The organism is Streptomyces sp. NPDC001204 (assembly GCF_053598035.1).
In genome coordinates this window covers 1-57671 of the sequence record NZ_JBSFJL010000001.1, presented here as the reverse complement: position 1 = coordinate 57671, position 57671 = coordinate 1, and the positions used below count along the sequence as shown (strand labels likewise).

Annotated in this window: 50 protein-coding genes (1 of these 50 running past the window's edge); 25 read left to right on the top strand and 25 right to left on the bottom strand. The window is 71.8% G+C overall.

Annotated features, from left to right (window positions below; genetic code table 11):
• Positions 1-487, bottom strand: the 5' portion of a protein-coding gene (locus ACWC91_RS00250) for a cob(I)yrinic acid a,c-diamide adenosyltransferase (RefSeq protein ID WP_225075595.1). It extends 86 nt beyond the left edge of the window; the window shows 487 of its 573 coding nt (coding positions 1-487); the start codon lies at positions 485-487; the stop codon falls past the left edge of the window.
• 279 nt (positions 488-766) lie between these two features.
• Between ACWC91_RS00250 and ACWC91_RS00245 the strand changes: the two genes are divergently transcribed.
• From ACWC91_RS00245 to ACWC91_RS00235, 3 genes are all read left to right on the top strand, one after another.
• Complete coding sequence (locus ACWC91_RS00245) at positions 767-1615, top strand: 3-hydroxyacyl-CoA dehydrogenase family protein (RefSeq protein WP_225075596.1); 849 nt, start codon at positions 767-769, stop codon at positions 1613-1615.
• 145 nt (positions 1616-1760) lie between these two features.
• Positions 1761-2084, top strand: coding sequence for an STAS domain-containing protein (locus ACWC91_RS00240; RefSeq protein WP_225075597.1), 324 nt, complete (start codon positions 1761-1763; stop codon positions 2082-2084).
• Positions 2085-2372: 288 nt separating this feature from the next.
• A complete protein-coding gene (locus tag ACWC91_RS00235) occupies positions 2373-5030 on the top strand; it encodes an ATP-binding protein (RefSeq protein WP_450643061.1) in 2658 nt (885 codons plus the stop codon).
• Between the two features lie 77 nt (positions 5031-5107).
• Here the strand turns inward: ACWC91_RS00235 and nucS are convergent, their stop codons facing one another.
• A complete protein-coding gene (gene nucS / locus ACWC91_RS00230; RefSeq protein ID WP_225075599.1) occupies positions 5108-5779 on the bottom strand; it encodes an endonuclease NucS in 672 nt (223 codons plus the stop codon).
• Positions 5780-6079: 300 nt separating this feature from the next.
• Here nucS and ACWC91_RS00225 point away from each other — a divergent pair, with 300 nt between their 5' ends.
• Positions 6080-6472 (top strand): SCO5389 family protein, encoded by a 393-nt coding sequence (locus tag ACWC91_RS00225; protein WP_225075600.1) that lies wholly within the window; start codon positions 6080-6082, stop codon positions 6470-6472.
• Between the two features lie 84 nt (positions 6473-6556).
• Here ACWC91_RS00225 and ACWC91_RS00220 read toward each other — a convergent pair whose 3' ends face one another.
• Positions 6557-7585, bottom strand: a complete 1029-nt coding sequence (locus tag ACWC91_RS00220) for an LLM class flavin-dependent oxidoreductase (protein WP_225075601.1) — start codon at positions 7583-7585, stop codon at positions 6557-6559.
• Positions 7586-7808: 223 nt separating this feature from the next.
• On the opposite strand from ACWC91_RS00220, the gene ACWC91_RS00215 reads away from it, so the two are divergent.
• Positions 7809-8150: an ATP/GTP-binding protein gene (locus tag ACWC91_RS00215; protein ID WP_225075602.1), complete on the top strand. Its 342-nt coding sequence runs from the start codon at positions 7809-7811 to the stop codon at positions 8148-8150.
• A 181-nt stretch (positions 8151-8331) separates the two neighbouring features.
• Here the strand turns inward: ACWC91_RS00215 and ACWC91_RS00210 are convergent, their stop codons facing one another.
• The 7 genes from ACWC91_RS00210 to mce form a co-directional block, all read right to left on the bottom strand.
• Positions 8332-9207: an ABC transporter permease subunit gene (locus ACWC91_RS00210; RefSeq protein WP_281155212.1), complete on the bottom strand. Its 876-nt coding sequence runs from the start codon at positions 9205-9207 to the stop codon at positions 8332-8334.
• Complete coding sequence (locus ACWC91_RS00205) at positions 9204-10526, bottom strand: ATP-binding cassette domain-containing protein (RefSeq protein WP_450725741.1); 1323 nt, start codon at positions 10524-10526, stop codon at positions 9204-9206. Before ACWC91_RS00205 ends, ACWC91_RS00210 begins: the two co-directional genes overlap by 4 nt.
• Before the next feature lie 112 nt (positions 10527-10638).
• Positions 10639-11409 (bottom strand): ABC transporter permease, encoded by a 771-nt coding sequence (locus tag ACWC91_RS00200; protein WP_225075605.1) that lies wholly within the window; start codon positions 11407-11409, stop codon positions 10639-10641.
• A 3-nt stretch (positions 11410-11412) separates the two neighbouring features.
• Positions 11413-12381, bottom strand: a complete 969-nt coding sequence (locus ACWC91_RS00195) for an ABC transporter ATP-binding protein (RefSeq protein WP_450644351.1) — start codon at positions 12379-12381, stop codon at positions 11413-11415.
• 103 nt (positions 12382-12484) lie between these two features.
• Positions 12485-13420 carry a coiled-coil domain-containing protein gene (locus ACWC91_RS00190; RefSeq protein WP_141358294.1) on the bottom strand — a complete coding sequence of 312 codons (936 nt, stop codon included), beginning with the start codon at positions 13418-13420 and terminating at the stop codon, positions 12485-12487.
• A 181-nt stretch (positions 13421-13601) separates the two neighbouring features.
• Complete coding sequence (scy, locus tag ACWC91_RS00185; protein WP_450644353.1) at positions 13602-17447, bottom strand: polarized growth protein Scy; 3846 nt, start codon at positions 17445-17447, stop codon at positions 13602-13604.
• A gap of 234 nt (positions 17448-17681) precedes the next feature.
• Complete coding sequence (gene mce / locus ACWC91_RS00180; protein ID WP_225075608.1) at positions 17682-18122, bottom strand: methylmalonyl-CoA epimerase; 441 nt, start codon at positions 18120-18122, stop codon at positions 17682-17684.
• A gap of 149 nt (positions 18123-18271) precedes the next feature.
• Between mce and ACWC91_RS00175 the strand changes: the two genes are divergently transcribed.
• From ACWC91_RS00175 to ACWC91_RS00165, 3 genes are all read left to right on the top strand, one after another.
• Entirely contained in the window at positions 18272-19480 is a 1209-nt protein-coding gene (locus ACWC91_RS00175; protein ID WP_450644355.1) for an acetyl-CoA C-acetyltransferase, read from the top strand.
• Between the two features lie 81 nt (positions 19481-19561).
• Positions 19562-20518, top strand: coding sequence for a methylmalonyl Co-A mutase-associated GTPase MeaB (meaB, locus tag ACWC91_RS00170; RefSeq protein WP_225075610.1), 957 nt, complete (start codon positions 19562-19564; stop codon positions 20516-20518).
• A 177-nt stretch (positions 20519-20695) separates the two neighbouring features.
• Complete coding sequence (locus tag ACWC91_RS00165) at positions 20696-21910, top strand: MFS transporter (protein ID WP_281156307.1); 1215 nt, start codon at positions 20696-20698, stop codon at positions 21908-21910.
• Positions 21911-21977: 67 nt separating this feature from the next.
• On the opposite strand, the gene ACWC91_RS00160 is transcribed toward ACWC91_RS00165, so the two are convergent.
• The 4 genes from ACWC91_RS00160 to ACWC91_RS00145 form a co-directional block, all read right to left on the bottom strand.
• Positions 21978-22454, bottom strand: a complete 477-nt coding sequence (locus ACWC91_RS00160; RefSeq protein WP_281156306.1) for a MarR family winged helix-turn-helix transcriptional regulator — start codon at positions 22452-22454, stop codon at positions 21978-21980.
• A gap of 92 nt (positions 22455-22546) precedes the next feature.
• Complete coding sequence (locus ACWC91_RS00155; RefSeq protein WP_225075613.1) at positions 22547-23350, bottom strand: AIM24 family protein; 804 nt, start codon at positions 23348-23350, stop codon at positions 22547-22549.
• Positions 23347-23997 carry an AIM24 family protein gene (locus ACWC91_RS00150; RefSeq protein ID WP_225075614.1) on the bottom strand — a complete coding sequence of 217 codons (651 nt, stop codon included), beginning with the start codon at positions 23995-23997 and terminating at the stop codon, positions 23347-23349. Before ACWC91_RS00150 ends, ACWC91_RS00155 begins: the two co-directional genes overlap by 4 nt.
• Before the next feature lies 1 nt (position 23998).
• Complete coding sequence (locus tag ACWC91_RS00145; protein ID WP_225075615.1) at positions 23999-24631, bottom strand: AIM24 family protein; 633 nt, start codon at positions 24629-24631, stop codon at positions 23999-24001.
• Between the two features lie 217 nt (positions 24632-24848).
• Here ACWC91_RS00145 and ACWC91_RS00140 point away from each other — a divergent pair, with 217 nt between their 5' ends.
• Both ACWC91_RS00140 and ACWC91_RS00135 read left to right on the top strand, forming a co-directional pair.
• Entirely contained in the window at positions 24849-25193 is a 345-nt protein-coding gene (locus ACWC91_RS00140) for a DUF3817 domain-containing protein (RefSeq protein WP_225075616.1), read from the top strand.
• The gene (locus tag ACWC91_RS00135; RefSeq protein ID WP_141358271.1) at positions 25190-25492 is read left to right on the top strand and encodes an MTH1187 family thiamine-binding protein; all 303 of its coding nucleotides are present in this window, start codon (positions 25190-25192) and stop codon (positions 25490-25492) included. The genes ACWC91_RS00140 and ACWC91_RS00135 overlap by 4 nt, the downstream gene beginning before the upstream one ends.
• A 63-nt stretch (positions 25493-25555) precedes the next feature.
• Here the strand turns inward: ACWC91_RS00135 and ACWC91_RS00130 are convergent, their stop codons facing one another.
• A complete protein-coding gene (locus ACWC91_RS00130) occupies positions 25556-26536 on the bottom strand; it encodes an ArsR/SmtB family transcription factor (protein ID WP_225075618.1) in 981 nt (326 codons plus the stop codon).
• A gap of 158 nt (positions 26537-26694) precedes the next feature.
• On the opposite strand from ACWC91_RS00130, the gene ACWC91_RS00125 reads away from it, so the two are divergent.
• From ACWC91_RS00125 to ACWC91_RS00110, 4 genes are all read left to right on the top strand, one after another.
• On the top strand, positions 26695-27972 hold the full coding sequence (locus ACWC91_RS00125; protein WP_225075619.1) for an MFS transporter: 1278 nt from the start codon (positions 26695-26697) through the stop codon (positions 27970-27972).
• Positions 27973-28037: 65 nt separating this feature from the next.
• The gene (locus ACWC91_RS00120) at positions 28038-28547 is read left to right on the top strand and encodes a MarR family winged helix-turn-helix transcriptional regulator (RefSeq protein ID WP_141358265.1); all 510 of its coding nucleotides are present in this window, start codon (positions 28038-28040) and stop codon (positions 28545-28547) included.
• A gap of 102 nt (positions 28548-28649) precedes the next feature.
• The gene (locus tag ACWC91_RS00115) at positions 28650-28994 is read left to right on the top strand and encodes a DUF3817 domain-containing protein (protein WP_225075620.1); all 345 of its coding nucleotides are present in this window, start codon (positions 28650-28652) and stop codon (positions 28992-28994) included.
• 79 nt (positions 28995-29073) lie between these two features.
• Positions 29074-30774, top strand: coding sequence for an acyl-CoA mutase large subunit family protein (locus ACWC91_RS00110; RefSeq protein WP_450643865.1), 1701 nt, complete (start codon positions 29074-29076; stop codon positions 30772-30774).
• A 51-nt stretch (positions 30775-30825) separates the two neighbouring features.
• Here ACWC91_RS00110 and ACWC91_RS00105 read toward each other — a convergent pair whose 3' ends face one another.
• Entirely contained in the window at positions 30826-31443 is a 618-nt protein-coding gene (locus tag ACWC91_RS00105; protein WP_225075622.1) for a TetR/AcrR family transcriptional regulator, read from the bottom strand.
• Positions 31444-31681: 238 nt separating this feature from the next.
• Here ACWC91_RS00105 and ACWC91_RS00100 point away from each other — a divergent pair, with 238 nt between their 5' ends.
• From ACWC91_RS00100 to ACWC91_RS00085, 4 genes are all read left to right on the top strand, one after another.
• The gene (locus ACWC91_RS00100; protein ID WP_225075623.1) at positions 31682-32653 is read left to right on the top strand and encodes a tetratricopeptide repeat protein; all 972 of its coding nucleotides are present in this window, start codon (positions 31682-31684) and stop codon (positions 32651-32653) included.
• A 647-nt stretch (positions 32654-33300) separates the two neighbouring features.
• Positions 33301-33942, top strand: a complete 642-nt coding sequence (locus ACWC91_RS00095) for a DUF6230 family protein (RefSeq protein ID WP_225075624.1) — start codon at positions 33301-33303, stop codon at positions 33940-33942.
• A gap of 131 nt (positions 33943-34073) precedes the next feature.
• On the top strand, positions 34074-34685 hold the full coding sequence (locus tag ACWC91_RS00090) for a DUF6114 domain-containing protein (protein WP_225075625.1): 612 nt from the start codon (positions 34074-34076) through the stop codon (positions 34683-34685).
• Positions 34675-36084 (top strand): hypothetical protein, encoded by a 1410-nt coding sequence (locus ACWC91_RS00085; protein ID WP_450643864.1) that lies wholly within the window; start codon positions 34675-34677, stop codon positions 36082-36084. The genes ACWC91_RS00090 and ACWC91_RS00085 overlap by 11 nt, the downstream gene beginning before the upstream one ends.
• A 103-nt stretch (positions 36085-36187) precedes the next feature.
• Here the strand turns inward: ACWC91_RS00085 and pyk are convergent, their stop codons facing one another.
• From pyk to pta, 3 genes are all read right to left on the bottom strand, one after another.
• Positions 36188-37618, bottom strand: coding sequence for a pyruvate kinase (pyk, locus tag ACWC91_RS00080; protein WP_281156304.1), 1431 nt, complete (start codon positions 37616-37618; stop codon positions 36188-36190).
• A 108-nt stretch (positions 37619-37726) separates the two neighbouring features.
• Entirely contained in the window at positions 37727-38935 is a 1209-nt protein-coding gene (locus ACWC91_RS00075; protein WP_281156303.1) for an acetate kinase, read from the bottom strand.
• 89 nt (positions 38936-39024) lie between these two features.
• On the bottom strand, positions 39025-41100 hold the full coding sequence (pta, locus tag ACWC91_RS00070; protein WP_450643751.1) for a phosphate acetyltransferase: 2076 nt from the start codon (positions 41098-41100) through the stop codon (positions 39025-39027).
• Between the two features lie 199 nt (positions 41101-41299).
• On the opposite strand from pta, the gene ACWC91_RS00065 reads away from it, so the two are divergent.
• On the top strand, positions 41300-42325 hold the full coding sequence (locus tag ACWC91_RS00065; protein WP_225075630.1) for an ATP-dependent 6-phosphofructokinase: 1026 nt from the start codon (positions 41300-41302) through the stop codon (positions 42323-42325).
• Positions 42326-42627: 302 nt separating this feature from the next.
• Here the strand turns inward: ACWC91_RS00065 and ACWC91_RS00060 are convergent, their stop codons facing one another.
• Positions 42628-43338, bottom strand: a complete 711-nt coding sequence (locus ACWC91_RS00060; protein WP_450643750.1) for a response regulator — start codon at positions 43336-43338, stop codon at positions 42628-42630.
• Positions 43335-45005 (bottom strand): sensor histidine kinase, encoded by a 1671-nt coding sequence (locus tag ACWC91_RS00055; RefSeq protein WP_450643749.1) that lies wholly within the window; start codon positions 45003-45005, stop codon positions 43335-43337. Before ACWC91_RS00055 ends, ACWC91_RS00060 begins: the two co-directional genes overlap by 4 nt.
• Positions 45006-45169: 164 nt before the next feature.
• Between ACWC91_RS00055 and ACWC91_RS00050 the strand changes: the two genes are divergently transcribed.
• On the top strand, positions 45170-46543 hold the full coding sequence (locus tag ACWC91_RS00050; protein WP_450643748.1) for a cation:dicarboxylate symporter family transporter: 1374 nt from the start codon (positions 45170-45172) through the stop codon (positions 46541-46543).
• 69 nt (positions 46544-46612) lie between these two features.
• Here ACWC91_RS00050 and ACWC91_RS00045 read toward each other — a convergent pair whose 3' ends face one another.
• Positions 46613-47230, bottom strand: a complete 618-nt coding sequence (locus tag ACWC91_RS00045) for a TetR/AcrR family transcriptional regulator (protein WP_225075634.1) — start codon at positions 47228-47230, stop codon at positions 46613-46615.
• Positions 47231-47337: 107 nt separating this feature from the next.
• Between ACWC91_RS00045 and ACWC91_RS00040 the strand changes: the two genes are divergently transcribed.
• The 5 genes from ACWC91_RS00040 (at position 47338) to ACWC91_RS00020 (ending at position 53118) form a co-directional block, all read left to right on the top strand.
• Positions 47338-49005, top strand: a complete 1668-nt coding sequence (locus tag ACWC91_RS00040) for an MFS transporter (protein ID WP_225075635.1) — start codon at positions 47338-47340, stop codon at positions 49003-49005.
• A 106-nt stretch (positions 49006-49111) separates the two neighbouring features.
• Complete coding sequence (locus ACWC91_RS00035; RefSeq protein ID WP_281156300.1) at positions 49112-49876, top strand: DUF2127 domain-containing protein; 765 nt, start codon at positions 49112-49114, stop codon at positions 49874-49876.
• 61 nt (positions 49877-49937) lie between these two features.
• Positions 49938-50366: a MerR family transcriptional regulator gene (locus ACWC91_RS00030; RefSeq protein WP_225075637.1), complete on the top strand. Its 429-nt coding sequence runs from the start codon at positions 49938-49940 to the stop codon at positions 50364-50366.
• Positions 50367-50380: 14 nt separating this feature from the next.
• Complete coding sequence (gene trxA / locus ACWC91_RS00025; RefSeq protein ID WP_141366240.1) at positions 50381-50695, top strand: thioredoxin; 315 nt, start codon at positions 50381-50383, stop codon at positions 50693-50695.
• 188 nt (positions 50696-50883) lie between these two features.
• Positions 50884-53118, top strand: a complete 2235-nt coding sequence (locus ACWC91_RS00020) for a HelD family protein (RefSeq protein WP_450643747.1) — start codon at positions 50884-50886, stop codon at positions 53116-53118.
• Positions 53119-53239: 121 nt separating this feature from the next.
• Here ACWC91_RS00020 and glgB read toward each other — a convergent pair whose 3' ends face one another.
• The 3 genes from glgB to ACWC91_RS00005 all read right to left on the bottom strand — a co-directional run.
• Positions 53240-55639, bottom strand: coding sequence for a 1,4-alpha-glucan branching enzyme (glgB, locus tag ACWC91_RS00015; protein ID WP_376502527.1), 2400 nt, complete (start codon positions 55637-55639; stop codon positions 53240-53242).
• Between the two features lie 171 nt (positions 55640-55810).
• Positions 55811-57205 carry a maltokinase N-terminal cap-like domain-containing protein gene (locus ACWC91_RS00010; RefSeq protein ID WP_225075640.1) on the bottom strand — a complete coding sequence of 465 codons (1395 nt, stop codon included), beginning with the start codon at positions 57203-57205 and terminating at the stop codon, positions 55811-55813.
• A gap of 114 nt (positions 57206-57319) precedes the next feature.
• On the bottom strand, positions 57320-57671 hold a 352-nt coding region (locus tag ACWC91_RS00005), incomplete at its 5' end, for an alpha-glucosidase C-terminal domain-containing protein (protein WP_450643746.1).

Below are 57671 nucleotides of genomic sequence, written 5' to 3'. Positions count from 1 at the left end.
GGTTGAGATAGGTCGCGGTGAGCGGGTTCATCGTCTCGCCGTGGGCCTCCAGGGCGGCCCAGGTCGAGCGTTCGGCCCGGCGGACCACCGTGCACGCCTGGTGGAGCAGGGCCGCGCCCGGCGTCCCGCCGGGCAGGATGAAGGAGCGGAGCTTGTCGAGCTCGGCGTTGAAGCGGTCGCAGTCCGCCTCCAGCCGGTCGATGTAGAACTGCTCGACCCGCAACGGCGGGAACTCCGGGTTCTCCACCACCGGCGTGCACAGGTCCGCGCCCACGTCGAACAGGTCGTTCTGCACCCGGGTGAGGACCTCGACGACGTCCTCACCGAGCCCGCCCAGCGCGATCGCCGTGCCGAGCACCGCGTTCGCCTCGTTGGCGTCGGCGTACGCGGAGATCCGCAGGTCGGTCTTGGCGACCCTGCTCATGTCGCCGAGGGCGGTGGTGCCCTTGTCCCCGGTCCGGGTGTAGATGCGCGTGAGGTTGACCATGAGGCCAATCTAGACGTTCCCGCGACGGGCGCGGTGCGGCGATTTCACGGTGGCGCCAACCCGGCCCGGGGCGGGAGGATTTCGTGGCCGAGCCCGCCGTACCGGACGTGACGGGCGTCTCACGCCCTGAGACAGTGACACGCATTACTTACGGGTCTCAAGGTCCCGCGCGAGCGCTAATGTCCGCACAGGAGCCATGCGTAAGCAGCGGGTAAGCGCCCGCGCAGTCGTCGTGCAGTCGTTTCGAAGTCGTGCAGTCGTTTCGAAGGGGAGTCGTCAGTGTCACGGAAGCTCGCCGTCATCGGGGCCGGTCTCATGGGGTCCGGCATCGCCCAGGTCGCCGCGCAGGCGGGCTGGGACGTCGTCCTGCGGGACGTCACCGACGAGGCACTGAGGCGCGGCACGGACGGCATCAAGGCCTCGTACGACAGGTTCGTCACCAAGGGCAGGCTGGAGGCGCACGACGCCGACGCCGCCCTCGCCCGCATCACCACGACCACCGATCTGGACGCGGCCGCCGACGCCGACCTCGTGGTGGAGGCCGTCTTCGAGAAGCTCGAAGTCAAGCACGAGATCTTCCGCACCCTCGACAAGCTCGTCCGCGAGGACACGGTGCTCGCCTCCAACACCTCCGCCATCCCGATCACCAAGATCGCGGCCGTGACGGAGCGCCCGGAGCGGGTCGTCGGCGTGCACTTCTTCTCGCCGGTGCCGATGATGCAGCTCGTCGAGCTGGTCCGCGGCTACAAGACGAGCGACGAAACCCTCGCCCGGGCAAGGGAGTTCGCCGAGTCCGTGGGCAAGACCTGCATCGTGGTCAACCGCGATGTGGCCGGCTTCGTGACCACCCGGCTCATCTCGGCGCTCGTCGTCGAGGCGACCAAGCTCTACGAGTCGGGCGTCGCCACCGCCGAGGACATCGACCTCGCCTGCAAGCTCGGCTTCGGCCATGCCATGGGACCGCTCGCCACCGCGGACCTGACCGGCGTCGACATCCTGCTGCACGCCACCGGCAACATCTACACCGAGACCCAGGACGAGAAGTTCGCCCCGCCGGAGCTGATGCGCCGGATGGTTGACGCCGGTGACATCGGGCGCAAGAGCGGGCAGGGCTTCTACAAGCACTGAGACCGCACAAGGGCCACGGGGGTCACCCTCCGGGGTGAATTCGGTATCGGTTCGCTTACAAGCAGCAACCAGACCGCCGCGGAAGCAGTCAGAGGTTGCACAGCCACCGTCACGGAGTACGCCACAGCATTCACGGGGAGCGGATATGCACATCAGGGGCGACCACGCCGAGCTGGTCGTCGGGGGCCGCCTCGACGTCCGCAGCGCGGCGGACGCCCGTACGGTCCTGCACGCGGCCGTCGACGACGGCGTCGGCGACCTGGTGCTCAACCTGTCCGAGCTCGATTCCTGGGACGCCACCGGACTCGGCGTGATCATGGGTGTCCACCGGCGGGCCGGCCGCTGCGGCCGGCGCCTGGTGCTGCGTGACGTGCCGCCGCAGATGCAGCGCCTGCTGGTGGCCACCCGGCTGCACCGCATCCTCGCCATCGAGGGCGGTATCGGCGTCGAGTCCCTGCCCCGCGTCTAGACCGGGCCGCGTCACCCCGGTCCGAACAGGTGTGAACCGGGCGACGGGGGAGACCCGGGCGCACGTCGGCGAACCGTACGTGGCGCGCAATCCTCATGAGACCGTGACGTCTCGGGCCGGTCGGTACCCCGGGCTGTCGTGGATACTGGCCGAAGGTTTAGGGTTCGGTCGCCCGCAGCTCAGCGACCCTCGAGCGGGCCCGGACCAGAAGCGACAGCGCGGTGTGCGGCAAGGCCGGGAGGGGCCGGCCATGTCCGGCACACGACGCTTTTGGGGGGCTTGGAACCTATGGACCCGAACACCCGGGAACCCGAGGACATGGGCCATGGCGGCGACGGCCACGTGCCGGGCCGGCGCCCGCCCAGGGATTCCCTCGCATCCGACTTCGTCCAGCACGCGCCCGCACCGGCCCGCACGGCGCGGCTCGTCTCGGGCGACTTCCTGTTCACTGTCAACCCCGTGGACGGCAGCGAGATCGAGGCCTGCCCGCCCGGGGAGCACCCCGACCGGCCGCGCAAGTACACACCGGCCGAGCGCGCCGAGCACGACCGCGTGGCGGGGCCGCCCGTACCGGCGGGCCCGGCGCCGTCCGCCCAGCCGCTCCTGGAACGCCAGGACGGGCGCGAGCAGCTCGTGCGGCTGCTCGCCCGCGGCCGCTCCGTACGCCTGACCGGGCCGGGCGGCTCCGGCCGGACCAGCCTGCTCGACCTCGTCGCCGACGACTGCTCGGACCTCGCCCCCGACGGCGTCGTCCGCCTCACCGGCCACCGCCGCACCGCCGGCGACCTGCTCCACGACCTCTTCCACGCGGTGTACAGCGCGCCGCGGTACCGGCCCGACCGGGACGAACTGCTCGCGTACGTCCGGGAGATCGGCGCGGTCGTCGTGGTGGACGACATCGAGGTCGGCGGCGGCGCGCTCGACGAGCTGATCGACGCCACCCCCGAATGCGCCTTCCTGATCAGCGCGACCCCGGACGTGCCCGCGCCGTCCGCCGAGTCGGAGGTCGAGGAGGTCTCCCTCAGCGGCCTGGACCGGGCCGGCGGAGTCGAACTCATCGAGCGCGCCGTCGCCCGTGTGCTCTCCGAGGAGGAGGCCAACTGGGCCGGGGACCTCTGGTTCGAGTCCGAGGGCCTGCCGCTGCGCTTCGTGCAGGCCGGTGCCCTGCTGAGCCAGCACGACCACCTGAGGGCCGGCACCAGCGCCGTCGAGGAGTTCGGCGTCTTCGAGGACGCGCCGCCCGCGGACGCCGTCCTGGACGGGGGCGACGGCGACGCCGTACCCCTGCCCTCGCTCGGCGAGGCCGCCGCGCCCGCGCCGCTGCTCGCCTCCCGGCTGAGCGCCTCCGCGCGGGCCACGCTGCGGTTCGCCGTCGCGCTCGGCGGCGAGGTGCCCCACCAGTCGCACCTGCCCGCGCTGGTCGGCGACACCCACGCCGACGCCGCGCTCGGCGAGCTGGCGAGCTGCGGCCTGGTCTCCCCGGCCGGCTCCCGCTACCGGCTCGCCGCCGGTGTGCTGACCCAGCTGGAGGCCGCCGGATACGGCGACGACGCCGAGGAGCAGGCCCTCACCGCGGCCCGCCACTACACCTGGTGGGCCGGCCACCCCTCGGTCACCCCGGAGCGGGTGTGCGCCGAGGCGGACGCCGTGCTCGCCGCGCTGGCCGTGCTGGTGCCGGTCACCACGCCGTCCGCCGGGGAGGAGGAGAGCACGGCCGTACGGTTCGCCCGCACCGCCGCCCCCGCGTTCGCCGCGGGCCTCGACTGGAACGCCTGGGAACGGGCGCTGCGTTACGGCACCGAGGCCTCCCGGCTCGCCGGCGAGGTCGCCGAACAGGCCTACTTCCACCACGAGCTGGGCATCTTCGCGCTCTGCGGCGGTCAGCTGGACCGGGCCCGCGCCGAACTGGAGGCCTCCATCGGGCTGCGCGGCGCGCTCGCCGACAAGCGCGGCACGGTCGCCGGGCGCCGCGCCCTCGCCCTGGTCACCGACCGCTCCGGTACGGCGGTGGGCCTCGGCGCGACGGCGGGCGAGGAGGTGCCGGACGCCCGCACCGAGGAGTCGGCGTCCCCGCCGGGCGGGGTGCCCGCGCCCTTCCCGGCGCTCCAGCAGTCCGGCGGTGCCCCTTCCACGCTGGTCACCCACCAGGCGTCGGCCCCGGGTTCGCCGCACGCCCCGGCCAAGCACCGCGTCGGCATCAAGGGCCTGGCCCGGCGCAACCTCGTGGCGGCCGGCGCGGGCGCGCTGCTCGCGGCCGTCCTCGGCACGGTGGTCACGCTCGGCGCCACTTCCCAGAACACCCCCGACGCCCCCTCCGACAACGTCAATCCGTCCGCCGGCCAGGACGTGGACGACGGCAGCCTGGGCGCCGACACGCCGAAGCAGGACCGCAGCGGGGGAGGCGACACGGGCACGGCGACCAGCCGTCCGACGGACCCGGGCCACAGCTCCGTCTCCGGCACGTCCGAGGACCCGGCGCCGGGCGGCGCCGAGCCGTCGGAGAGCCTCGCGCCGTCGGGCGGCGGCACGTCCTCGGGTTCCTCGTCCAAGCCCCCGAAGCCGTCGGGGCCCGCCGACTCGTCGGGCGGCGGCACCGGCGGGAAGACCGGTGGGACGACCGGCGGGAACCCCGGGGGTTCCACGGGCGGCGGCACACCGGGCGGAGGCAGCGGAGGCTCTTCCGGCGGCGGCACCGGAGGCCCCACGAGCGGCGGCTCCACCGGCGGCGGCACCGGCGATCCCACGGGTGGGAGCAGCGGAGAACCCAGCGGCGAGCCCTCGGGAGGGAGCACCACGGGCCCCACCGGCGGCGCCGACACCGGTTCGTCCGGAGAGCCGTCCGGAGGCACCTCGGCGCCGACGTCCGGCCTTTCGGCCGGCCCGCCGGCCGACGCCTCCGAGAGCGGCGCGGCCACGGAGTCGTCCGACACGGCGACGCTCGCCTGATCCACGAAGAACCGGGGGCCGGGTCCGTACGACACGGACCCGGCCCCCGGCGCCGTACGAGCGCCCTGCGGCCGTCCTCAGAACAGGCGCAGCTTGTCGTCCTCGATGCCGCGCAGGGCGTCGTAGTCCAGTACCTGGCAGCCGATGCCGCGATCGGTGGCGAGGACGCGGGCCTGTGGCTTGATCTCCTGGGCCGCGAAGACGCCGCGGACCGGGGCGAGGTGGGGGTCGCGGTTCAGCAGTTCGAGGTAGCGGGTGAGCTGTTCCACGCCGTCGATCTCGCCGCGCCGCTTGATCTCGACCGCGACCGTCCGGCCCTCGGCGTCCCGGCACAGGATGTCGACCGGGCCGATGGCCGTCATGTACTCGCGGCGGATCAGCGTGTAGCCCTCGCCGAGCGTCTCGATGCGGTCGGCGAGCAGTTCCTGGAGGTGCGCTTCCACGCCGTCCTTGATCAGCCCCGGATCCACGCCGAGTTCGTGCGAGGAGTCGTGCAGGACCTCCTCCATCGTGATGATGAGCTTCTCGCCCGCCTTGTTGACGACGGTCCAGACGCCCTCCTCGTCACCGGTGCCCTCCTTGAGCGTGCACGGCGGGGACATCCAGTTCAGCGGCTTGTAGGCGCGGTCGTCCGCGTGGATCGAGACGCTGCCGTCCGCCTTGACCAGGATCAGACGGGGCGCTGACGGCAGATGGGCGGTGAGCCGGCCGGCGTAGTCGACGGCGCACCGGGCAATGACGAGACGCATGGTCGGCAACGCTACTGGACGGACGGCGGTGCGCGCGATTCGCCCGGGGGCCTTCCGCCGGGCGGCCGCCGGGACCCCTCGTGAGGCGCCCCATTTTTCCCTGGATCACCCGTGTTCACTTGTGGCCGATTGTGTGCCCAACTAGCCCGGTCTGTATATGCATTCGCCTAGTGGGCGTCCGTTCTTGTGCCTACCGTAGTGAACGGGAGGTCGCGACCCGTGTACTCACCGTGTCGGGAGTCGCGTGCCCCCTTATCTGTCCGGCAACCCCTGTCGTTCGGGGGTGCGAGAGGAGAACCCATGTCGCTCGACGTCTCACCGGCCCTACTCGAAGCGGCCGAGCGAGGCGAGGTCGACGAAGCTGACTTCGTCGACTGCGTCCGGACCTCCCTGCCCTACGCGTGGGAGATGATCAGCTCCCTGGTGGCCCAGCTGAAGGTGGACGGCGGCCAGTTCGCCGACAACCAGACGCCCCCGCCGGACGAGCAGGCACGCGGTCAGCTGCTGCGTGCGCTGGCGAGTGACGCCATACGCGGCGCGCTTCAGCGGCACTTCGGTGTACGGCTCGCCTTCCAGAACTGCCACCGGGTGGCGGTGTTCCCGCTGGACGCCTCGGTCGACGAGACGCTGGCCCGTTTCACCTCGGTGCGCAACCAGCTCCTCAACCAGTCCCCGGAACTGCGGGACTGCTGACATCGTGAGTCGCCTGCTTGCCGCTCCGTGCGCGGGAGGTGCTTGGAGTACAGGGGCGGCAAGCCTCCCACGGCGCGCTCACGGTCAGCGGAGGCGGGGCAGTACCTCGGCGCCGAGCCGTCGCAGGTTCTCCTCCGTGGCCGCCAGATCACCCGAGCCCTCCGTGAGCAGGGCGAAGCGGGAGATGCCGGTCCGCTCGGAGGTCGCCGCGAGCCGGTCGGCGCACAGCTGCGGGGTGCCCACCGGGTGCAGCCCGCAGAGCAGTTCGGTGTACTCCAGCGGATCGCGCATCCCGCGGGTCCGGCCGTCCACGGTGACATGGGCGTCCAGCCCCTGTTTCAGCCAGCCCGGCATCGCCTTCAGCAGCGTCTCCACCGCGTCCGTGCGCCGGTCCGCGATCTGGCAGACGCCCGCCGAGACATGGGCGGCACCCCGGACCTCCTCGCCCGGCCGGCCCGCCGCCCGCGCGCACCGCTGCCACAGGGCGACCATCTCGGCCTTCTCCTCGTCCCCGATGTGCATGCCCAGCAGCATCGGCAGCCCGCGCTCGGCGGCCAGCCGCACGCTCGCCGGGGAGGTGCAGGCGACGACGACCTCGGGACCCGGGACCTGTTCCAGTGCCTCCGACGGGCGCGGTACGACGGGGACCTCGCGGAAGGCGAACCGCTCTCCCGAGGCCGACACCGACGGCTCACGGAGCCAGCGCACCAGCAGGTCCAGCGACTCCGGGAACCCGTTCTCGTACGCCTCCAGTCCCATGCCGAACACTTCCAGGTCCACCCACGGGCCGCCGCGCCCGACGCCGAGCGAGAACCGCCCGCCGCTCGTCATGTGCAGCAGCGCCGCCTGCTCGCCGAGCGCGACCGGGTGGACCGTGGGCAGTACGCTGACCGCCGTGCCCACCCGCAGACGGCGGGTGCGGCCGAGCAGCAGCGCGGCCAGGGTGATCGCCGACGGACACGTCCCGTACGGGACGAAGTGGTGCTCGCCCAGCCAGACCGCGTCCAGCCCGGCCTCCTCGGCGACCTCCGCGGACCGGACCGCCCGGTGCAGCGCCTCGCCTTGGCCCTGCCCGGGGAACTGGGCCGCCAGCACGAAACTTCCTACGCGCATTGCTCTTTCCTGCTTCCTCGGCTCCGACACGGAGCTCCCCCACCCGGCATAACCGGGCGACACGTGCCGAGGACACGGCCTGGCGAAGAGATATGCGGATTGTCTGCGGAATGGGTCGTCCGGGAAGGGGACTTGTGGTGGTTGGTTCTCCTTACCCGGCCGTAGCGGCGCCGCGTAGGCTGGAGAAGGTCCCTGTCTTCCCTACGGCTTCGTGAGGTGTCCCGTGTCCCCCCGCCGCAATCGACCCAAGGATGGGAGAGGCGCAGCCTCGTCCGGCTGGAGCGCCGAGGACGACACCGCGGGCCGCTACGGCGGCTGGCAGTCCACCGAGAGCTGGCAGGACGAGGACTTCAGCGTGCGCCATGTAGCGGGCTCCAGCACCGACGGCAAGACGTACCGCTGCCCCGGCTGCGACCAGGTGATCCCCTCCGGCGTCCCGCACGTGGTGGCCTGGCCCCAGCACGCGGGCGTGGACGACCGCCGGCACTGGCACAAGGCGTGCTGGAACGCCAAGGACCGCCGCACCACGCGGGTGCAGCGGTCCCGTAACGCGCCGCGGTTCTAGTGCCCCGGCAGGCAACGCTCGCCCCGTCTCGACGCCCGGCACGCACTCTCGCCGCACCGCCCGAAAGCCCAAGTACATCCAGTACGAGGACTTCCGGCCGGCACACCGAGAGCACGCACCGGACGCCGCTCCTTGACGGGCAAGCTTTGCCTGCCACGGCACTAGCCGCGGTTCCAGTCGCTCAGACGTCCCGGCTCCGCAGCAGGGCCCAGGCCCCGGCGAACGCGACGGCCGTCGCGCCCAGCAGGATCCACAGCGGGTCCCAGCCGGTCGGGCCCGAATCGGTGAGGGAGTTGGAGTAGAAGACGCTCAGCTGGTTCGGGATCGAGTACTCGAACAGGAACTGGCGCACCTTCTCCAGCGAACGCGTGAACATGAACAGCGCGATCACCAGCGGGGCGAGCACGACACCGATCATGATCGTGATGGCGCCCGCCGAGTGCCGCAGCACCGAGCCGATGACGAGCGAGAACAGCCCGAGCAGGGCCATGTAGAGGCTGACGCCCACCGTGGCCTTGAACCACTCGGCGCCGGTGGGCTGCCGGGCGCCGGCGCTGTCGAGCATGGCCGTCTGCGCGAGGCCGACCAGGCCGGTGCAGACCAGGGTCACCGCGAACGCGACCAGGAAGAACACCACCGCCTTGGCCGTGAGCACCCGCCCACGGCTCGGGCACGCCGTCATCGTGGTCCGGATCATGCCGGTGCCGTACTCCGAGGCCGTGGTCAGCACGCCGAGCGTGATGATGCAGATGCTGCCGAGCAGCAGCCCGAAGAAGCCCAGCGACAGCATGTTCTCGTCGCCGTGTATCTCCCCTGCGGAGTCGGCGATGATCAGGCCGACCAGCACCCCGATCCCGACCACGAGCAGGACGAACACCCCGAGCGTCCACATCGTGGAGCGCACCGACTTGATCTTCGTCCACTCCGAGGCGAGGGCGTGCCCGAGGTGCGTACGGACGACGGGGATCGGCGAGGTGTAGCCGGGCTGGGGGGAACCGGCCGCCGCCTCCCAGGCGGGCGGCGCGGCCTGCGGCACAGGAGTCTGCGGCGTGCTCATCGGGCGTCCTCGGGCTTGGTGGAGTCGGCGGCGGGCGCGGAGGGCTGCGCGGGCGCGGCGGGGGCCTGCGGCGCGGGGGAGACGGCGGGCGCTGCGGCCGGCGCGGCCCATCCGTGCGGCGCGCTGGCGGGCTGGGCGGGCACCTGAGGCGCCTGCGGCGCGCTCTGCGCGTACGGGTTGGGGACGCCCGCGTTCGGGGCGCCGTAGGGGCCGGGGTGGCCCGCGCCCGCAGCGGCGTACGGGTTCGGCTGCGCGCCGGGGGCGCCGTGCGGACCCGCGAACGGCTGTCCGCCCGGCTGGGGCGGTGGCGGCGCGTACCAGCCGGGCTGGCCCTGGCCGGGAACCGGCACGGACGGCTCGGCGCCGGGCGGCAGGGGCTGCATCAGCCCGGCCTTCTGGTCGGTGGTGGAGCGGTAGTCGACGACCCCCTGGGTCATCCGCATGTACGCCTCCTCCAGCGAGGCCTGGTGCGGCGACAGCTCCCACAGGCGTACGTCCGCCTCGTGCGCGAGGTCGCTGATGCGCGGCAGCGGCAGACCGGTCACGCGCAGCGCGCCGTCCTGCTCGGGCAGCACGTGCCCGCCCGCCTCGGTCAGCGCGGACGTCAGCTTCTCCCGCTGCTGCGGCTCGGTGTCGGGCGTGCGGACCCGCGCGAAGTCCGCGGAGTTCGCGGAGATGAAGTCCGTCACACTCATGTCGGCGAGCAGCTGCCCGCGCCCGATGACGATCAGATGGTCGGCGGTCAGCGCCATCTCGCTCATCAGATGGCTGGAGACGAACACGGTCCGTCCCTCCGCCGCGAGCGACTTCATCAGATTGCGCACCCAGAGGATGCCCTCGGGGTCGAGACCGTTCACCGGCTCGTCGAACAGCAGCACCTGCGGGTCGCCCAGCAGCGCGGCGGCGATGCCCAGCCGCTGGCCCATGCCGAGGGAGAAGCCCTTGGAGCGCTTCCTCGCCACGTCCTGGAGGCCGACGACCCCGAGCACCTCGTCGACGCGGCGGGCCGGGATGCCGGACAGCTGCGCCAGGGACAGCAGGTGGTTGCGCGCGGACCGGCCGCCGTGCACCGCCTTCGCGTCCAGCAGGGCGCCGACCTGGCGGGGCGCGTTCGGCAGCGTGCGGTACGGATGGCCGCCGATCGTCACCGATCCCGCGGTGGGGTTGTCCAGCCCCAGGATCATCCGCATCGTCGTCGACTTGCCCGAGCCGTTCGGACCGAGGAAGCCGGTGACGGCACCTGGCCGTACCCGGAAGGAGAGGTTGTGCACGGCGGTCTTGTCGCCATAGCGCTTGGTCAGGCCGACTGCCTCGATCATGCTCCGCACCCATCGAACGGTTCAGGTAAGCGGGGCGCACGCCCCCGTAAGGGTTAGGAGGATATCGGGGCGCTGACGGTTCCGCCCAAAAGAAAGTAAAAGCCTGCCGTGCTCAGGCGTCCCGCTTCCGCAGCAGTACGTACCCTCCGGCGAGCGCCGCGATCACCCACAGCAGCATGATCCCGAGGCCGCCCCAGGGGCCGTAGGGGGTGTCGTCGCCGACTCGCGGAACCACCTGCATGATGCGGCCGCCGGCCTGGTCGGGCAGGAAGCGGCCGATCTTCTTCGTCGCCGAGACGTTGACGAGGATGTTGGAGATCAGGAAGAAGAACGGCATCAGGATGCCCAGCGACAGCATCGGCGAGCGCAGCATCACGGTGACGCCCATCGAGAACATCGCGATGAGGGCCATGTAGAGGCCGCCGCCGACGACGGCGCGCAGCACGCCCGGCTCGCCGAGGGAGGTGCCGAGCGATCCGAGCATCGCCTGCCCGAGGAAGAACGAGGCGAAGCTGGTGACCATGCCCACCACGAGGGCCAGCCCGGTCGCCACCGCCACCTTGCTCGCCAGGAAGGCCCCGCGCTGCGGGACGGCGGCCAGCGAGGTGCGGATCATGCCGGTGCTGTACTCGTTGGACACCACCAGCACCGCGAACACGATCATCGCCAGCTGCCCGAGCCCCATGCCGGCGAAGCTGACGTAGGTCGGGTCGAAGGAGAACCGATCCCGTTCGTCCATGCTGTCGAACGCGTGCTTCGACAGGGCCGAGATCAGCATGCCGAGGGCGATCGTGACGACCGCCGTCAGGGACAGCGTCCACACCGTGGACGCCACCGACCGGATCTTGGTCCACTCGGACCTGATGACCTGAGTCGCCGCCATCGCTCAGCCCTCCTTCTCGCTGTCGGCGCCCGACGGCTGGGCGGGCGCCCCTTCCGGCACGGGCCGGCCGGTGTGCGCGTGGTACTCCACCGCCCCGGCCGTCAGCCGCATGAACGCCTCCTCCAGCGACGACTGCTGACTGCTCAGCTCGTGCAGCACGACCTGGTGCTGTGCGGCCAGCTCGCCGATGCGCTCGGCCTTGCCGCCCTCGACCTGAAGCACCCCGCCCTCGCCCGGCACGGCCGTGATCCCGGCCCCGTGCAGCACGTCGAGCAGACGTTCGTGATGCGGGGTGCGGACCCGGACGTAGGAACGGGAGTTCCTATCGATGAAGTCGGCCATGGAGGTGTCGGCGAGCAGCCGGCCCTGGCCGATGACGACGAGGTGGTCGGCGGTCAGCGCCATCTCGCTCATCAGGTGCGAGGAGACGAACACCGTACGGCCCTGAGCGGCGAGGGACTTCATCAGGCCGCGGATCCAGTGGATGCCCTCGGGGTCGAGGCCGTTGACCGGCTCGTCGAACATCAGGATCCGCGGGTCGCCGAGCAGCGCGCCGGCGATGCCGAGCCGCTGGCTCATGCCGAGCGAGAAGCCCTTCGCCTTCTTCCGCGCCACCGGCGTCAGACCGACGGTGTCCAGGACCTCGTTCACCCGGTGGGTGGGGATGCCGTTGCTCTGGGCGAGGCACAGCAGGTGGTTGTAGGCGCTGCGCCCGCCGTGCATGGCCTTGGCGTCCAGCAGCGCGCCGATGTACGTCAGCGGGTCCCTGAGCTCGTGGTAGTGCCGGCCGTCGATGCGGACGTACCCGGAGGTTGGCCGGTCGAGGCCGAGGATCATCCGCATCGTCGTGGACTTCCCGGCCCCGTTGGGCCCGAGGAACCCGGTGACGGTGCCCGGCGGGACGGTGAAGCTGAGGCCGTCGACCGCCAGCTTCTCTCCGTACCGCTTGGTCAACCCCTCCAGTTCGATCATGCGGGACACGCTAGAACGCCGCGAAGCTCTCCGCCACCCCTGGGGCAGAGAGCTTCGCGGTCAGCGGCGGATGTCAGCCGCGGTCAGGCCCGGTGAACGTGAATCAGCGGGACTGCTGGGCCGGAACGCCGCGGGAGATCGGCTCGTCCTCGGTCGGCGCGCCCGCGGCGGCCACCGCGGCACCGGTGAGGGTCGCCAGCATCTCGCGCACGTTCGTCAGCTGGGCGTTGATGGAGTCGCGGCGGTTGGTGAGCGCAGCGAGCTCGCGCTCGGATTCCGAACGGATACGGTCCGCCTTGGCGTTGGCGTCGGCCACGATGTCCTCGGCCTGGCGCTGGGCCGTCTCCACCGTCTGGCGGGCCCGGCGCTCGGCGTCGGTGCGCAGCTTCTCCGCCTCCAGGCGCAGCTGCTCGGCGCGGTGCTCGATCTCCGCCAGCCGCTTCTCGGCCTTGGCCTGACGGGAGGCCAGGTCGCGCTCGGACTGCTCGCGCCGCTTGGCGAGGTTCGTCTCGAAGTCGGCGGCGGCCTGCGCGGCCTTGGCGCGGGTCTCCTCGAAGAGGGCGTCCGCCTCCTCCCGCTTGGACTGCGCGTCCTTCTGCGCGTCGGCGCGCAGCTGGGAGGCCTCGCCCTTGGCCTTCTCGACGATCCGGACGCCCTCGTCCTCGGCCTTGGCCTTGCGGTCCGAGGCGAAGGACTCGGCGTCGTTGCGGACCTGCTGGGCCGCCGACTCCGCGAGTTCGCGGTGCTGTTCGGCCGCGCGCCGGGCCTCCTCACGCAGGTCCTTGGCCTCCTCCTCGGCGAGGCGGAGGATCTTCTCGACCCGCGCGCCGAGGCCCGCGTACGACGGCTCGGCGTCGCCGACCTGGGCCTGCGCGTTCTGCGTCTCGAGGTGGAGCTCCTCGATGCGCTTCTCCAGGGCGGTGATGCGGGCGAGAGCGCTGTCACGGTCGGAGACGAGCTTGGAGATACGTTCGTCCACCTGAGCGCGGTCGTACCCACGCCGCACAAGCTCGAAGCCGTAGGGGGAAGTGTCGCTCATGGGGTTCCTGTCCGAATGAGACCGGTGAGGTGATAGGTGGAATCCTAGGGGCCGAAGCGGTGTGTCATCGAGCGGATACGTGTTTGATCTGGAGAATGACACCTCTTTTGAGTGGCTGACCGTTTCAAGGCTTGCCAAAGAACCGGTCAAAGCACCCAGAAGGCCGGAATCCGTCTACAGGCTAGCCGTCTGACGACTTGCCACCCGACCGGGGTGCCCCCACCGTCGCGCCGGCCTTCACCGCGCCGTCCTTCCCGGACGGCGCCTCGAACGATTCCAGCGCCTCCAGCACGTCCTGGACCCGGGAGATCTCGGCGTTGATGTCCTCACGCCGGCGCACCAGGATCTCCAGCTCGCGCTTGCCCTCATCGACCGTGCGCCGGGCCTCGCGGACCGCCTCGGCCTTGAGCTCCTCGGCCTCCTTCACGAGCGTGGACTTCTTCTGCTCGGCCTCCTTCAGCAGCCCCTCGGCCTTCTTCACCGCGGCGATCCGCACCTTGCCCGCCTCGGAGTTGGCCTCCGAGACGATCTCCTTCGCCTTGGTCTGCGCCTTGGCCAGCTGCTCCTCGGCCGCCTTGATGAGCGCGTCGCAGCGGTCGCCGGCCGACTTCATCGTCTCGGCCGCCTCGCGGCGGGCCCGCTCGTGCAGCTCCTCGATCTCGGTCGTCAGGCGCTCGCGCAGCTCCTCCGCGCGCTCCCGGATCTGGGTGGCGTCCCGGCGGGCGCCGACGAGCAGCTCGTCCGCGTCCGTACGGGCCTTCTCCACCGTGGTGTTGCCCTCGACCTTCGCCTCGGACAGGATCCGGTCGGCCTCCTTGCGGGCCGCGCCCACCATCGTGTCGGCCTGGGACTCGGCGTCCGCCTTCGTCTTGACCGCGCTCGCCTGTGCCTCGGTGAGCAGCTTGTCGGCCTCGGCGGTGGTCTCGGTGATGAGCGTGTCGACCTGCTCGGCCGCCTCCGAGCGCCGCTTGTTGGCGTCCCGGCGGGCCTCGTCCAGGGTCCGGTCGGCCTCCTCGCGGGCCGTGCCCACCAGCCGCTCGGCCTCCGCCCGCGCCTCGGACCCGACCCGCTCGGACTCGGCGCGGACCCGCTCGGCGTGCGCCTGCGCGGAGCCGACCGTCTCCGCGGCGTCGGCGCGCAGCCGCTCCGCGTCCCCGGTGGCGTCCGAGATCAGCTGCTCCGCCTTGGCGACGGACTCGGCGCGGACCCGGTCCGCCTCCGCGACCGTCTCCGTCTGGAGCCGCTCCGCCTCCGAACGCGCCTCGGAGATGAGCGTGTCCGCCTGGGTGGCCGCCTCCGACCGGATGCGGTTGGCGTCTTCGCGGGCCTCCGCGCGGGTGCGGGAGGCGTCCTGCTCGGCCTGCGCGATGGTGTCGGAGGCCTCGGTGCGCACCCGCTGGGCGTGCTCGGAGACGTCCGCGCGGATCCGCTCCGCCTCCGTGATCGCCTCGGACACGGTCCGCTCGGCGAGCGCCTTGGCGGCCTCGGTCTCCTCCCGGGCCTCGCCGCGCAGCCGGCCCGCGTCCTCGCTCGCCCGCTCCCGCTCGGCGTAGGCGTCGGTGCGGACCCGGTCCGCCTCCTCCTCGGCCTCCCGGCGGGTCCGCTCCGCCGCGTGCTCGGCGGCCGAACGCAGCCCGGCGATCTCCTCCTGCGCCTGCTCGTGCAGCCCGGCTACGGAGTCCCGCACCTGCTGCGCGTGCTGCTCGGCGGCCGACACCATCTCGGTGGCGCGCCGGTCGGCCTCCTCCACCAGACGGGTGGCCTCGGCCTGCGCCTCCTCCACCCGCTTGCGGGCCGAGGCCAGCAGCTCCTCGCTCTGCTCGCGCGCCCGCTCGCGCTCCTGGTCGGCCTCGCCGCGCGCGGCGCCGAGCAGTTCCTCGGCCTCGCGGCGGCGCCGGGCGGCCTCCTCCTGGGCGGCGGCCAGCGTCTCCGACGCCTCCGTGCCCAGCCGCTCCGCGGCGGCCTGCGCCTCCGCGCGCACCCGGTCCGCGGTGTCCTGCGCCTCCGTCCTGAGCCGCTCGGCCTCCGCCGCGGCCTCCGCCCGCAGCCGTACGGCGACGGCCTCGCCCTCGGCGCGGGAGGCGGACGCGTCGGCGGCGGCCTCGGTACGCAGCCGCTCGGCCTCCGTCTCCGCCTGCTGCTGCAGCGTCCGGATGCGTTCGGCGGCCTCGGTGCGCAGCCGCTCGGCCTCCTCCGCCGCCTCACGGCGGATGCGGGAGGCCTCCTCGCGGGCGTCGGTCAGCGCCTTCTCGGCGTCGGCCAGCCGCTCCTCGGCCTCGGTGTGCAGCCGGGTGAGCTCCTCGGTGGCCTCCGCCTTCCGGGCGGCGACCGCCTGCTCGGTCTCCTCGCGCAGCTCGCGCGCGGCCCGCTCGGCGTCCGCCTGGACCGACTCGGCCTGCACGGTGGCCTCGGCGCGGTGCCGCTCGGCCTCCTCGCGGGTGCGCTCCAGGGTCTCCTCGGCCTGCCGGCGCAGCGTGGTGGCCCGCTCGATGGCCTCGGTGCGGACCTTCTCGCTGTCGCTCCGCGCGGTGCCGCGCAGCTCGTCGGCGTCGGCCTTCGCCTTGGCCAGCAGCTCCTCGGCGGACTTGGCCCCCTCCTCGATCTGCACCACGGCCTCGCGCCGGGCCTCGGAGCGGATCTTCTCGCCCTCGGCGACCGCGTCGGCCCGCAGCTGCTCGGCCTCGCCGCGCAGCCGGCGGGCCTCCTCCTGGAGCTCGACCGTCTTGGCGCGGTACTCCTTGGTGTCGTCCTTGGCGGCGCCCTTGAGCTGCTCGGCCAGGTCGTGCGCCTCGGAGCGCAGCCGGTCCGCCTCGGCCTCGGCCTCCTTGCGGATCCGCTCGGCCTCCTCGGCCGCCGCCTTCGTGGTCCCCTTGGCGTCCTCCGACGCCTTGTTCAGCACGTCCTCGGCGGTCTTCGCCGCCTTGGACAGCTGGGTCGCGCTCTCCTCGGCGGTGATCGTACGGGCCTTCTCGGAGGCCTCCGCGACGATCTTCTCCGCCTCGGCGCGGGCGTCCGCGACCAACTGCTCGGCCTCGGACTTGGTGGCCTCGGCCTCCTTGGTGGCCTCCTGGACCAGCCGGGCGACCTGCTCCTTGGCGGTGCGCGTGCGCTGCTCGTTCGCCGACTCGGCGCCGGCGAGCGTCTTGGCCGCGGAATCCTTGGCCTCGGTGACCAGCTTCTCGGCCTCGGTCTGCGCCTTGCGCAGCGCGTCCTCGGCCTCGGCGATGCGCTGCTCGGCGGACCGGCTCAGCTCGGCGGCCTGGCGGCGGGCGGCATCCGACTCGCTGACGGTGGCGGAGCGCAGCCGCTCGGCGTGGTCGGTGGCCTCCTGGGCCTGGCTGGAGGCGGCGTTCAGCAGCCGCTCGGCGTCGGTGCGGGCGCGGCGCAGGATCTGCTCGGCCTCCGCGCGGGCCGCCTCGGCGTCGCTCTGCAGGCGCTGCCGGGCCTCGGCGGCCAGCCGCTCGGCCTCCGCGCGGGCGGCCGACATGGCCTGCTCGGCCTCGGCGCGGGACTCGTCCAGCAGACGCCGGGCCTGCTGCTCGGTGCGGGCGCGCAGCTGCTCCGCCCACGCCACGTTCTCGTTGACGTGCGACTCGACGGTCTGCCGGCGCTCGGCGAGCTCCTGGTCGAGCTGCTGGCGCCGGTTGACCGCCTCGGCGTGCAGCTCGGCCTGAAGGCGAGCGGCCTGCTCCGCGTGCTCCTGGAGGATGCGCTGGGTCTGCGCCCTCGCCTGGCTCAACTCGCGCTCGGCGTCGGCGCGGATCTGATCGGCCTGCACCTGCGCGTTGCGCAGCAACTGCTCGGCCTGGTAGCCGAGGTCGGCGCCGTCGTAGGCGGGCCGGGACATGATGGTGCGGCGCGCCTCGTGCAGCTTGGCGCGCAGCACCTCGACCTGGTAGCCGAGGTCCTCGGCGTGCTGGATCGCCTTCTCCCGCTCGGTCTTCAGCCGATCCATCTCGGCCTCGAACCGAGAGAGGTGGTCGACGTCAGCCGCCGGCTCTCGCTCCTGGCGTTCGTAGCCCCGCACTGCGCGGTCCCATCCGTCCCCTGGTCGCAAGCCTGTCCAAACGAGCTCCGTCCATCCGCCGGACGGGGCCCCCGGGAAATGGTGTCAGATCAACAGCGGAGCACGGGCTGCTGCCCCGCCGCTCGTCCCCCGAAACACGGACCCCGGCGGTCCTGACGTTCTCGACGGCAGGACCGGGTCGTCCCCGCTCGGGGGACGACCGCCCCCAACCCTACCGGCCCTTATGTACGGGAGTCAGTGCTCAGCCGACTCAACAGCCGCCGAAGTGACCAGTTCTGTCAGGACACCGTGGCAATCCTTGGGGTGCAGGAAGGTGATCCGCGACCCCATCGAGCCGCGCCGCGGCTCGTCGTACAGAACGCGTACGCCCTTGTCGCGTACGGCGGCCGCGTCCGCGTCGACGTCCGCCGTGCCGAAGGCGATGTGGTGCACGCCCTCGCCGTTCTTGGCGAGCCACTTCGCGACGGTGGAGTCCTCGCGGGTCGGTTCGAGAAGCTGCAGGTAGGAAGCCCCTCCGTCGGAGGTTTCGTTGATCTTGAGCATGGCCTCGCGCACGCCCTGCTCCTCGTTGACCTCGGTGTGGAACACCTCGAAGCCGTACGTGGTCCGGTAGAACTCGACGGTGGCGTCGAGGTCGTGGCAGGCGATCCCGATGTGGTCGATTCGCGTCAGCATGGAATCAGTGCATCGCCACCGGGGTGGTTACGCAACGTGCGCGCGATCACACCGACGGCCCGATGACGGGGCGGAGCAGGCCTCAGTACATTCGAAGTAAACCCTCGTTCACTCCTCGGCTGTGCAGGCCGGTAAGGGGATCGCAGCTCATGTCTTCTGGAACTTCCGGTACGACCGGCTCGGTGATCGTCGCGGGCGCTCGGACGCCCATGGGGCGGCTGCTGGGCTCGCTGAAGTCCTTCTCCGGAGCCGACCTCGGCGGCTTCGCGATCAAGGCCGCCCTCGACCGCGCGGGGATCGGGGGCGACCAGGTGCAGTACGTGATCATGGGCCAGGTGCTGCAGGCCGGGGCGGGGCAGATCCCGGCCCGCCAGGCCGCGGTCAAGGCCGGCATCCCGATGAGCGTCCCGGCGCTCACCATCAACAAGGTGTGCCTGTCCGGTCTGGACGCCATCGCGCTCGCCGACCAGTTGATCCGTGCGGGTGAGTTCGACGTGGTCGTGGCCGGCGGCCAGGAGTCCATGACCAACGCCCCGCACCTCCTGCCGAAGTCCCGCGAGGGCTACAAGTACGGCGCGGTGGAGGTGCTGGACTCGATGGCTCACGACGGCCTGACCGACTCGTTCGAGGGCATCGCCATGGGCGCGTCGACGGAGAAGCACAACACCCGCCTGGGCATCGGGCGCGACGAGCAGGACGAGATCGCCGCCCTGTCCCACCAGCGGGCCGCCGCCGCGCAGAAGAACGGCGTCTTCGAGGCCGAGATCACCCCGGTGGAGATCCCGCAGCGCAAGGGCGACCCGGTCCTGTTCAGCAAGGACGAGGGCATCCGCGCCGACACCACGGCCGAGAGCCTGGCCAAGCTGCGCCCGGCCTTCGCCAAGGACGGCACGATCACCGCCGGCTCCTCCTCGCAGATCTCCGACGGCGCCGCGGCCGTGGTCGTGATGAGCGAGGCCAAGGCCGAGGAGCTGGGCCTTGAGTGGATCGCCGAGATCGGCGCCCACGGCAACGTCGCCGGCCCGGACAACTCCCTGCAGTCCCAGCCCTCCAACGCCATCCAGCACGCCTTGAAGAAGGAGGGGCTCGAGGTCTCCGACCTGGACCTCGTCGAGATCAACGAGGCGTTCGCCGCCGTGGCCGTGCAGTCAATGAAGGACCTCGGCGTGTCCACGGAAAGGGTGAACGTGAACGGCGGCGCCATCGCCCTGGGTCACCCGATCGGGATGTCCGGCGCCCGTCTCGTGCTGCACCTGGCGCTGGAGCTGAAGCGGCGCGGCGGCGGCGTCGGCGCGGCCGCGCTGTGCGGCGGCGGCGGTCAGGGCGACGCGCTGATCGTCCGGGTGCCGAAGGCCTGAGCCGGGTAACACCCGACCGACCTCATTCGTAGGACCTCTCGTACGCGGACCGCGTACGCGGATCATGTGAACGGAGCTGTGATGCAGGACGTCTCCTCTCTGGTGGCCCAGGCCAGGGAAGGCCGGCCGAGGGCCGTGGCCCGGCTGATCTCCTTGGTGGAGGGGGCGTCCCCGCAGTTGCGGGAGGTCATGCGGACGCTCGCGCCGCTGACCGGCAACGCGTACGTCGTCGGTCTGACCGGCTCCCCGGGCGTGGGCAAGTCGACGTCCACGTCCGCGCTGGTGACGGCGTACCGCAAGCAGGGCAAGCGGGTCGGTGTCCTGGCCGTCGACCCGTCCTCGCCCTTCTCCGGCGGCGCGCTGCTCGGCGACCGGGTGCGGATGTCGGAGCACGCCTCGGACCCGGGCGTCTACATCCGCTCCATGGCCACCCGCGGCCACCTGGGCGGACTCGCCTGGGCCGCCCCGCAGGCGATCCGCGTACTGGACGCGGCGGGCTGCGACGTGATCCTGGTCGAGACGGTCGGTGTGGGCCAGTCGGAGGTGGAGATCGCCTCCCAGGCCGACACGTCCGTCGTCCTGCTGGCCCCGGGGATGGGCGACGGCATCCAGGCGGCCAAGGCCGGCATCCTGGAGATCGGCGACGTCTACGTCGTCAACAAGGCCGACCGGGACGGCGCGGACGCCACCGCCCGCGAGCTGAACCACATGCTGGGCCTCGGCGAGACCCGCGGCCCCGGCGACTGGCGTCCGCCCATCGTCAAGACGGTCGCCGCGCGCTCCGAGGGCGTCGACGAGGTGGTCGAGGCGCTGGAGAAGCACCGGGCCTGGATGGAGGAGCGGGGCGTCCTCGCCGAGCGCCGCCGCGCCCGCGCCGCCCACGAGGTGGAGACCATCGCGGTCACGGCCCTGCGCGAACGCATCGGCGATCTGCACGGCGACCGCCGGCTGAGCGCCCTCGCGGAGCGGATCACCGCCGGTGAGCTGGACCCGTACCAGGCGGCGGACGAACTGGTGGCGGGCCTGACCGAGGGCTGATCCCGGCCCGGTTGGAAAACCCGTGGTCAATCACGGCGGACATCGCTAACTTGACCGGCATGTTCCTCCGCTTGGCATAGACCGCGCACCCGCGCCGCGTCCCGGACCGACGACCGACCGTCGGCGGACGCGGCGCTCCGGTGTCCCGTCTTCATGCCTTCAGGTGAGGAACCACTCATGTCCGCGCCCACTTCGTCGCGCCCGCCCCTGCCCGCGCGGCCCTCGTACGCCGCCGTCCTGCGCGTCCCGCACGCGCGCCGCACCTTCACCGCCGCCCTGACGGCACGCCTGTCCTACGGGATGGTGGCGCTCTCGGTGATGCTGTCCGTCACCCGGGCCACCGGGTCGTATGCCGTGTCCGGTGCCGTGATGTCCCTGTTCGGCGCCACGTCGGTCTTCCTGATGCCCCTGCGGGCGTCCCTGGTCGACCGGTACGGACCGCGCCGCGCCCTGTTCCCCATGGCGGCGCTCTACGGCGCTCTGCTGTGCGCCCTGGCCGTCCTGACCTGGGGCCCCGGCGCACCGGCCGCGGCCGTCGCCACGGCCGCCGCCCTCGCGGGCGCCTGCGCGCCCCCGCTGGGTCCCGCCATGCGCGCCCTGTGGTCCGAACTCGTCGCCGACCGGGGCCTCCTGGCACGTGCCTACAGCCTGGACGGCGTCGCCGAGGAGCTGCTGTTTGTCTCCGGCCCGGCCCTCGTCGGCGTGCTCGTGGGCTTCGCGCCCCCGGCGTCCGGCCTCCTGCTCAGCGCGCTGCTGATCGTCGCCGGCACCTGCGCCTTCGTCACCTCGCCGGCGATGACCGGCCCCCGCCCGGCGCCGCGGCGGGAGAAGTCCGGCGGCCGCCTCGCCGGGCTCCGCGGCCTCCTGCCGCCGGTCGCCGTCGCCATGGGGGTCGGCCTGGCGCTCAGCGGGGTGGAACTGCTGGTGATGGCGTTCGCCGCCGAGCGGTCGTACGACACGGCCCTGGTGCCGTGGGTCCTGGGCGCCCTCTCGGCGGGCAGCGCGGTGGGCGGCCTCGTCAACGGGGCGATCGACTGGCGTACACCCGCCCGTGTGCGTCTGACCTGGTTCGCGGCGGGTCTTGGTCCGGTGATCGCGGCGGCGGGCCTCGCGCCCGGCATGTGGACCCTGACGGCGGCCATGGCCTGCGCGGGCGCGTTCATCGCTCCGGCGCTGACCACGGCGTATCTGCTGGCCGACGAGACGGCGGCGGAAGGCTCTCGGACGCGGGCCGGGGCGTGGGTGAACGCGGCGGTGAACGCCGGCGGTTCGGGTGGGGCGCTGGTGACGGGACTGCTGATCGGCGCCCTGCCGCTCGGGGTGTGCTTCCTGCTGGCCGGCGGGGCGTCCGTGGCGGCGGCGCTGCTCGCGGGACCGTGGCGGCGCCGGTAGGCGTGTTCCGTCCGCCCGGCGTCAGGGGTCTCGGGCCGGCCCGAGACCCCTGACGCCGGGATCAGGCTCAGCTACGGCCCCGCTGCCCCCGCAGATGCTCTGCGATCGGCTTCAGGGCCTTGTCCAGCTCCATCAGCGTCTCGTGGTCGACCAGATCGATGAAATGCCTCCGCACGGACGCCACATGGTGCGGCGCGACCTTCTGCATGGTCTCCATGCCGTGCTCGGTGAGGACCGCGTACAGGCCCCGGCGGTCGGACTCGCAGTTCTCACGGCGCACCAGGTCCGCGTTCTCCATGCGGGTGATCTGGTGCGAGAGGCGGCTCTTGGACTGGAGGGTGGCGGACGCGAGGTCGCTCATGCGCATCCGGACGTCCTCCGACTCGGAGAGATTCACCAGGATCTCGTAGTCGTTCATCGTCAGGCCGAACGGCTGCAGGTCCTTTTCGAGCTGGTACGTCAACAGCCTGTTGACCTCCAGGTGGGTGCGCCAGGCGCACTGCTCCGCATCGGTCAGCCAGCGCGTGGCCGTCTCGGTCTCCATGAATGAAGTCTACCTAAGAAGTTGAAAGGCGAACTAGTGAGGGTGGTGTGACGGCGCGCACGCGTTCGATGTCACACTCCGCAGACTACCGCTCACACCCCGAAGCGACGCTGGAGATCTCCCAGCTGTCCGGGAAGGCGCGGTTGCCCGCCCTGCTGTCCGCGGGTTCCGGACACCCTTCCCCCTCCGGGTACCCCGGGCTCGTCCGGAAGCACCCCCGCCGCCAGTTCGGCCATGAGGCTCTCGCTGGACTGCAGCAGGACCGTCCCGGCCCCCACGAACTCGAACTGGTGCTCCTCCCCGGAGACCGGCCCGAGGCCCGTCATGGAACGCAGCCCGCCCAGTACGCCGGTCAGGTACCCGTGGTCGTAGTGATGGCACGGGGACGGGCAGTCGGCCCAGCCGACCAGCGCCTGCGGGTCCACCCGGATCGGGGGCTCCATGAACACCACCGGCCCGTTGGACGCGGCCACGAACTTTCCGGTTCCGATGAGAGTGAGGAAGCCGGGCACGATCGACTGCTTGAGCGACAGACTTGGCTGAAAAGCGAGCAGATTGCCGGAGCGAATGGTCAGATTGCCGTCGTCCAGGTCGAAGGAGTTGACATCGAAGGCCCGGTCGGCGAGCAGCATCCGGCCCGAACCCTCGGCCACCACCCAGTCGCTCGCGTGCAGAGGCGAATGAAAGGCCGTGCGGACCAGATGGTCCAGCCGGCCGTGTCCGATGCCGTTGAACTCGATCGCCCCGTAGTAGGCGATCATCTTCCCCTTCTGGAGGAACCACTGGCTTCCCTTGAGCTCCACGCAGAAGGTGTACGGGTTCACGTTGTCGTCGGCCGGCAGGGTCGTCGGGTCGTGGACCACCGGCCCGGCGCCGGGCGTTCCGTACGCGCTCACAGCTTCTCCTCCGACGCCTGGACGTACACCGTGCCGTTGCCGCTCAGTTCGAGCTGGAAGCCCTCCCCGGAGCCGCGTCCCACCATCTCGCGCCAGCCCAGCGCGGTGGACAGCTTGTTGCGGACGTCGCCGTGGTGGGCGACGTAGGCCTGCGGGTCGACGTGGACGGGGCGCTGCGGGGTGATCGGCACCTCGAAGACGCCGCCGTGCGCCATGACCGCGACCGAGCCGTGTCCCTGGAGGGTGGTCGTGAACAGTCCCTGACCCGTCACCTGGCCCCGCACCATGCCCATGACCCCGCCCTGCGAGCCCATGAACATCGTGCCCTGCTGGAGCGTGCCCTCGAAGGCGAGCAGGCGGTCCGCCTCCACGTACAACGTGTCACCCGTCATCTCGATCACGTGCACATGGTGGCCGCCGTGCCCGAAGAAGACCGTGCCGCTGCCCTCCACGGTCATCAGCGGTGTCGCCTCACCCGCCACCCGGCGCCCGATCATCGACATCAGACCGCCCTGGCCGCCCTGGATGTTGGGCGTGAACGCCACGTCACCGCGGTAGGCGAGCATCGCGCCGCGCTGACTGAACAGGCGCCGGCCGGGCACGACCGTCGCCTCGACCATTTTCGAGTTGATCTCCCGGAAGGTCATCTCACAGGTCCCCCGCGATCGTGTTCCGCTCGCTCGGCTGGACGTACACCAGCCCGTCCCCCTCGAACCGGATCTGGAAGGCCTCCCCGCCGCCCTCCCCGAGGAACGTGCGGAAGGTCACCCCGGACTGGAAGGACTGCCGGACGTCGCCCTGGTGCGCGATGTAGGCGCCGGGGTCGACGATCAGCGGGTACTGCTGGCTGACCCTGAGCACCACCGCCGGGCCGTCCGACATGATCGCCGCCTGCCCGTGCCCCTCGACCGTGGTCGTGAACAGCCCGTTGCCCTGGGAGGCGCCGCGCAGTCCGGTGAACGTCGTCCCCGTGCGCAGTCCGGCGTCCGTCGCGAGCAGGTTGCTCGACTCGACGTACAGCTTTTCCCCCTGGAGCCGCACCAGATTGATCTCGGCCGCCCGGTCGGCGAACCAGCACGTTCCGTGCCCCCGCACCTCCATCACGGTCATCTGCTCGCCGGTGAGCCGCCGGGTCACCATGCCGCGCAGCCCCTCGCCGCCACCGGTCAGCCTCTTGAAGGCCATCTGCCCGTCGTACGCGACCATCGAGCCGTTCTTCGCCTTCACGGCGTCCCCGGTCATGTCGACGGCGAGCACCCTGCTGTCTTGAAGTCGGAACATCGCCACGGAGTGAAGGTAGCGGCGGACGGGGCGGGCCGACAGGGCCCACGGGGGGACAACGACCCTGATTCACACCCTTACGGGACGGCCGCGCCCACCCCCTGACCGGACCCGCCCCGCGGGTTTGCCACAATGGACGAACGTTTGTGCTCGCATTCACAAGCCGGCCCGCGTCACTTCAGCGGCCCGCCGGTCCGTCTCCCACCGAAGGTGACCCGTGGACATCAAGACCGCCACCGCCCTCCGCCGCCTCCGCCTGGTCTCCGCCCCCGAGGCGGTCTCCTTCCTCCTGCTGCTGGTCTGCTCGGTCCTGAAGCGGACCACGGACTTCAACGCGGTGCCCGTGATGGGCGCGATCCACGGCGTCCTGTTCATCCTGTACGTGATCTTCTGGGCCGACGCCTGGAACCGCGCCAAGTGGTCGGTGGGGACCGCCGCCCTCTACTTCGTCCTCTCGGTCCTGCCCACCGGCGGCTTCTTCGCCGAGCGCAGGCTCAAGCGCGAGGCCGAGGACGCGGTGATCGCCTCCCGCGCCCGCCGCGAAGGGGTCGTGAACGCGTGATCGTCGCCTTTTCCGTGACCCCGCTGGGCGTCGGCGAGGACGTGGGGGAGTACGTCGCCGACGCCGTCCGGGTCGTCCGCGAGTCCGGCCTGCCCAACCGCACCGACGCGATGTTCACCTCCGTCGAGGGCGAGTGGGACGAGGTCATGGACGTCGTCAAGCGAGCCGTCGCCGCGGTGGAGGCACGTGCTCCGCGTGTGTCCCTGGTCCTCAAGGCGGACATCCGTCCCGGTGTCACGGACGGCCTCACCGCCAAGGTGGAGCGCGTCGAACGGCACCTCGCCCAGCAGGCGGAGTGAACACCCGGCGGCGCTTCGCGGGACCCTTCAAGTCCCGCCCGCGCCGCCCGTCTCGCGCGGGCCTCACCCGCCCGAGACCAGTGCCATCCCCAGCGGTGTGCGTTCGTAGAGCACCTGGTGCCCGTACCGGCGGGACGTGAGCAGGCCCGCGTCCCGCAGCACCGTCAGATGCGCCGACACCGAAGACGGTGCCAGGTCCAGACGGTGGGCCAGCGCCGTCGTCGACGCCGGATCGGTCAGCGCGGCCAGCACCGCGGCCCGCCCCCGCCCCAGCAGCCGCACCAGGGCCTCACCGGCCTCCGTGCCCCGCCGCACCCACAGACCGCCCAGCCCGCGCGCCGGGTACACCAGCGTGGGCTGCCAGGGCGGATCGAAGCCGCTGATCACGTCCGGCCAGGAGAACACGCTCGGCATCAGCACCAGCCCCCGCCCGTCGAGGTCGCGCCCGTGCTCGCCCGGCCAGTCGACCGTCAGCGTCCGCCCGTCCCAGGACAGCCGCCGGTCCAGTTCCGGCAGCAGCGCCCCCAGCCCCACCTCGGCCAGCCGCCGCGAGTGGAAGGCCACATCGGCCTCAAGCAGCGCCCGCAGCCGTGGCCACTCCGGTTCGATCAGCGCGTGCCACGCGGCCTCCAGCAGATCGGCCAGCTCCCGCACCGCACGCTCCGGATCGGCGAGCATCACCCGCCCCCGCGACGACTCCAGCGCACCCGGCGTATCGGCGAGCGCCCGCGCCAGGTCCTCCCGCGCCGCCCCGGGATCCGCCGCCCGCACCTGGGCGATCTCCTCCTCGAACACGGCCGCAGGCCCGATCGGCGGCGGCCCGAGGAAGTCGGGACTGTGCCCCCGCCGGGGCATGAGCAGCCACAGCGGGGCGAGGTCCAGCCCCTCTGCGGCCTCCCGTATGCGGCGCAGCCAGTGCGGGTGGTACCCGTGCCGGTCCGGCCGCCGCAGCGTCCGTACCGCCTCCTGCGTCTCCCACAGCGGCGACACCGCGAACCGGCACCGCATGAGGTCGTCGTCCCCGAAGTGCAGACGGAACGGCACGGCACCCCCAGGAAGGACTGGCGAAGACAGGAAGGACAGGCGAAGGCCGGAAAGGCGGGCGAAGACCGGAAAGACCGGAAAGACAGGAGAGACGGCAAAGATTCGGCAGTGGCCGAAACTCTACGCCGACCGCCCCTCCCACCCGCACGCTGCCGCCCATGCAGCAGCAAGCCCCCGAGCCCATCCCGACCCCGCAGGCCCCGGACCGGCCCGCACCCACGCCCGCCCCCGTGCCCGTGGCCGAACCGGCGGCCGGCTACGCCCGGGTCTTCGCCGTACCCGAGTTCCGGGCGGTCTTCGCCGCCCACGCCCTCTCCCTGCTCGGCGTGATGGTCAGCGAGATCGCCCTGTCGGTCCTCGTCTACGACCTCACCGGCTCGCCCCTGATGAGCGCCCTCACCTTCGCGCTCGGCCTCATGCCCTACGTCGTCGGCGGCACCCTCCTCAGCGGGATCGCCGACCGCTTCCCGGCCCGCCGGGTGCTCGTCACCTGCGACCTGGTGTGCGCGGCCTGCGTGGCGCCGATGGTGGTGCCCGGCGCCCACATCGGCGTCCTGCTCGCGCTGCGCTGCGCCGTCGCCGTCGTGTCACCCGTGTTCCAGGGAACGCGGATGGCCAGCCTCACCGACATCCTCGGCGACGGCGAGCTGTTCGTCCTCGGCCGCTCCCTGCTGCGGATCGTCTCGCAGAGCGCGCTGCTCGTCGGCTTCGGACTCGGCGGCCTGCTGCTCACCGTGGTCAGCCCCCGGCACGCCCTGCTGATCACCGTCGTCACCTTCCTCGCCTCCGCCGCCCTGCTCCGCTTCGGCACCCGGAACCGTCCCGCCAGGACCGGCGAGCCCGGCGCCCTGGTGGGCGACTCGCTGCGCGGTGCCCGGCAGGTGCTCGCCGACCGCCGGATCCGCGTCCTCCTCCTGCTGTTCTGGGTGCCGCCGATGTTCGCGGTCGTGCCGGAGGCCCTGGCGGCCCCGTACGCCGACGCGCTCGGCGCCGGCTCCGTCGGGCTCGGACTGCTGATGTGCGGGCTGCCCGTCGGCACGATCGCGAGCGAGTTGTACGCCGGCTCCCGGCTGCGGCCCGCCGTCCGCGAGCGGATCGCCCTGCCACTGGTCTGCCTGACCCTGCTGCCCTACCTCGGCTACGCCCTGCGCCCCGGCCTCGCCGTCTCCCTGCTCCTGCTGGTGCTCTCGGGCGCCGGGTCGGCGTACACGCTGGGCCTGGACCAGTGGTTCGTGCGCGCGGTGCCCGAGGAACTGCGCGGCCGGGCGATGACCCTGCTGACCGCCGGACTCATGACGATCCAGGGCGTGGGCATGGCGCTGGCCGGGGTCGCGGCGGAGTTCGCCGGGGTGGCGGCGACGGTCGCGGGGGCCGGAGTCCTGGGGACGGTGTGCTGCGTGGGGCTGGCGGTGGCCGCCCGCCGGACCGAGAGCTGAGCTCGCAGGACCGAAGGCTGAGACGGGGCTGAGCCGCATATGACCGACCGGTAGGGTCTGGTGACGTGCCGAAGCCCCTCAGTCTCCCTTTCGACCCCATCGCCCGTGCCGACGAGCTCTGGAAGCAGCGCTGGGGAAGCGTGCCGTCCATGGCCGCGATCACCTCGATCATGCGCGCCCACCAGATCCTGCTGGCCGAGGTCGACGCGGTGGTCAAGCCGTACGGGCTGACCTTCGCGCGCTACGAGGCCCTGGTGCTGCTCACCTTCTCCAAGGCCGGCGAACTGCCGATGTCCAAGATCGGCGAGCGCCTGATGGTGCACCCCACGTCCGTGACGAACACCGTGGACCGGCTGGTCAGATCCGGTCTCGTCGCCAGGCGCCCCAACCCCAACGACGGGCGCGGCACGCTCGCCGTCATCACCGACAAGGGCCGCGAGGCGGTCGATGCCGCCACCCGCGACCTGATGGCGATGGAGTTCGGCCTCGGGGCCTACGACGCCGAGGAGTGCGGCGAGATCTTCGCGATGCTGCGGCCGCTGCGGATCGCCGCGCACGACTTCCACGAGGACTGACGCGCACGGCCTGCGCGAGGACCGGGGGGCCGGGGCACGGACCGATGCGGGCAGGGCCACCCGGGGCAAGATCTCCCGGAACGGGTGGTTACGCTCGTCCCCATGAAACGAAGCGTGCTGACCCGCTACCGGGTCATGGCCTACGTCACCGGTGTGCTGCTGGTCCTGCTGACTCTCGGCGTGATCGCCAAGTACGTGCTCGACATCAACGGCGCGGCGGGCTTCACGAGCGTCGTCGGCATCGCGCACGGCTGGCTGTACGTCGTGTACCTGGTGTTCGCCTTCGACCTGGGCTCCAAGGCCAAGTGGCCGGTCGCCAAGCAGCTGTGGGTGCTCCTCGCGGGGACCATCCCGACCGCCGCCTTCTTCGTCGAGCGTGGGGTCAGCCGTGAGCTGGAGTCCCGGCTCGCCGCGCAGGACGAGGCCCCCGCGGCCGCCAAGGCCTGAGCACGCGCCACCGCCGTACGGAACCCGTACGGCGGTCAGCCGTCGACATTTACTTGGACGTCCTAGTAAATTCGAGGGTATGGACGCTGACGCCATCGAGGAGGGCCGCCACCGCTGGCAGGCCCGGTACGACGCCGCACGCAAGCGCGAGGCGGACTTCACCACGCTCTCCGGCGATCCCGTGGAGCCGGTGTACGGTCCCCGGCAGGGAGACACGTACGAGGGATTCGAGCGGATCGGCTGGCCGGGGGAGTACCCCTTCACCCGCGGCCTGTACCCGACCGGCTACCGGGGGCGTACGTGGACGATCCGGCAGTTCGCCGGGTTCGGCAACGCCGAGCAGACCAACGAGCGCTACAAGATGATCCTCGGCAACGGCGGAGGCGGGCTCTCGGTCGCCTTCGACATGCCGACGCTCATGGGCCGCGACTCCGACGACCCGCGTTCGCTGGGCGAGGTCGGCCACTGCGGTGTGGCCATCGACTCGGCGGCCGACATGGAGGTGCTGTTCAAGGACATCCCGCTCGGTGACGTCACCACGTCGATGACGATCAGCGGGCCGGCCGTCCCCGTCTTCTGCATGTACCTGGTCGCCGCGGAGCGGCAGGGCGTGGACGCCTCCGTCCTCAACGGCACGCTCCAGACCGACATCTTCAAGGAGTACATCGCCCAGAAGGAGTGGCTCTTCCAGCCCGAGCCCCATCTGCGCCTCATCGGCGACCTGATGGAGCACTGCGCCACCAGGATCCCCGCGTACAAGCCGCTGTCCGTCTCCGGCTACCACATCCGCGAGGCGGGGGCGACGGCCGCGCAGGAGCTCGCGTACACACTGGCGGACGGCTTCGGGTACGTCGAACTCGGGCTCAGCCGCGGTCTCGACGTCGACGTCTTCGCGCCCGGCCTGTCCTTCTTCTTCGACGCGCACGTCGACTTCTTCGAGGAGATCGCCAAGTTCCGCGCGGCGCGCCGCATCTGGGCCCGGTGGATGCGCGACGTCTACGGCGCGAAGACCGACAAGGCGCAGTGGCTGCGCTTCCACACGCAGACCGCCGGGGTCTCGCTGACCGCCCAGCAGCCGTACAACAACGTCGTGCGCACGGCCGTGGAGGCGCTCGCGGCGGTGCTCGGCGGCACCAACTCGCTGCACACCAACGCGCTCGACGAGACGCTCGCGCTGCCGAGCGAGCAGGCAGCGGAGATCGCGCTGCGCACGCAGCAGGTGCTGATGGAGGAGACCGGCGTCGCCAACGTGGCCGATCCGCTGGGCGGTTCGTGGTACATCGAGCAGCTGACGGACCGGATCGAGGCGGACGCCGAGAAGATCTTCGAGCAGATCAAGGAGCGGGGACTGCGGGCGCACCCCGACGGACAGCACCCGATCGGGCCGATCACGTCCGGGATCCTGCGGGGCATCGAGGACGGGTGGTTCACCGGCGAGATCGCGGAGTCGGCGTTCCAGTACCAGCGGGCGCTGGAGAAGGGCGACAAGAGGGTCGTCGGCGTCAACGTCCACACCGGCTCGGTCACCGGGGATTTGGAGATCCTCCGGGTCAGCCACGAGGTGGAGCGGGAGCAGGTGCGGGTGCTCGGGGAGCGGAGGACCGGGCGGGACGACGGTGCCGTGCGCTCCGCGCTGGACGCGATGCTGGCGGCCGCGCGGTCCGGCGCCAACATGATCGAGCCGATGCTCGACGCCGTGCGCGCCGAGGCGACGCTGGGCGAGATCTGCGGGGTCCTGCGGGACGAGTGGGGGGTGTACACGGAGCCCGCGGGGTTCTGAGGGACCGGAGCCGGGGCGGGCTCGTCCCGCCCCGCTGCCCCGGAGTCCCGGTCAGCCGTCCGCCGCGAGCCCGGTCAGAAGGACCCGGGTGAAGCCGCGCACCCATTCCTCGTCCGCCGGTTCGGCGCTGACCAGGGTGCGGTGCACCACGGCGCCCGCGACGATGTCGAAGATCAGGCCGACCGTGCGGGCGGCTTCCTCCGGGTCCGGTTCCGGGGGGAGTTCGCCCCGGGTCTGGGCGCGGGCGCGGCCCTCCAGGACCAGGCGCTTCTGGCGGTCCACGATCGAGGTGCGGATGCGTTCGCGCAGGGCCTCGTCGCGCGTCGACTCGGCGACCACGGCCATCAGCCCGCTCCTGGCCTCGGGCCGGGCCAGGATCGCCGCGAACTGGAGGACCACGCCCTCGATGTCGGCGGCGAGGCTGCCGCGGTCGGGGAGGCGGAGTTCGTCGAAGAGCTCGGCGACGGCGTCGACGACGAGTTCGTTCTTGCCCGCCCAGCGGCGGTACAGCGTCGTCTTCGCGACCCCGGCCCGGGTGGCCACGTCCCCCAGGGTGAGCCGCGACCAGCCCAGCTCCACCAGCGCCGCCCGGGTGGCGGCCAGGATCGCCGCGTCCGCGGCGGCGCTGCGCGGCCGGCCGGCGCGGGCGGCGGGGGTGCGGCTCTGCATCCCATGACCATAACCGGACCGAAAACGAGCGGTTCCTGTCCGGTCGTGAGAGAGATCACCACGGTGTGCTTCCGCGCGGGCGCCCGCTGCCATTACGCTACGGGTCGTAGCGAAACGCGGGCACGAGTCCGTGTCCGAGCGATGACCACAGGGTGTCAGGTGGGGACCGGGCGCCCGGAGCAGTACGGCTTTCCCGGCGGTTTTCACTCAGGCGGGCAGAACGGGGGAGGATAGACGCATGCAGCCACGGAACATGTCCATGAGCGGAGTCGTCGACCTCGCCGCGGTGAAGGCGGCCCAGGAGGCCAAGGCGAAGGCGGAGCAGGCGCGCGCCCAAGCGGCCAGGGAGGGCGGCGCGGGGGCGGTCTCCCCGGCCGATCTCGTCATCGACGTCGACGAGGCCACTTTCGAGCGCGATGTCCTCCAGCGGTCGGCCGAGGTGCCCGTCGTCATCGACTTCTGGGCCGAGTGGTGTCAGCCCTGCAAGCAGCTGAGCCCGGTCCTGGAGCGACTGGCCGTCGAGTACAACGGGCGCTTCCTCCTCGCCAAGATCGACGTCGACGCCAACCAGTTGCTGATGCAGCAGTTCGGCGTCCAGGGGATCCCCGCGGTCTTCGCGGTGGTCGCCGGCCAGGCCCTGCCCCTGTTCCAGGGGGCGGCCGGCGAGGAGCAGATCCGGCAGACGCTGGACCAGCTGGTGCAGGTCGCCGAGGAGCGGTTCGGACTGACCGGACTGACCGTCGACCCGGACGCCGAGGCGGGCGCGCAGGCGGCTCAGCAGGCCCCGGTCGGCCCGTACGAAGCGCTGCTGAACGCGGCGTCGCAGGCCCTGGACGCCGGCGACCTGGGCGGCGCGGTGCAGGCGTACAAGAACGTGCTGGCCGACGACCCGGGCAACCCGGAGGCCAAACTCGGCCTGGCGCAGGCCGAGTTGCTCCAGCGGGTGCAGGGCTTCGACCCGCAGCGGGTGCGCAAGGAGGCGGCCGAGAAGCCCGCCGACGTACAGGCGCAGATCGCCGCCGCCGACCTGGATCTGGTGGGCGGTCACGTGGAGGACGCCTTCAGCCGGCTCATCGACACCGTGCGGCGCACCGCCGGTGAGGACCGGGACGCGGTGCGGCTGAGGCTGCTGGAGCTCTTCGAGGTCGTCGGCGCCGAGGACCCGCGAGTGACGGGGGCGCGCCGGGCGTTGGCGAGGGCGTTGTTCTGATCCGGGCCAACCCTCTTGTGCTGACCAGTCGTTAAACGCCACGGCATGTGATGCCCGAGTGAAAGATTGGCCGAGGAGCCGTCAGTGCGGCCGCGCTTTACCAAAACTTGGTAATCGCGGCCGCTGTTACTGGCAGTAAATCGAGGGTGTGGTTCCGCCCGGTTCCGTCCAGAGGTGAACCGTTTTGTTCTGCCCTTTGTTACCACCGAGTGTCGCCGTTCGGAACCGGTGAGTCGTGTCCCGGTTATCCAGCCGTTACTAGCGAGTAACGAACCCCCTTGTGCGGGCGGCGAGAATGCACCACGATCGGCGACGCTCGGTCCGTCCCCGTGCCCCGGCAAACCGGTCGGGTCATGGGGTGTCTGGGTCCCCACCGAGCAGGGCCGGCGGCAGTGGCGCCGTCCCTTGGGGCAGGGGGGTCTTCGCCGGCTGGCGAAGCCTGTCCAGCAGGGTTGTGCGTGATGCGTGTCAGGCGCGACCAGTGGTTGTCGCTCGGGGGTGATCGCCGGTGATTCGGGCGCGGTTGGCGCCACCGAGCGCGGGCGCTCTCCTTCCCGAGGACGTAGCACTTCTCCCATCCCTGCCCGGCCGAGCCGCCGGCCGGTGGTGAGCCGGGCCAGGAGATGTACGTCCGAGAAGGAGGAAATATGGAGTCCCAAGTGCGTGGCGGGACCAGATGGAAGCGGTTCGCTGTGGTCATGGTGCCCAGCGTGGCCGCGACGGCGGCGATAGGCGTGGCCCTGGCTCAGGGTGCCCTCGCCGCGTCGTTCAGCGTGTCCGGTCAGTCGTTCAAGGTGACGGCGGACAGGCTGGAGGGCAAGGGGTTCGCCCAGTACGGCGCGATCGACTCGGGGAAGAGCCTCGACGGCAGCAAGGACGAGCACCACCCGGTCGCGGTCTCGGCGTTCAGGACGGCCACGATCAACAACCTGTGCCAGTCGGTCGTCACCGAGACGCCCTTCGGCAACGTGAGCCTGCTGCTGAAGGCGGGCGGCGGCAGGACGCCGGTCGAGGCCGAGAACCTCTACATCGACGTCGCCGACCTCAAGGCCGACGCCACGTTCAACAACATCGACATCGGTGTTGCGGCCAAGGACGCCAACAAGGGTCCTGGCATCAAGCCGGGCGAGGTCGCGAACAAGCAGACCAACCCCTTCGGGTTCGCTCAGCAGGCCGACTCGGCCACGCTGACCGGCGTGAAGCAGACGGCGTGGGCGACGACCGCCGGGACCTTCAAGCTCAGCGGACTCAGCATGTCGCTGGCGACAGGTACCAAGGAGTGCTACTAGGCACTCGGTGACGGGCGGGGGAGCCGACGGCGCCCCCGCCCGTTCCACCTTCCACCAGCTCTTCACACACCCCCCACGCCGACCAAGCACCACCCTCATCACAGCAACGCCGCACCAGGGAGCTGTTTTCCATGAGCGCCGAGACTCCTGCCGTAACCGGCCAGTTCACCCGCCGGAGGCTGCAGTTCCGCGCCTGGCGGGGCACACGTCCGTTCTGGGCCGGTCTGTTCGTCCTGCTCGGCGGCTTTCCGATCATGTACTTCCCGTACGCCCACCTCCAGCTCGGTCATCTGACGCTGGCGATGGCCACCACCGCGGGGGCCGGGTCTCTGATCATCGGTGTGCTGCTCGTCGTCCTCGGCATCAGCCTCTGGTTCCAGAAGCACATCCGGGTGTTCGCGGGTGTCGCGGCGATCCTGCTGGCGCTGGTGTCCATCCCCGTGTCCAACTTCGGCGGCTTCGTCATGGGCTTCCTGCTCGCGCTCATCGGTGGCGCGATGGCCGTGGCGTGGGCGGAGGGCGTACCGCCCGCGCGGGAGGACGCCGGACAGACCGGCCCGGTACGGGGCGGCGCCCCCGAGGCCGCGCCCGGCCCGGTGGCGGACGGCCCGGTGCCTGGCGGTCCTGCGGTGGACCCGGCGAGCGGTGGGGGCCCCTCCCAGGCCTTCGAGGCACTGGGGGAGAACGACCTGTCAGGAACGAGCCCGGCCAACGGGGCGAACGGGAGGCAAAGTGCCGGCTGACGAGGTGACTCACGGGACGGGAGTGGAGGAGTCCCGCGTGAGAACCGGGCCGCGTCACGCGGCACCCAAGAAGCCGCTGTTCACCAGGTTCCACATGCCGGCCGGCAGGGCGATAGCCATGGCGGCGATGCCGACGGCGGTCCTCATGGGGATGGGATTCACATCGACCCACGCCGTCGCCGACAACAACGCGGCGACGCCGTCCGCCAAGAGCCTGACGGCCGACGAGTACAAGGACTGTGTCGCGGCGCTGGACGGCTCCCAGGACAAGGCCTCGGCCTCGCCGGCGCCGTCCGCCTCCGCGAGCGCCGGTGACCCCGAGCAGGACGGCGAGGACGCCACCGCGCATCCGGCCCCCTCGGCCACGTCCTCCACGGACCCGGCGGACCAGAACGGGCAGGGGGACCAGGACGGCAAGGGGGACGAGGACTCCTCGCACACGTCCCCCTCGCCGGATCCGGCTTCCGGTGACAAGGCCGCGCCCAAGCCCGACTCCACCGCCTCGCAGAGCAAGCCGGGCGGTTCGGGCACGGGAGGCGCCGCCACGGCGGCCCCGTCGGCGTCCACGGGCGGCGGCGGTCTGCTGGGGACCATCGGTGACGCGCTCGGAGACGTCCTCACCGGCGGCAAGCAGGCCTCCGCGGACTCCGGGGCCACGCCGTCCGCCTCCGCCACGCCTTCGGCGGGCGGGGCCGGGGACGCCGGCGACGACGCTGCCGACACGGTCAAGGACACGGCCCAGAAGGTCACCGACACGGTCAAGGACACCGTGAAGGACGCGACCGGCACGGTCTCCGGGGCGGCCGGGGAGGCCGGGAAGGCCGTCGAGGGCGTCAAGGACACAGCCGGCGAGGCGGCCGGTGATGCGGCCGGCTCGGCGACGGACTCGCCGAGCCCGTCGGCGAGTTCCACGACGGACCCGGAGAACTGCCCGGCCGCCACCGACGCCGTGGGCGGCGTGGACAACAAGGTGCTGCTGGCCGACGACCCCTGGTACCTGAACGCCAGTTCGCTGCTGCTGAAGGGCGCCGACTACCAGGGCATCGTGGAGGTGCGCACGGCCGGCGGACACGTCAAGAAGGTGCTGAAGTACGTCATTTCGGATGGCACCGACATCGGCGACCTGCACCAGACGGTGAAGGACAAGCAGGCCGGCAAGACCTACCACGTGCAGGCCGCCAAGGGCTCGACGTCCACGATCCGCGGCGGCGACACGGTGATGTACACCGAGAGCATCTGCGGCAACCTGTTCGGGTTGCTCCCGGTCTGCTTCAGCCCGGACAGCCCTCCGCCGCTGAACATCCCGCTGATCTACTTCACCAAGGTCGAAGTGGTCCAGGCGGCCCAGTTCGGCGGCAACCTGCACGTCCCCGGAATGCACGTGTACACCACCGGCTGACCGGCCGGAGGCCCGCCCGGGAGCCGCGGCACCACTGAGGGCGCCCCCTGTTCGCAGGAGGCGCCCTCAGTGGTGTGCCGGTCGACCGTGCGCTTGGCCGGTCTCAGTCGCGCGAGCCGCCGCCCAGGTGGTGGACGCGGACCATGTTGGTGGTGCCGGGGACGCCGGGGGGCGAGCCGGCGGTGATGATGACCGTGTCGCCGGGGGCGAAGCGGTTGAGCTTGACCAGCTCCTGGTCGACCAGGTCGACCATCTCGTCGGTGCTGTTGACGAACGGCACCACGTGCGGCTCCACGCCCCAGCTGAGCGCCAGCTGGTTGCGGGTGGACTCGTCGGTGGTGAACGCCAGGATCGGCTGGCAGGCGCGGTAGCGGGACAGCCGGCGCGCGGTGTCGCCGGACTGGGTGAAGCCCACCAGGCCCTTGGCGCCCAGGAAGTCGGCGATCTCGCAGGCGGCGCGGGCCACCGAACCGCCCTGCGTGCGCGGCTTCTTGCCCGGCACCAGCGGTTGCAGGCCCTTGGCGAGCAGCTCCTCCTCCGCCGCCTTGACGATCTTCGACATCGTCTTGACGGTCTCGACCGGGTAGGCGCCCACGCTCGACTCGGCCGACAGCATGACCGCGTCGGCCCCGTCCAGGATCGCGTTGGCCACGTCGGAGGCCTCGGCGCGGGTCGGACGGGAGTTGGTGATCATCGACTCCATCATCTGGGTCGCCACGATCACCGGCTTGGCGTTGCGCCGGCACATCTCGATCAGGCGCTTCTGCACCATCGGGACCTTCTCGAGCGGGTACTCGACGGCCAGGTCGCCGCGGGCCACCATCACACCGTCGAACGCCATCACGACGTCCTGCATGTTCTCCACCGCCTGCGGCTTCTCCACCTTGGCGATGACGGGGACGCGGCGGCCCTCCTCGTCCATGACCCGGTGGACGTCGGAGACGTCCTTGGCGTCGCGGACGAAGGACAGGGCGACCATGTCGCAGCCCATGCGCAGCGCGAACCGCAGGTCCTCCACGTCCTTCTCGGACAGCGCGGGCACGTTCACCGCGGCGCCGGGCAGGTTGATGCCCTTGTGGTCGGAGATGACGCCGCCCTCGATGACGATCGTCTTCACCCGCGGGCCCTCGACGTCGAGGACCTTCAGCTCGACGTTGCCGTCGTTGATGAGGACCTGGTCGCCGCGCGAGACGTCGGCCGGCAGTCCCTTGTACGTCGTACCGCAGATGTGCTTGTCGCCCGGGACGTCCTCGGTGGTGATGGTGAACTCGTCACCCCGCTCGAGCTCCACCGGCCCCTCGGCGAAGGTCTCCAGCCGGATCTTCGGGCCCTGGAGGTCGGCGAGGACGGCGATGGCCCGGCCGGTCTCCTTGGCCGCGGCGCGGACACGGTCGTACCGTGCCTGGTGCTCGGCGTGCGTTCCGTGGCTGAAGTTGAAACGGGCCACATTCATGCCCGCCTCGATCATGGCGACGAGCATCTCGTGGGAGTCGACCGCTGGGCCGAGAGTACAGACGATTTTCGAACGGCGCATGGGGCGATCCTATCGGTTTGTTTCGCTCCGGAATATTCCGTCTGGTGGAAGGTGCAAATGGGCGCCTTCGCGCTCAGTCGAGTGCCGGCCGGAATTCCGTGGACGCGCTCAGCCGTCCTTTCCGACCAGTGCGTAAGTCTGGGTGGCGATCTCCATTTCCTCGTCCGTGGGGACCACGGCCACGGCGGTCCGCGCGCCCTCGGGCGAGATCAGCCGCGCCCCGTCGCCGCGTACGGCGTTCCGCTCGCGGTCCACCGCCAGGCCCAGCCCCTCCAGGCCGTCGAGGGCGGCCTCCCGCACAAAGGCCGCGTTCTCGCCGACCCCGGCCGTGAAGGCGACCGCGTCCACCGTGCCGAGTACCGCGTAATAGGCACCCACGTACTTCTTCAGCCGATGGATGTAGATCTCGAACGCGAGCCGTGCCTCATCGTCGCCCTCCTCCATCCGGCGCCGAATCTCCCGCATGTCGTTGTCGCCGCACAGGCCGAACAAACCGCTCCTCTTGTTGAGGAGAGTGTCGACCTCGTCCATGGACATTCCGCCGACACGCTGCAAATGGAAGATGACGGCCGGGTCGAGGTCACCGGAACGTGTTCCCATCACCAGCCCCTCCAGCGGGGTGAGCCCCATGGAGGTGTCCACGCACCGGCCGCCCCGGACCGCCGAGGCCGACGCGCCGTTGCCCAGGTGCAGCACGATGACGTTGACGTCCTCGGGGGCCTTGCCGAGCAGCTCCGCCGTCGCCCGGGAGACGTAGGCGTGCGAGGTGCCGTGGAAGCCGTAGCGCCGCACCCGGTACCGGTCCGCGATCTTCGTGTCGATCGCGTAGCGAGCCGCGGACTCCGGCATGGTCGTGTGGAACGCCGTGTCGAAGACGGCGACCTGCGGCAGGTCGGGGCGCAGCGCCATGGCCGTGCGGATGCCGGTGAGGTTGGCCGGGTTGTGCAGCGGCGCCACCGGGATCAGCCGCTCGATCTCGGTGAGCACGGCGTCGTCGATGACGGTGGGCTCGGTGAAGAACATGCCGCCGTGCACCACCCGGTGCCCGATCGCGGCCAGTTCGGGGGAGTCCAGGCCGAGCCCGTCCCGGGCCAGTTCCTCCGCGACCGACTTCAGCGCGGCGTCGTGGTCGGCGATCGGGCCGTTCTCCTCGCGGGTGGCCCCCGTGGCCAGGCAGGTGTGCCGGAGCCGGGAGGTCTGCTCGCCGATGCGCTCCACCAGGCCGATGGCGAGCCGGGTCGCGTCGCGCATGTCGAGCAGCTGGTACTTCACCGACGAGGAGCCGGAGTTGAGGACGAGGACGCGGGTCGCGGTCACGAGCGCTGGCGCTTTCTGGTCGGGGGCTGTGGAGGTCTGCGGCCGTGTGTGCCGGGGCGGCGGCCCCGGCACACACGGCCGACGGGAGGTCAGTTGCCGGACGACTGGGCCTGGATCGCCGTGATGGCCACGGTGGTGACGATGTCCTGCACGAGGGCGCCGCGGGACAGGTCGTTGATCGGCTTGCGCAGACCCTGGAGGACCGGGCCGACCGCGATCGCGCCGGCCGAACGCTGCACGGCCTTGTACGTGTTGTTGCCGGTGTTGAGGTCCGGGAAGATCAGCACGGTGGCCTGCCCCGCCACCTCCGAACCGGGCAGCTTGGTGGCGGCCACCGACGGTTCCACGGCCGCGTCGTACTGGATCGGCCCCTCGATCATCAGGTCCGGGCGGCGCAGCCGCACCAGCTCGGTCGCCTCGCGCACCTTGTCCACGTCGGCGCCCGAGCCGGAGTCGCCGGTGGAGTACGAGAGCATGGCGATCCGCGGCTCCACGCCGAACCGGGCGGCGGTGGCCGCCGACTGGACGGCGATGTCGGCGAGTTGCTCGGCGTCCGGGACGGGGTTGACCGCGCAGTCGCCGTAGACGAGGACCTTGTCGGCCAGGCACATGAAGAACACCGACGAGACGATCGAGGCGTCCCGGCGGGTCTTGATGATCTCGAACGCGGGCCGGATGGTCGCGGCCGTGGAGTGCACCGAGCCCGACACCATGCCGTCGGCCAGACCCTCCTGCACCATGAGCGTGCCGAAGTAGTTCACGTCCGAGACGACGTCGTACGCCAGCTCGACGGTGACGCCCTTGTGGGCGCGCAGCAGCGCGTACTGCTCGGCGAAGGCGTCCCGCAGGTCGGAGGTGGCCGGGTCGATCAGCTGCGCGTCCCCGAGGTCGATGCCGAGGTCGGCGGCCTTCTTGCGGATCCCCTCCACCGGGCCGAGCAGCGTCAGGTCGCACACGCCCCGGCGCAGCAGCACCTCCGCCGCGTGCAGCACGCGCTCCTCGGTGCCCTCCGGCAGCACGACCCGGCGCCTGTCGCTGCGGGCCTGTTCGAGCAGCTGGTGCTCGAACATCATCGGGGTGACCCGGTCGCTGCTGGGCGCGGAGACGCGCTTGCTGAGGTCGGCGGTGTCGACGTACCGCTCGAACAGGCCGAGCGCGGTCTCCGCCTTGCGCGGGGTGGCCGCGTTCAGCTTGCCCTCCAGGGAGAACAGCCGCTCGGCGGTGGGGAAGCTGTTGCCGGACACCGAGACGACCGGGGTGCCCGGGGCGAGCCGGCCGGCCAGGGTGAGGATCTCCTGCCGCGGTGCCTCGTTCAGGGTGAGCAGCACGCCGGCTATCGGCGGGGTGCCGGCGCTGTGCGCGGCGAGCGAGCCGATGACCAGGTCCGCCCGGTCGCCGGGGGTGACCACCAGGCAGCCGGGGGTCAGCGCCTTGAGGAGGTTGGGCAGCATGGCGCCGCCGAACACGAAGTCGAGGGCGTCGCGGGCCAGGCCGGAGTCGTCGCCCAGCAGGACCCGGCCGTCCAGGGCCTGGGTGATCTGCGCGACCGTGGGCGCGGACAGGGCCGGTTCGTCGGGCACCACCCAGCAGGGCACCGGCAGCCGGCCGGCCAGCCGCTCGGCGATCTCGTCGCGGTCCTCGCGGGCGACCCGGTTGGTGACCATGGCCAGCACGTCGCAGCCCAGGCCGTCGTAGGCGCGGTAGGCGTTGCGGGTCTCGGCGAGCACCGACTCGGCGTTCTGCCTGCGGCCGCCCACGACCGGCAGGACGGAGGCCCCGAACTCGTTGGCGAGCCGGGCGTTGAGGGACAGCTCGTCCGGGAGCTGGGTGCCGGCGTAGTCGGTGCCGAGGACGAGGACCACGTCGTAGTCGCGGGCGACCAGGTGGAAGCGGTCGACGAGGGCCGACACCAGTTCGTCCGTGCCCTGCTCGGCCTGGAGGGCGGACGCCTCGTGGTAGTCCATGCCGTAGACGGTCGCCGGGTCCTGGGAGAGCCGGTAGCGGGCGCGCAGCAGTTCGAAGAGGCGGTCGGGGCCGTCGTGGACGAGGGGGCGGAAGACGCCCACCCGGTCCACCTGCCGGGTCAGCAGTTCCATGACTCCCAGCTCGACGACCTGTCGGCCGTCACCGCGGTCGATGCCGGTCACGTACACGCTGCGGGTCACGCGGGCTCTCCGTTTCCTCGGGGGATCACTCGTCGGCCGGGGATGGCGTCCTGCAAAAAACGCCCACCGGGGTGAGCGGAATCCTCTTGACAATACCCCCGCCGGTAGGTATGGCGCCCGTCAGGCCGTGGTCGCCTCCCGGACATGAAACAATCGGACGGGATCACCGGTGTCAACAGCGAGCAGGAGACACAGCAGGATGCGTATCGGAGTTCTCACGGCGGGCGGCGACTGCCCGGGGCTCAACGCGGTGATCCGGTCGGTCGTGCACCGGGCGGTCACCACGTACGGCGACGAGGTCATCGGCTTCGAGGACGGCTACGCGGGCCTGCTCGACGGCCGTTACCGCGCTCTGGACCTCAACGCGGTGGGCGGCATCCTCGCCCTCGGCGGCACCATCCTCGGCTCCTCCAGGCTGGAGCGCGACCGGCTCCGCGAGGCCTGCGAGAACGCCTCGGACATGATCCACCGGTTCGGCATCGACGCGCTGATCCCGATCGGCGGCGAGGGCACGCTGACCGCGGCGCGCATGCTGTCGGACGCCGGGCTGCCGGTGGTGGGCGTGCCGAAGACGATCGACAACGACATCTCCTCCACCGACCGCACCTTCGGCTTCGACACGGCCGTCGGCGTGGCCACCGAGGCCATGGACCGGCTGAAGACCACGGCCGAGTCGCACCAGCGTGTGATGGTCGTCGAGGTCATGGGCCGGCACGCGGGCTGGATCGCGCTGGAGTCCGGCATGGCGGCCGGCGCCCACGGCATCTGCCTGCCCGAGCGCCCCTTCGACCCGGCCGACCTGGTGAAGATGGTCGAGGAGCGTTTCGCCCGCGGCAAGAAGTTCGCGGTGATCTGCGTCGCCGAGGGCGCCCACCCGGCCGAGGGCAGCATGGACTACGGCAAGGGCGAGATCGACAAGTTCGGTCACGAGCGCTTCCAGGGCATCGGCACGGCCCTGGCGTACGAGCTGGAGAGCCGGCTCGGCAAGGAGGCCAAGCCGGTCATCCTCGGTCACGTCCAGCGCGGCGGCGTCCCGACCGCCTACGACCGCGTCCTCGCCACCCGCTTCGGCTGGCACGCGGTGGAGGCCGCCCACCGCGGTGAGTTCGGTCACATGACCGCGCTGCGCGGCACGGACATCGTGATGGTCCCGCTGGCCCAAGCGGTGACCGAGCTGAAGACCGTCCCCAAGGACCGCATGGACGAGACGGAGTCGGTGTTCTAGGAGCCGGTGGTCCGGGCGGCGCCGTTCTCCGATGAGGCCCGCGCGGGGCCGGTCTCCCGAAGGGGCCCGCGCGGAGCCCGCGGCGGCCAACGCGTCCGGTGCGGCTGCCGCGGTCGCGACTCCCGCGGTCGCGTCTCCCGCGCCGGACGGGTTCCCCTGCGCCCCACCGGGTCCGAGGACCTACGAGGCCACCCGCGGACGTGCGGTTCCGGCCTGCGATTGCGCGGGTGGCCCCGCCGGTTGGCCGCGCCGCCCCGGCACCCGGCTCTCCACAGCAGCTCTCCTCAGGCGTGCGCCACCCTCTACCGGTCCCCGCCGCTCTCCCGCACCCACCGGTACACCAGTTCCGGCCGGCCCACCTGCCCGTACAGCGGGCTGCGTACGGCCCGGCCCGCGTCCACCAGGTGCTCCAGGTAGCGCCGGGCGGTGATCCGGGAGATGCCCACCGCCCCGGCGACCCCCGCCGCCGTGAGTCCTTCCCCCGCCTCGCGCAGCGCGTCCGTCACCCGCTGGAGCGTCGGCGCGCTCAGGCCCTTGGGGAGGGCGGCCGGGCTCGGGGCGCGCAGGGTCGCCAGCGCCCGGTCCACCTCGTCCTGGCCGCCGACCTCGCCGACCGCCGCGCGGAACTCGGCGTACCGCACGAGCCGGTCCCGGAGCGTGGCGAAGGTGAACGGCTTCAGGACGTACTGGACCACCCCCAGCGAGACCCCTTCGCGCACCACCGCCAGGTCCCGTGCCGAGGTCACCGCGATCACGTCCGCGTGATGGCCGCCCGCCCGCAGGGACCGGGCCAGCTTCAGTCCGTGCACGTCCGGCAGGTGGAGGTCCAGCAGAAGCAGGTCCACCGGGGTGCGCTCCAGTGCCCGCCGGGCCTCGGCGCCGGTGTGCGCCTTGCCCACCGCGACGAATCCCGGCACCCGGCCCACGTACAACACATGCGCGTCCGCCGCGACCGGGTCGTCCTCCACCACCAGGACGCGGATCGGCTGCGTCCCGCTCCCGCCGTCCGTCATGCCACGCCTCCGGGCAGGCCGCGCCCGGCCCCGGACCCGGCCCTGCGGGTCACGTGGTCCTCCGTCCCCTGCGTCAAGGGCAGCCGCGCCTCGAACACCGCGCCGCCCCCTTCGGCCTCCGTCACCGTCAGCGTCCCCACGTGCCGCCGTACCGCCTGCCGTACCAGCGTCAGGCCCAGTCCCCGCCCGCCGGGGCCCGTCGGCTTGGTGGAGAAGCCGTGCTGGAACACCCGGTCCGCGTGGGCCGGGTGCACGCCCGGCCCGGTGTCCGCGACCCGCAGCACCAGCTCGCCGTCCTCCGCGCACGCCGTGACCGTCACCCTGGCCGGCATGCCCCCCTGCGCCGCGTCCACCGCGTTGTCGACGAGGTTGCCGAGGATCGTCACCAGGTCCCGGGGCGGCAGGCTCCGCGGCAGCAGACCGTCGTCCAGACCGCTGTCCGGGGACACCACCAGCTCCACGCCGCGCTCGTTGGCCTGGGCCGCCTTGCCGAGCAGCAGCGCGGCCAGCACCGGCTCGCTCACCGCGCTGACCACCTGGTCGGTCAGTGCCTGGGCCAGCTCCAGCTCCGCCGTCGCGAACTCCACGGCCTCCTCCGCCCGCCCCAGCTCGATCAGCGACACCACCGTGTGCAGCCGGTTGGCCGCCTCGTGCGCCTGGGAGCGCAGCGCCTGGCTGAAGCCGCGCTCCGAGTCCAGTTCCCCCATCAGCGATTGGAGTTCGGTGACGTCCCGCAGGGTCACCACCGTGCCCCGGCGCTGCCCGCCCGACACCGGTGAGGTGTTGACCACCAGCACACGCGAGTCCGTCAGGTGCACCTCGTCCACCCGCGGCTCGGACGCCAGCAGCGCGCCCGTCAGCGGGGCCGGCAGGCCGAGGTCCGCCACCGACCGGCCCATCACGTCCTCCTCGCGTCCCACGCCCAGCAGTTCCCGCCCGCCGTCGTTGATGAGCGCCACCCGGTGCTGCGCGTCCAGCATCAGCAGGCCCTCGCGCACCGCGTGCAGGGCGGCCTGATGGTAGTCGTGCATACGGCTGAGCTCGGACGCGTTCATGCCGTGGGTGTGACGGCGCAGACGCGCGTTGATGACGTACGTGGCGATGGCGCCGAGCGCGAGGATCCCGCCCGCGACCGAGAACAGGGCGATGACCTGTTCCCTGACCCGCTCGCTGATCGCCTCCACCTTGATGCCGGCGCTGACCAGACCGACCACGCGGCCGTCCTCCTCGACGGGTGTGACCGCGCGGACGGACGGGCCGAGGGTGCCGGTGTAGGTCTCGGTGAAGGACTCGCCGCGCTGGGCGCGGGAGATGTTCCCGAGGAAGGGCCGCCCGATCTGGTCCGGATCCGGGTGCGTCCAGCGGATGCCGCCCGGGGTCATGATCGTGACGAAGTCGACGCCGGTGTCCTGCTGGACCTTCAGCGCGAACGGCTGGAGCTCCGCCGAGGGGTCGGAGGTGCGGACGGCCGCCAGGACCGAGGGGGCGTCGGCGATCGAGCGGGCCACCGCCGTGGTCTGGCGCCGGGCCGACTCCTCGGCCTGGCCCCGGTCGCTGACGTAGCTGAAGAGCGCGTACCCGGCCACGACGAGCGCCAGCAGCACGGCCTGCATGGCGAACAGCTGGCCCGCCAGGCTGCGGGGTCGGGGGAGGACGGGTATGCGCATGCGGCCAGTCTGCCTCTTTCCTTCTGGCGTGAACTATGTGGCGTGAACTTAATGAACGGAAGCGTGACCGCCCTCACAGGAAGGGAGATAGTCGCGGCATTCCCCCACACCCGGACGTGAGCCGCACGCCGGTGATGCCGATGACGTCGTCAAGGAGGGCCGCCTTGAGCAGCGCAGCCGATACGGCACCTGCCGCACCCGCACCCGCAGCCAAGCGGGACCGTACCCACTATCTGTACATAGCGGTGATCGCCGCGGTGGTCCTGGGCGTCGCCGTCGGGTTCGCCGCGCCCGACTTCGCCAAGGAACTCAAGCCACTCGGTACCGGCTTCGTCAACCTGATCAAGATGATGATCTCGCCGATCATCTTCTGCACGATCGTGCTCGGCGTCGGTTCGGTGCGCAAGGCCGCGAAGGTCGGCAAGGTCGGCGGACTCGCGCTCGGCTACTTCCTCGCGATGTCGTTCGTCGCCCTGGCCATCGGACTCGTGGTCGGCAACATCGTCCACCCGGGCAGCGGGATGCACCTGACGGAGGCGGTCAAGGGCGTCGGCCAGGCGCAGGCGCAGGCCGCGAGCGAGGGACCGGTCGACTTCGTGCTCGGCATCATCCCGACCACGCTCGTGTCGGCGTTCACCGAGGGCCAGGTGCTCCAGACCCTGCTGGTCGCCCTGCTCGTCGGGTTCGCGCTCCAGGCCATGGGCCGCAGGGGCGAGCCGGTCCTGCGCGGAGTGGAGCACATCCAGCGGCTGGTCTTCCGCGTGCTCGCCATGATCATGTGGGCAGCCCCGATCGGCGCCTTCGGCGCCATGGCCGCCGTCGTCGGCGAGACGGGCATCGACGCCCTGAAGGCACTCGCCGCGATCATGCTCGGCTTCTACGTCACCTGTCTGCTGTTCGTGCTCGTGGTGCTGGGCGTGCTGACCCGGCTGGTGGCCGGCGTCAACATCTTCCAGCTGCTGAAGTACCTGGGCCGGGAGTTCCTGCTGATCCTGTCGACGTCGTCGTCGGAGTCCGCGCTGCCCCGGCTCATCGCGAAGATGGAGCACCTGGGCGTGAGCCGTCCGGTCGTCGGCATCACCGTGCCGACCGGCTACTCCTTCAACCTCGACGGCACGATGATCTACCTGACCATGGCCTCGCTGTTCATCGCCGACGCGATGGACCAGCCGCTGTCCATCGGCCAGCAGATCACGCTGCTGCTGTTCATGATGATCGCCTCCAAGGGCGCCGCCGGTGTCACCGGCGCCGGACTGGCCACCCTCGCCGGTGCCCTTCAGTCCCACAAGCCCGCCCTGGTCGACGGCGTCGGCCTGATCGTCGGCATCGACCGCTTCATGAGCGAGGCCCGCGCCCTGACCAACTTCGCGGGCAACGCGGTCGCCACCCTGCTGATCGGCACCTGGACCGGCGAGGTCGACAAGGACCGCGTCCGGCGCGTCCTCGCCGGTGAGCTGCCCTTCGACGAGAAGACGCTGCTGGACGACGCCGACGATTCCGCCGGGGTCCCCGAGCAGCGCGAGCTGGCCAAGGCGTAGCGCTCGGCGGGACCCGAGACCCCGTGCCCCTTTCAGGGGGCGCGGGGTCTCGTCGTGTTTCCGGGGAGGTCAGTCGCTGAGCCTGGCCACCAGGGCGGCGGCGAGAGCGGCGGGCACCCCGGCCGCCGTCAGTACCGTCACCGCGGCGGCGCGCCCCGCCGCGTGTGCGGCCAGCAGGTCCTCGTTCACGGCCTCCATCAGCGCGAACAGGATCTGCTCGTGGACGTACGCCAGCGCCGACGCGGGCAGCGGGGAGCTGAAGGTGCCCTGGTCGAGGCCGCGCTGGAGCACTTCCGCGCAGCGGTCGCGGACCGGGGCCAGACGCTCGCGGATGCCCTGCACGGTGACCGTGCGCTGGGCGAGGGCGACCAGCAGCCGGTAGCGGTCGGCGATCTCCCAGACCGCCAGCACCGAGCGCGCCACCGCCTCCGCGGGGTCCTCGACGCCCTCGCGGCCCGCCGCGTGCGCGGTGGCGAGGGAGAGCACCGCCTCGTCGACGAGCGTGCTGATCAGCGCCTCCCGGCTGGGGAAGTGGCCGTACACGGTGCGCCGTACGACACCGGCCGCACGCGCGATCTGGTCCATGGACGCGTCGGGGTCGCGCAGCAGCTCCGCGAGGGCGACATCGAGGATGCGGCGCCGGTTCGCGTCGGCGCGACTGGTGTTACCCGTGGTCATGGCTGACATTCTGCCCTCCTTCGACTTGCACAGCATTGTGCAACGGTCGTACATTGCACATCGTTGTGCAATTGCACTCCGCTGTGCAAGTAGACCGAGGAAGGCGACCCCTGCCCATGCGACTCGTCATGAACGAACCGGCCGAGAGGATGGACCGCCCCTACGCCCGGCGCTGGTGGGCGCTCCTCGTGCTCTGCCTGAGCCTGCTGATCATCGTGATGGCGAACACCGCGCTCACGGTCGCGGCGCCCGACATGACCCGGGACCTCGGCCTGTCCAGCGCCGACCTCCAGTGGGTCATCGACGGCTACACCGTTCCCTACGCGGCGCTGATGCTGCTGCTCGGCGCGATCGGCGACAAGTACAGCCGGCGCGGCGCGCTCGTCCTCGGGCTCGTCGTGTTCGGCGGCGGCGCCGTCTTCGGCTACCTCGCCGACAGCGCGGCGACCGTCATCGCGGCCCGCGCCGTGATGGGCGTGGGCGCCGCGCTGATCATGCCGGCCACCCTCTCCCTGCTGGCCGCGACCTTCCCGCGCGCCGAGCGCGCCAAGGCGATCACCCTGTGGACCGCAACCGCCGGCCTCGCCATCGCCGCCGGTCCCCTCGTCGCCGGCGCGCTGCTTCAGGACCACGGCTGGTCCTCGACCTTCCTGATCAACGTGCCGGTCGCCGCCGTCGCCCTGGTCGGTGCCTTCGTCCTCGTACCGCCCTCCAGGGCGGCGCACCACGGCCGGATCGACTACGTCGGCGGACTGCTGTCCGTGGTGTGGATCGGCTCGCTGGTCTACATGATCATCGAGGGTCCGCACTTCGGCTGGGACGCCAAGGCGGTCACCGCGGCCGCGGTCGCGGGCGTGTGCCTGGTGGCCTTCGTCCTGTGGGAGCTGCGCCACCCGCGCCCGGTCCTCGACGTACGGCGCTTCGGGCAGCGCCGCTTCGCCGGCTCCAACCTGGCCGTCGCCCTGTTCTTCCTGGCCGTCTTCGGCGCCTTCTACTACCTCACCCAGCACCTCCAGTTCGTCCTCGGCTACGACGCCCTGGCCACCGGGCTGCGCATGCTGCCGCTGGCCGGCGCCGTCTTCGCCGGCTCGGCGCTGACCGGCTACCTCACCCCGCGGGTCGGCATGAAGTGGACCGTGACCGCGGGCATGGTCGGCGGCACCGCGGCCCTGGCGCTGCTGACCCGGGTGGACGGCTCGTCCGGCTACGGCGACTTCGTGGCACCCCTGGTGATCCTGGGCCTGGCGATCGGACTCGCCCTCTCGCCCTGCACCGACGCCATCATGGGCGCCTTCCCGGAGTCCGAGCTGGGTGTCGGCGGCGCCGTGAACGACACCTCCCTGGAACTGGGAGGCTCGCTCGGCATCGCGATCCTCGGCTCCCTGCTGTCCACCTCGTACGCCCGGCACCTCTCCGACGCCACAGCCGGCGGCGGACTCCCGGCGGGCGCCCTGTCCACCGCCCAGGACTCGGTCGGCGCCGGATACACCGTCGCTCAGGGCATCGGTGAGAAGGCCCGGCAGCTCGCGGCGCAGGCCGCCCACGCGACCGACCCGCAGCAGGCCGCGCAGCTCAAGGCGCAGGCCGGTCAACTCGCCCAGGGCGCCCAGCGGATGAAGGACGCCGTCGGCTCGTCCTTCTCCGACGCGGTGGCCCACACCAGCCTGGTCGGCGCGGTGATCCTGGGCGTGGGCACCCTCGCCGTCGCCCTGCTGCTGCCACGGGGCGCCGCCCGCGACGAGCAGCCGGCCGAGGAGGCGAAGGAGCTGGTGGGGGCGCTCTGAACGGAAACCTTCCGGCGGCCGTCTCTTACTGTGATGCACTACCGTGCCGTGCCGGATTAATCCGGCACGGCACAACCCCAGGTATGTATGTATGGAGGCACGGGGGATGGCGATCGACTGGGACCGGCGCACGTGTGCGCGCAAGGGGCATGTGACCTACGCCCCGGACGACCCGAGGCTGCGGATCCGGCTGCGCGCGCAGACCGCCCTGGGGGACGTGTGGCGCTGCCTGCGCTGCGGCGACTTCACGCTCGGCGAGCCGCACGGCTCGGGCCCGGCCGTCGAGGCCCCGCTGGTGCCGCGCGGCAAGGTGCTGCGGGACCTGTTCATCCTGCGGTTCCTCGCGTTCGAGCGGGCACTGCGCGGGGTGTTCATCGTGCTGGTCGCGGTGGCGGTGTGGAAATTCAGCAACAGCCAGGACGCGGTACGGCGGCTGTTCGAGAAGTACCTGGACGTCTTCCGCCCGGTCTTCCAGCACTTCCACTACGACCTCGACCACTCACCGGTCGTCGGCACCGTCCGGAAGACCTTCGGCTACCAGCACTCCACGCTGCTCCTGGTGGCCTCCCTGCTGCTGGCCTACGCGCTGGTCGAACTGATCGAGGCCGTCGGCCTGTGGTACGCCAAGCGGTGGGCGGAGTACCTGACGGTGGTCGCCACCGCCGCCTTCCTGCCGCTGGAGATCTACGAACTCACCGAGCACGTCAGCGCGGTCAAGATCACCACACTGGCCCTCAACATCGTCGCCGTCCTCTACATCGCCCTCGCCAAGCGCCTGTTCGGCCTGCGCGGCGGGCGCAGGGCCTTCGACGAGGAGCGCCGCAGCGCCTCCCTGCTGGAGGTGGAGGAGTCGGCCGGCGTGATGGCCTGAGCGGCGGCCGCGTTCCGCCGCCGTTGCCTTGACGTCGGCGTCAGGGCTTACGTTCGTACGCATGCGAATCGGCGAGCTGGCCGAGCGGGCCGGGACCACGACGCGGGCACTGCGGTACTACGAGTCGCGGGGGCTGCTGCCCGCGCGGCGGGACGCGCAGGGCCACCGCTCCTACGACGAGCGCGACCTGCGGCTGCTCAGGCAGATCAGGACGCTGCGGGACTTCGGGTTCGAGCTGGAGGAGACCCGGCCGTTCGTGGAGTGTCTGCGGGCCGGGCATCCGGAGGGCGACTCGTGCCCGGCGTCCCTCGCGGTCTACCGGCGCAAGCTGGACCAGATGGACGCGCTGATCGGCGAGCTGCGGGCCGTGCGGGAGCAGGTCGGCGCGCAGCTGGCCAAGGCCGAGCAGGCGCGGGAGGCGCTGGCCGCCGACGCGCGGGTTCCGGGAGGCCCGGAGCCCAAGTGCGAGCTGGGAGGGCAACAGCGGTGATCAGGGCACCGGGAGTGGCGGAAGTGACGGACGCGGACTTCGCGGCGGAGGTGCTCGGCGCGGACCGGCCGGTGCTGGTGGAGTTCACCGCCGACTGGTGTCCGCCGTGCCGGCAGATGGGACCCGTGCTCAGCGCGCTGGCCGCCGAGCAGGGCGAGCGGCTGAAGGTGGTGCAGCTCGACGTGGACACCAACCCGGACACCACGAACGCCTACAAGGTGCTGTCGATGCCGACCTTCATGGTGTTCCGCGCCGGTGAGCCCGTGAAGTCCATGGTGGGCGCACGGCCCAAGCGGCGGCTGCTGGAGGAGCTGTCGGACGTGCTGTGACCTGCCGGACCCGCTGCGACGGCGGGCCGGAGAATGAGAAATCCCCCGGGTAATTGCGCCCGGGGGATTTCTTTGCGTATATTCGGTGATTCGTGACTTGGTATTCGTCGGGTCACGAAGAAGTTCAGTGAGCACAGTATATCCGGGCGGGAGCTGAATTGTCAAACACCGAATTTCCAGACGGTGAATTGCGGCAGGAGCAGGAATTCATCGACGGACTGTACGCACGCGTGGACGCGCTGCGCGGTGACACCGAGACCTCCGTCGCGGACGCGCTCGCGCAGGGCGACACGCCCATGCAGGCCCGGCTGGAGCGGGACATCCTCGTCGCCGAGCGGTCCGGGCTGCTGGCCGCGCTGAACGCCGTGGACGGCTCGCTCTGCTTCGGCCGGATCGACCTCACCGACGGCGACAGCCACCACATCGGCCGCATCGGCCTGCGCGCCGACGACACCGAGCACACACCGATCCTGATCGACTGGCGGGCCGACGTCGCCCGCCCCTTCTACCTGGCCACCGGCCACACCCCGATGGGCCTGCGCCGCCGCCGGCACATCTCCACCGAGGGCCGCCGGGTCTCCGCCCTGCACGACGAGATCCTCGACCTCGGCGACACCACCCGGACCGGCCACGAGGACCCCACCGGCGACGCGGTGCTGCTTGCCGCGCTCGACTCCGCGCGCACCGGCCGGATGGGCGACATCGTGCGGACCATCCAGGCCGACCAGGACCGCATCATCCGCGCGCCGCACCGCGGAGTGCTCGTGGTCGAGGGCGGCCCGGGCACCGGCAAGACCGCCGTCGCCCTGCACCGGGCCGCCTACCTGCTGTACGAGCACAGGGAACTGCTCGCCCGGCGCGCCGTGCTGATCGTCGGCCCGAACCCCGCGTTCCTCGGCTACATCGGCGAGGTGCTGCCCTCGCTCGGCGAGACCGGGGTGCTCCTGGCGACCGTCGGCGAGCTGTTCCCCGGAGTGAGGGCCACCGCGTCGGACACCCCCGAGGCCGCCGCGGTGAAGGGCCGCGCCGGCATGGCCGACGTGCTCGCCGCCGTCGTACGGGACCGGCAGGCGCTGCCCGATCCCGTGATCGCCATCGAGCACGACCGCGAGATCCTGATGCTCGACGACGGCCTGGTGAACGTCGCCCGTGAGCGCACCCGCGCCGCGAAGCTGCCGCACAACGCGGCCCGCGAGCACTTCGAGGGCCACATCCTCAACACGCTCACCGACCTGGTCGCCGAGCGCATCGGCACGGACCCCTACGACGGCTCCAACCTGCTCGACCCCAGCGACATCACCCAGATCCGCGACGAACTCGCCGAGAACCCGGAGGTCTGGTCGGCCATCGACCAGTTGTGGCCGCGGCTCACCCCGCAGCGGCTGGTGGCGGACTTCCTGGCGGATCCGGAGGGGTACGTCGGCGACGAGGACGCGGCCGCGATCCGCCGCCCGGTGACCCGGGCGTGGACCGTCGCGGACGTTCCCCTCCTCGACGAGGCCGCCGAACTGCTCGGCGAGGACGACCGCGCGGCCCGCGCCCTGGCCGAGCGCGAGCGCGAGACCCAGATCGCGTACGCCCAGGGCGTGCTGGACGTGTCGTACGCGTCCCGGACGTACGAGTTCGAGGACAAGGAGGACGGTGACCCGGACGCCTCGGAGGTGCTGTCCGCGCACGACGTCATCGACGCCGAGCGGTTCGCCGAACGCCAGGAGCAGGAGGACCACCGCAGCGCCGCCGAGCGCGCGGCGGCCGACCGCACCTGGGCGTTCGGGCACATCATCGTCGACGAGGCGCAGGAGCTGTCCCCGATGGCGTGGCGGCTGCTGATGCGGCGCAGCCCGACCCGTTCCATGACCCTGGTCGGCGACCCCGCGCAGACGGCGGAGGCGGCCGGCGTCGGCTCCTGGGCGGACATCCTCCGGCCGTACGTCGAGGACCGCTGGGAGCACACCCGCCTCGGCGTCAACTACCGCACCCCGGTCGAGATCATGGATGTGGCGGCGGCCGTGGTCCGCGCCGAGCACCCCGGTTTCGAGCCCCCGAGCTCGGTCCGCTCCACGGGCGTACGGCCCTGGGCCCGCGCCACCGACGACCTGCCCGGCGCCGTGGAGAAGGCCGTCGCGGAACTCACCCCGGAAGAGGGCCGGCTCGCCGTGATCGCCCCGCGCGACCTGCACCGGCGGCTGGCGGCCCGCCTCGAGGAGGTCGAGGCCGGTGCCGAGCCCGACCTGACCCGGACGGTCGTCCTTCTCGACCCGCGCCAGGCCAAGGGCCTGGAATTCGACTCCGTCCTGGTGGTCGAACCCGCCCGCTACGGCACGAGCGACCTGTACGTGGCGCTGACCCGCGCCACACAACGGCTGGGCGTGCTGTACACGGAGGTGTTGCCTCCGGCTCTGGTGGAGGCGTTCGGGGAGTAGGGGTGGCTGTCCCGGGGGCTGCCGCCCCCGGCCCCCCCGCTTCGGCCCGGACGGGCTCGTCCTCGAACGCCGGACGGGTTGGTCGCAGTCGGCCCGGCTCTTCCGGATGCCGGGGGAATCCTCACGCCGGTCGCAGCCACACCGTCGCCAGGGGCGGCAGCGTCAGGCGGATGCTCGCCGGGCGGCCGTGCCGCCCCTGGGGTTCGGGCTTGAGCGGGTCGGGGTGGACAACGTCGCTGCCGCCGTAGCGGGCCGCGTCGGTGTTGAGGACCTCCCGCCAGGCGGGCACGTCGTCGGGGACGCCGACGCGGTAGTCGGGGCGGACGACCGGGGCGAAGTGGGACACCGCCAGCAGCGGGGTGCCGTCGGTGTCGTAGCGCAGGAAAGCGAAGACGTTGTCGTCCGCCTCGTCCCCGGTGATCCACTGGAAGCCGTCGGGGTGGACGTCGCGCGCCCACAGGGCGGGCGTGGCCCGGTAGACGGTGTTGAGGTCGCGGACCAGGTCCAGCACCCCCCGGTGGTCGGCCGCGGCACCGTAGTTCGGGTCGAGCAGCCACCAGTCCGGGCCGCGGGTCTCCGACCACTCGGCGCCCTGCGCGAACTCCTGGCCCATGAAGAGCAGTTGCTTGCCCGGGTGGGACCACATGAAGCCCAGGTAGGCGCGCAGGTTCGCCCGCTGCTGCCACCAGTCGCCGGGCATCTTCGACACCAGCGAACGCTTGCCGTGCACCACCTCGTCGTGCGAGATCGGCAGCACGTAGTTCTCGCTGTAGGCGTACACCATCGAGAACGTCATCTCACCGTGGTGGAACTTGCGGTGGACGGGATCGTGGCTCATGTACTGGAGCGAGTCGTGCATCCAGCCCATGTTCCACTTCAGCCCGAACCCCAGGCCGCCGAAGCCGCTCGGGCCCCGGTGGTGGGTCGCGCGGGTCACGCCGTCCCAGGCCGTGGACTCCTCGGCGACGGTGACCACGCCCGGCACCCTGCGGTACACGGTCGCGTTCATCTCCTGGAGGAACGCCACGGCGTCCAGGTTCTCCCGGCCGCCGTGCTCATTGGGCGTCCACTGGCCCGGCTCGCGCGAGTAGTCGAGGTACAGCATGGAGGCGACCGCGTCCACGCGCAGGCCGTCGATGTGGAACTCCTCGCACCAGAAAAGGGCGTTGGCGACGAGGAAGTTGCGCACCTCGCGGCGGCCGAAGTCGAACTCCAGGGTGCCCCAGTCCGGATGCGCGGCCCGCAGCGGGTCCGCGTGCTCGTACAGGGGCCGGCCGTCGAACTCGGCCAGCGCCCACTCGTCGCGCGGGAAGTGCGCCGGCACCCAGTCCATCAGGACGCCGATGCCCGCCTGGTGCAGGGCGTCGACCAGGAACTTGAAGTCGTCCGGGGTGCCCAGGCGCGCGGTGGGCGCGTAGAAGCCGGTGACCTGGTAGCCCCAGGAGCCGCCGAAGGGATGCTCGGCGACCGGCATCAGCTCCACATGGGTGAAGCCGAGGTCCTTGACGTACGCCGGCAGCTGCTCGGCGAGCTGACGGTACGTCAGCCCTGGCCTCCAGGACGGCAGGTGCAGCTCGTACACCGAGAACGGGGCCTCGTGCGCCGGGCGTTGGGAACGGCGGGCCATCCACTCCGCGTCGGACCACTCGTGGTGCGAGGCGTGGACGATGGACGACGTGGCCGGCGGCACCTCGGTACGGCGGGCCAGCGGGTCGGCGCGCAGTGTCCTGGACCCGTCCGGCCGGGTGATCTCGAACTTGTACAGCTCGCCCTCGCCGATCCCGGGCACGAACAGCTCCCACACACCCGTGGCGCCGAGCGAGCGCATCGGATACCCGGTGCCGTCCCAGAAGTTGAAGCCACCGGCGACGCGCACCCCCCGGGCATGGGGCGCCCACACCGCGAACCGGGTGCCGGTCACGCCCCCGTGGGTCATCGGATGCGCCCCGAGCGCCTGCCACAGCTGCTCGTGCCGGCCCTCGCCGATCAGGTGCAGATCGAACTCGGCCAGCGTGGGCAGGAAGCCGTAGGCGTCCTCGGTGTGCTGCACCGTCCCCGCGTACTCCACCTCCAGCCGGTACGCGGGCACCTCCGGCAGCGGCAGCAGGCCCGAGAAGAACCCCTCCCCGTCGTCGCGGAGCCCGGCCCGCCGCTCCCCGGCGACCACGGTCACGCCCAGCGCGTACGGGCGGAACACCCGGAAGGCGACCCCACCGGGTACCGGGTGCGCGCCGAGCACGGAATGGGGATCGTGATGCGTCCCCGCGAGCAACCGCTCCCGGTCGCCGGGCCCGACGGCGACCACAGCGGGGTCCTCCGGGCGCCAGGCGGCTGCCGGCTCCGGTGCCACGGGCGCCTGTGCCACGGGCTGCGGCGCCGCGGGTCGGGCGGCTGCCTTCGTGGCCGGTTTCTTCTTCACCGCCGTCGCCGCCTTCTTGGCGGTCTTCTTGGCGGCGGCCCCGGTGGCCGCGGCCTTCGCGGCCTTCGCGGCCGTCGTCTTCGCGGCGGTCTTCTTCGCCACTGCCTTCTTCGCCGTTGCCTTCTTCGCGGCTGCCTTCTTCGCCGGTGCCGGCCGGTCGTGGCCCGCGGCCTCGGCCGTGTTCTTCGGATCAGAACCGCTGGACGGGGTGCGGGGGGTCACGGGTGGTGCCTCCTCGGCGCAGGTCGGATGCGGTGGACGGGGGACAGGGGGTCAGGTCGTGTCCGGAGCGGCCAGGCGGTGAACCGCGGACATCGGTACCGGGAGCCAGTCGGGGCGGTGCCGGGCCTCGTAGAGCACCTCGTAGATCGCCTTGTCCGTCTCGTAGGCGCGCAGCAGGACGGGGTCGGTGCGCGGGTCGCTCCCGCTGACCTCGGCGTATCCGGTGCAGTACGCGGCGCGGCAGGCCTCTGCCCACTCCGGTGCCGGTGGGCCGCCGGCCGAGTGCGCCGCGTAGTCGAAGGAGCGCAGCATCCCGGCCACGTCCCGCACCACGGGCTGGGCCATCCGCCGCTCGGCCAGCGGTTTCGCCGGCTCGCCCTCGAAGTCGATCAGCCACCACTGTCCGGAGGCGGAGCGCAGGCACTGCCCGAGGTGGAGGTCGCCGTGGATGCGCTGCGCGGTCCAGATGTGGCCCTCGGCCGCCAGATCGGCCAGCGCCTCGAACGCGGAGCGCAGACCGGGGACGTACGGGCCGAGCGCGGGCACCGCCTGCGCGGCCGACTCCAGGCGCTCGGTCATGCCGTTCACCAGGATCTCGAGCTGCATGTGGCCGAGTGTGACCGTGGGCAGCGCGTGGGCCAGCGCGGTGTGCACCTCGGCGGTGGCGCGGCCCAGCGCCCGCGCCTCGGCGCCGAAGTCCTCGCCCTTGGCCAGTTCGCGCAGTGCCAGCTCCCAGCCGTCCGAGGCGCCCTGCACGAAGGGCTGGAGCACCCCGAGCACGTACGACTCGCCGTCCAGCTCCGCCGTCATCCACGCCGTCGGCGGCGGCACCCGCGAGCAGCCCTCCTCGGCCAGGGCCAGCGGCAGTTCCAGGTCGGGGTTGACGCCGGGCAGCACCCGGCGCAGCAGTTTCAGGATGAACGTGTCGCCGTAGACCACCGACGAGTTGGACTGCTCGGCGGTGACCACGCGGGGAACCAGGTCGGGGCGTATCTCGTCCCGCCGTTCGAAACGCAGCCCGCCGATGCGGGCCCGGGTGCGCAGTGCCTCCAGGATCACCTCGGCGGGCCGGGGGTCGTACAGCGCGTCGTACACCGTGCGTCCGGCGAGCGGGCCCTCGTGCACATGGCCGATCAGCGCGGGCGCCAGCCGTGGGGGCAGCGCCTCGCGCACGCCTATGAGCAGCTGGTAGCAGTCACCGGGGTGCGGGACCGTGCCGTGCACGGGCGCAAGCGGCTGGTGGGCGCGGACGAGCAGGTGGTACAGGCCCAGCTTCCGGTCGCCCGGCAGCAGCTCGGTGGCGGCGACCAGCGAGAAGCCCGTCACGGGACGGCCCTTTCCCGAGAACCAGCGCTGCCGCGGCAGCCACTCCCGCAGCAGCGGGTCCAGTGACGCGAGGAGACCGGGGCTGCCGGCGGTGACAGAGCGTGTGACGGCTTGCGACATGGCTTCCGACATGGCGTCGCGTCCAATCGCTGGTCGGGTGTGACTGACGCGTGCCCACGGGCGGGGCGAAGGAAACGCCCGCCCCGCCCCGGGGCGAACGTTGCCCGCCGGGCACTAGACGGCCGCGTCCTTGCGCAGCCGGAACCAGTAGAAGCCGTGACCCGCCAGGGTCAGCAGGTACGGCAGCTCCCCGATGGCCGGAAAGCGCACCCCGCCGAACAGCTCCACCGGATGCCGTCCGTGGAACGCGCTCAGGTCCAGCTCCGTGGGCTGGGCGAAGCGGGAGAAGTTGTGGACGCACAGGACCAGGTCGTCCTCGTACTCCCGCAGGAACGCGATGACCGCGTGGTTGGAGGACTGGAGTTCGGTGAAGGAGCCGAGCCCGAAGGCGCGGTTCTGTTTGCGGATCTCGATCATGCGGCGGGTCCAGTGCAGCAGCGACGAGGGGGAGGACATCGACGCTTCG

Excerpts from the sequence above, each read along its gene's own strand:
- ACWC91_RS00240 (WP_225075597.1), top strand. The coding sequence starts at position 1,761 with ATGCACATCAGGGGCGACCACGCCGAGCTGGTCGTCGGGGGCCGCCTC.
- ACWC91_RS00235 (WP_450643061.1), top strand. The coding sequence starts at position 2,373 with ATGGACCCGAACACCCGGGAACCCGAGGACATGGGCCATGGCGGCGAC.
- nucS (WP_225075599.1), bottom strand. The coding sequence starts at position 5,779 with ATGCGTCTCGTCATTGCCCGGTGCGCCGTCGACTACGCCGGCCGGCTC.
- ACWC91_RS00225 (WP_225075600.1), top strand. The coding sequence starts at position 6,080 with ATGTCGCTCGACGTCTCACCGGCCCTACTCGAAGCGGCCGAGCGAGGC.
- ACWC91_RS00220 (WP_225075601.1), bottom strand. The coding sequence starts at position 7,585 with ATGCGCGTAGGAAGTTTCGTGCTGGCGGCCCAGTTCCCCGGGCAGGGC.
- ACWC91_RS00210 (WP_281155212.1), bottom strand. The coding sequence starts at position 9,207 with ATGAGCACGCCGCAGACTCCTGTGCCGCAGGCCGCGCCGCCCGCCTGG.
- ACWC91_RS00205 (WP_450725741.1), bottom strand. The coding sequence starts at position 10,526 with ATGATCGAGGCAGTCGGCCTGACCAAGCGCTATGGCGACAAGACCGCC.
- ACWC91_RS00200 (WP_225075605.1), bottom strand. The coding sequence starts at position 11,409 with ATGGCGGCGACTCAGGTCATCAGGTCCGAGTGGACCAAGATCCGGTCG.
- ACWC91_RS00195 (WP_450644351.1), bottom strand. The coding sequence starts at position 12,381 with ATGATCGAACTGGAGGGGTTGACCAAGCGGTACGGAGAGAAGCTGGCG.
- ACWC91_RS00190 (WP_141358294.1), bottom strand. The coding sequence starts at position 13,420 with ATGAGCGACACTTCCCCCTACGGCTTCGAGCTTGTGCGGCGTGGGTAC.
- mce (WP_225075608.1), bottom strand. The coding sequence starts at position 18,122 with ATGCTGACGCGAATCGACCACATCGGGATCGCCTGCCACGACCTCGAC.
- ACWC91_RS00175 (WP_450644355.1), top strand. The coding sequence starts at position 18,272 with ATGTCTTCTGGAACTTCCGGTACGACCGGCTCGGTGATCGTCGCGGGC.
- meaB (WP_225075610.1), top strand. The coding sequence starts at position 19,562 with ATGCAGGACGTCTCCTCTCTGGTGGCCCAGGCCAGGGAAGGCCGGCCG.
- ACWC91_RS00165 (WP_281156307.1), top strand. The coding sequence starts at position 20,696 with ATGTCCGCGCCCACTTCGTCGCGCCCGCCCCTGCCCGCGCGGCCCTCG.
- ACWC91_RS00160 (WP_281156306.1), bottom strand. The coding sequence starts at position 22,454 with ATGGAGACCGAGACGGCCACGCGCTGGCTGACCGATGCGGAGCAGTGC.
- ACWC91_RS00150 (WP_225075614.1), bottom strand. The coding sequence starts at position 23,997 with ATGACCTTCCGGGAGATCAACTCGAAAATGGTCGAGGCGACGGTCGTG.
- ACWC91_RS00145 (WP_225075615.1), bottom strand. The coding sequence starts at position 24,631 with ATGTTCCGACTTCAAGACAGCAGGGTGCTCGCCGTCGACATGACCGGG.
- ACWC91_RS00125 (WP_225075619.1), top strand. The coding sequence starts at position 26,695 with ATGCAGCAGCAAGCCCCCGAGCCCATCCCGACCCCGCAGGCCCCGGAC.
- ACWC91_RS00115 (WP_225075620.1), top strand. The coding sequence starts at position 28,650 with ATGAAACGAAGCGTGCTGACCCGCTACCGGGTCATGGCCTACGTCACC.
- ACWC91_RS00110 (WP_450643865.1), top strand. The coding sequence starts at position 29,074 with ATGGACGCTGACGCCATCGAGGAGGGCCGCCACCGCTGGCAGGCCCGG.
- ACWC91_RS00105 (WP_225075622.1), bottom strand. The coding sequence starts at position 31,443 with ATGCAGAGCCGCACCCCCGCCGCCCGCGCCGGCCGGCCGCGCAGCGCC.
- ACWC91_RS00100 (WP_225075623.1), top strand. The coding sequence starts at position 31,682 with ATGCAGCCACGGAACATGTCCATGAGCGGAGTCGTCGACCTCGCCGCG.
- ACWC91_RS00095 (WP_225075624.1), top strand. The coding sequence starts at position 33,301 with ATGGAGTCCCAAGTGCGTGGCGGGACCAGATGGAAGCGGTTCGCTGTG.
- ACWC91_RS00090 (WP_225075625.1), top strand. The coding sequence starts at position 34,074 with ATGAGCGCCGAGACTCCTGCCGTAACCGGCCAGTTCACCCGCCGGAGG.
- pyk (WP_281156304.1), bottom strand. The coding sequence starts at position 37,618 with ATGCGCCGTTCGAAAATCGTCTGTACTCTCGGCCCAGCGGTCGACTCC.
- ACWC91_RS00065 (WP_225075630.1), top strand. The coding sequence starts at position 41,300 with ATGCGTATCGGAGTTCTCACGGCGGGCGGCGACTGCCCGGGGCTCAAC.
- ACWC91_RS00060 (WP_450643750.1), bottom strand. The coding sequence starts at position 43,338 with ATGACGGACGGCGGGAGCGGGACGCAGCCGATCCGCGTCCTGGTGGTG.
- ACWC91_RS00055 (WP_450643749.1), bottom strand. The coding sequence starts at position 45,005 with ATGCGCATACCCGTCCTCCCCCGACCCCGCAGCCTGGCGGGCCAGCTG.
- ACWC91_RS00045 (WP_225075634.1), bottom strand. The coding sequence starts at position 47,230 with ATGTCAGCCATGACCACGGGTAACACCAGTCGCGCCGACGCGAACCGG.
- ACWC91_RS00040 (WP_225075635.1), top strand. The coding sequence starts at position 47,338 with ATGCGACTCGTCATGAACGAACCGGCCGAGAGGATGGACCGCCCCTAC.
- ACWC91_RS00035 (WP_281156300.1), top strand. The coding sequence starts at position 49,112 with ATGGCGATCGACTGGGACCGGCGCACGTGTGCGCGCAAGGGGCATGTG.
- ACWC91_RS00030 (WP_225075637.1), top strand. The coding sequence starts at position 49,938 with ATGCGAATCGGCGAGCTGGCCGAGCGGGCCGGGACCACGACGCGGGCA.
- ACWC91_RS00010 (WP_225075640.1), bottom strand. The coding sequence starts at position 57,205 with ATGTCGCAAGCCGTCACACGCTCTGTCACCGCCGGCAGCCCCGGTCTC.